Raw genomic sequence first — 55,639 nt, forward strand, 5'->3', positions numbered from 1 at the left:
AGCCGCCTTTAATTTAGGAATATCTTTGACCGCCGCTTTTGTATACTTAATCGTGTACACCTACCATTGTACCTCGCTTTCGTCTATACATTCAGACAACGGCGTATCTTTGCCCTTCATCACCTTTTCTTTCATTGCTGGATTCGAAAGAATCTTTAACGTTTCCACCATACTATTATATTCGTCTTCACTAATAACAACGGCATTGCCTATCTTTGTATTGATATTGATGCATTCATTATATTTAACCGCATTTTCCAGTAAGGAAAATAAATTTTTTCTGAAAGAAGTAGCATTGGTATGTAACATATTTATCACTCCTTATATGTACATAATAACGTACATATTTTACTCTGTCAATCCATAGCTTCAATGTCGCACGTATTGCATGTCAATCCCGCACTTCGAGCATATGCAATACATGCTTTATTTACAGATACATTTTTGTATACTTCATCGTTTGCAAATAATTTAGCTTGGCAGATAGTATGTTCTCTCACTTCCAACATAGCAGTTAACTTTCCTTCTTTATTTACGACCACGACAATCTGCACATGACTTCCGATTCTCCGGGAATATCCGACAGAACAATTTTTTAACTCTATTGCTGCCTTTTTTAGTTCTGACTTTCGTTCAATGCACTTAAAATTATAGCCGTTAATATTCTTCCGCAAAGATTGTTTCAGCTTTTCCGATATACAAAATATAACTTCCCGGTCATCCTGTCTCGCTACGGCAACGGAAAGCCAATCATGCAAATGAGACAGCGGCACATCTGCTTTGCAAAACTCTCTTTTTGTAATTTTATCTGCACACTCCCATAACCGCAAGGTATCTATATACAAATCAATCTTACCTGCTATATGTTTCCATGTCATGACCGACATGTACTGTGCATAAAAGGTACGGATAAACTTACATATCTGCATGACTTTTTGTTTATATGTATCTATATTCCAGTATATATTTCTTCTATCCACAGGGGGTTCCATGGAAATAAAAGTTTTGCTGGCCTCATTTGCCATAGCAAGAGTAGGAAGGGAATAGGCATGCATAAACGCAAATATGTTTTCATAAGTGAGATTACGGCGAACAAACGACGTATTGGGCAATCCCAAAACCTGTAATACAGCTTGCTGATATGACATCCCTTCCTTTTTCATTATCTTCTCCACATGGATTTCCCAGTTCTCAGGCAAATGCTGTTCTTTTAACCGATATTCTTTCCATTCTTTAAAAGACAATCTCCCTATCCCATTATATGGCATCACTGGTGCATCCCAGAACCGCACTTTTCTGGCAATAGCCAAGACGCTTCCATACAGCCGACATGATTCATTTCCTTGTAAATAAAACGCTTTTCTGCTGTACCCTTTGTTAACCATATGCTGATTTATGCAAGCACGTAATTTTCGCAGTAATATAGTCAGATTTCCGCTTTTTATAATGCGGCGGTAGTGAAAGAAAGACAATGCGGTTTTCTGCCACATTTCTTTCACATCGGTGTAATATCCTATCGCCGTTTCGCCAACAACAAGACCCTCAACGATTTGTTTCCAATCTGCTCTTTCGTCCTTGATATTAAGCGCAAACACTTCTTTGACATTCTTATACCATTCGATTTTTTCTTTTTCACAATCAAAGCGCATGCCATCATATGTAAGCCGTACTTCTATTTTATCTTTAAACTCAATGACCGTCATGTATAGTCGATACGGCAAAATACTTCTGTCATCGGTCGTGAACATGATTTCACGTCCTATGCCCGTATGCTTCCTGCCACAACACGGGCAAATAAGTGATATTCTGCGATACCACCGATTAAACTTAAACATACCGCCGCATATATCGCAGTACGCATAATAGATACCGCTATATCCACTCGCTTTTTCAGCGACAAATACTGTCGGCGTCCCGTATCGCTGATAGCCTGGCACCCGTGCGCCGATGCAACATTCAGCAATTTTTCTCATCTGAATCACCGTCCATATCTACATCGGCAAACAGGCTGTCTGCATCTTCTTTCGCTTTCTTCAAATCTTGTGCAATGGCTTTGGTTTCAGCTTTCTTCTTATTTTCCGCCTTGATTTTCGCTTGCTCCGCTTTGCGCTTCTGTTCTTCTTCCTGTTTCCGAGACGCTTCATCCGCTAACAAAGCCTCCCTGTGCTTGTCTAACAGCCGCAAGGCTTCATCTAACGCTCGCTCTTGTGTATCGCAAAACGCCTGTAAATACTTTGTCTTCTCCGGCGTTTCTGCATGGTCTTTATCATATGCAATAAGATTATTAATTACATTGATAAACTCTAACTGCATCGAAAACGCGGTTTCCATCGCCTGTACTGTCGATAAATCTTGTTTTACAAGTCCCATAGCTAAGCCTCCTTTGCATTGCTTTCGCTGCCATTGATCCGGTACAGCGGCAGCGGGAAAGCAAGGGCGGCAGAGCCGTACCATTTACCCTTGTTTTCCCGCTGTTGCTGTGCCATACTTTCGCTGCGAAAGCACGCAGTTTAGGCCTGGGTATTAGGGCTTTTCCATATATAAAAGGCACTATGAAGATTGTTCACAGTGCCTTGATTACTCTATTTTCTCTCCACGAACCAACGACCAATCACTGGCCCGGATAAATTAGTGCTCCTTTCAAAAAACAGCGACGTAATTCGGTCTTTTATGCGTATTGTATACCGGTCTCCTTGCCCCCCTGCTTTTTGAGCTGCTGCCGGCACTACGCCTAAAACTCTGTCAATGGCAAATTTTGAGCCGTCCTCCCATGCAATCTCCCGCGGCATCATCTTACCGCGCTCATCCATATCCACAGCTACCTGAACATATACCTTTGCAGATTTTGTCATTTATATCCCCTCTTCCACTCTTTACTAACTCAAACAGATGTTTTATACTTATAACAACAGTATAGAACATCTGTTCCAATTTGTAAAGATTCGAGGTATATTATGAAAACTATTCTGCATGCAGATTTAAATAGCTTTTATGCGTCTGTTGAAATCATGCAGCATCCAGAGCTGAAACATAAACCCGTCGCCGTCTGCGGCGCCACAGAAACCAGGCACGGCATTATCCTAGCTAAATCACAACTGGCAAAAGAGGCTGGCATCAAAACAGCCATGACGAACATCGAAGCTAAATGCCTTTGTCCTGACCTAATTATGGTGCCTCCGCATTATGATGAATACCTCAAATACAGCCATCTTACTCGCCAGATTTATGAACGCTATACCGATCTCGTTGAACCCTATGGAATGGACGAATGTTGGCTTGACGTTACGCATAGCCGGATCTATGGATCAGGCCGAGAAATAGCCGAAGAAATCCGTCAAACCGTCAAATCCGAACTGGGCCTTACAGTATCTATTGGCATATCTTTTACTAAAATATTTGCAAAACTTGGAAGCGATATGAAAAAACCGGACGCCATTACAGAGCTTCCGCCAGATGTTATCCCGAAAATAGTCTATCCTCTGCCCGTATCGAATTTGCTATACGTCGGACCGGCAACCGCCGCTAAACTGCGCAATTACGCAGGCATATCTACGATAGGGCAATTAGCCCATGCCCGGCCGGATATGCTTAAAGATTTGCTGGGCATCAACGGCATCAAGCTATGGGAGTTTGCGAACGGGATAGATAATGCCAGGGTAAAGCACAAACACTACATTGCGCCGATAAAATCAATAGGCCGTGGCATTACCTGTACAGAGGATCTTCATACGGACGAAGACGTCTGGAAGGTCATGCTGGCATTATCTCAAGATGTCGGACATAAGCTGCGTCTGCAGCATGTCATGGCAACAGGAGTACAAATCTCCCTGCGCGAAAAATCCCTGCTGACCAGGCAATATCAGGAACACCTGCCCTTTCCCACACAAAGCCCGAAGTACCTTGCCCAGGCAGGAAAAAAGCTCCTCGTGGAAAAATATCCTTGGTCCGCGCCGATCCGCGCCGTCACGATCCGGGCCATCAATCTCATACCGGATACGACGCCGCAGCAGCTGGATTTATTCACAGATTTTGAAAACGTCGATAAACAAGAGAAAGCCGAGGCAGCCATTGAAACAATCCGGCGCCGTTTCGGCAAACGTGCTATCGTCCCAGCCTGTCTCATGGGAGATCTGAAAATGCCGGATGACGGCCGGGACGAAGTAATTTTGCCAGGTATGCTGTATATATAAAGATATATAATTACCGGCATTCTATAAAAAATAATCCCTCCGCAGTATGTAAACCACAGAGGGATTGTTTCTTTTTTCAATTACCAATCGCATTCTACCTTATCCAATTTCTCCTGTAAAGTCTTTTGTAATGCCGAGAAAGCCGGAATAAAGCTATCCCGAATCAGCAGGATCATTTCGTCAATTTCATCTTCATTGTATATATGTACAGCTATATTTCGCTTTTTTAGCATCAGCAGCCATACTGCAGCATCATGCAGAAAACCAATTTTATAGGCAAGCTGTAAAATCTCTCTGGGCGATCCACTCTCTGCTCCTGCCACGCCATGCAGTTTCATCACTTCTTGCAGTGCTTTCCAAGCGAGCTCAAACGTCAGATTAAACTGCCCCACAACCCCCGTGCGATATATGTCGTCGTTATCGGCCAGCGTAAAATCAGCATGTCGCAATATATCTAAGCAACTGGAAAAATTATCCAGCTTTTTCATACAACACCACTCCATCCCTCTCAATTTCATTCTTTAATTCTGCCGTAATTTTATTCCCGTCTATGATATCAAAAGTCAGCAAGGTATGAACACGTTCTTGTATATCCCAATAGAACGAATCAAAATCGCCGCCGTATACGGCAATATCAATATCACTTCGCTCGGTATGCGTTCCCCTGGCCCGGGAACCAAAGAGGATAATTTTACCAATACCATGTTTTCTCGCCAAAGCGGTTATGTCTCTAATCACTCTTTCCGGGAGGTTATGTCTCACTACCAATCGCCTCCAACATTAATATGTTATTATTTAGTTTATTATACTACGAAATATCAAAATATTGTATGCTAAGGCACTTACAAAACAATTAAACCGTCTGTCGGCAACTCATCCTTAGTTACTCCTTTTAAAATCACTTCTCTCTTTTCTTCAGAAAATTTTTCAGCACTATGTTGTGGATAAGCTAAAATTTTTAACGTTACCGTTGTAATGCCGCTCCAACTCAAATATATTTTTTTTACTCTATACCAACAGGGGAAGCCAGCGCATTCCATAAAAAATGACAGGCTTGCATTTACCACGTCCACTATATTGACATTGACATGCTTTGATCTGAACACATTTTTTTTCGGGTTATTGGGGAAAACGACAGCCCAGCGCCGGTATAGATGTAATTTCGGCTGAAAGGCTGACCGCTTGAACATATAAACCTCTGCTGCTTGTACAGTAGCAAATGACCGTATTACATGAGTCCGATCAGATACAGTAATCCATTTCAACTATCTATCTCCTCCAATATATACACAGGTTCATCTGTCTTAAATATTATCTCTAGCTGTCCCAACCACGCCTCTCTTCTCTGCTGTAATACTTCGTTTTTAGCCGTATAAAGCTGCAGCAGCACCGCAATATTTGCGCGCGATGCCAAAGAGTATTCGCAGCGGATATCCATATATTTACTTATATACACCTCATACAGATCAAGCGCAGCAAATGATTGGTGCACACACATATATTCTTCAATCCGGCGCCAAGCACTATATTCTGCCAAGACCACTGAGTCCTCAGTATATGCAACATAGGACCTTCCCAACAACCAATCCGTCGTAACTCCAAAAAAATCAGCCAGACTGGATAAATTTTTAGCCCCCGGTACAACCTGACCTGATTCCCAGTATGTCAACGCAGTCCTTGACCGGTTGACTAAAAACGTATCTACGTCTTTCTGCGTCAACTCATATGCCTTTCGCAGCCTTTTAAGCCGCTCCCCAAATGTTGCAGACATAATTATTTCCTCGTCAAAACCATCTTTCTTTAGCCAAATCATAGTGCCACCACATTCCGTCGGCATAGCGTATGCACGGAAATCCATCCCGGATAAAGACAGCCGCAGGCTGCCCATGCGTCCATCTTGTCGTGGTGATTTGCCGATAGGCAATCTCACACGTTGCCATGAAAATATCTTCCGGGAGCTGCTGCATCAATACCTGCCGGCATGCAGCATATAATTCATCTTTTCCAATTTTCATATAACCTCCCATCCTTTCTTCTCTGCATACGCATCCAGATCTGCCTGCGCTTCTGCTTTCGTGTTTCGCCATGGTAGCTGCGACATTCGGTGCCATGATATTGCACCTGGCTTCAGGTATTGGCCTTTGTATGTGTACCCGCCTACACCATCGGGCATAACCTGATAGAGCCAGCCGCGGGCATCTCTATACTTTTTCATATCCTTTTACCTCCTTTGCCAACTTACAAATCCTTGCTGATTCGTCAGCAATTAGATCCTGAAACGCCTTACGAAAATTTCTATAGGCCTGATTCAACTCCATATAATATTCCATTTCATCAAAGTGATCCTTCTCATCAGGAATATATATGCCTCGCAGGATTTCGCGTATTTCTATAAGCGTTTTCATGCGGTCCAGCGTATTCTCCAGTTTATGCATGACAAGTCTCCTTCCAATTAGACAATAGATAAGAAAAAGGACAATCCCTTAAATCAGCACTAGGGATTGTCCCCTTTCACTTTCATGTTAAGCCCTTACTTATGATAAAAATCATATTCTTCCTGGGGACTGTCAAAAGCCGGCGCAATGACAAAGTAAACCGGATTTTCACGGGAAATATTGTAATTCCCGTGCGCTTCTTCCCAAGCAGCCTGTTCCTTCTGCTGCGCCCAGAATGCAGCTTCTTCCCGGGGACTGTCAAACGGATTGGCCGTTACAAAATATACGGGATTTTCGCGAGTAATATTGTAATTGCCATGTGCTTCTTCCCAAGCCGCGGCCTGTTTCTGCTGCGCACAAAACGCAGCTTCTTCCTGCGGGCTGTCAAATACCGGTTCCGCGGCAAATGCCGTCACGCTCATCGCACACACTGCCATTGTCATAACCATTTTTTTCATGTAATTTTTCATATATAAAACTCCTTTTCTGTGTAAATAAACTAATTATCCGGTTACTTGCTATATAAAACTGCTTATTCGTTCCGGTATCACCTTCTTTCACGAGATTACGCAATCTTTCCTTTCCAGGCCTCACCCCCTTTCATGACCAAACCTTCTATTTATGGAAGTACATCCGGCACATCGTTATATGATTTATACCGGGTAATCACACTGGTACTGTCACCTACTATATGCGCAAATTCTTTTTTATCCCGATATACGCGGGCAAAACACTGTTGCCCTCTCGTATCAAAATACCGGTATATTGTTTCGGCAACTCGTACAGCAGATGACGGAGACAAATAATCACCAAAGTCAAACCATTTAATCAACTCTTCTTGCGTATCAATTACTCCTTTAAAAGTTACTTTGAAAATCCCGATTTGATATTGTGTCGTCATAGTATGTTCTCCTTTTTGCCTACCGGCGTCTTTTTTTTCGTTGGGCCACCAATAGCATAGCGGAAAGAGCGCAGGTCAAGGGCAAGCCCGCAGGGCGCAGTACTATTTACCCTTGACCGGAGCGGCCGCTATGCTAGACTGGCACCGCGAAAAAAGCGGTCATTAGGTCTTTTTATTAGGTCCCAGGGCTCAAGCCCGTCTTCCCTTCTTTATCCGTGCCAGTTTAGCACAGATTGTGCTAAACTGGCACAATTTCGCACTGTTTAGCCCGTTTTATGCCGTTTTGTTACCTGTTTACTACCTTCCCCAGCCTCATCGCGTTTCGTTCCCGATTTTCTTTTATCGTTTTTTGGATTTCCGGCCGTTCCAAACTTTGGTGTACACAGTTTTTCAACTCCGGCAAATGTGTCTTTATGACGCGCTCAATCGTTTCTGCCTTATACTTCCGTGCCATATCGGCTACAATATGATCCGTAATTTCGCGCTCTGTATGACAATAATTGACGAGTGCCTTGGCTTTGTACCACTGCATGGCAACAGACGCTTTCTGCCCTACGCGGGGCCGGCTGGATTCCATTCCTTCCGGCAGGAACTCTCTTTCTAAATCCTGATCAATTAACTCTTGCGGCACCTGTTGATAGGATTGCACAATATCCAATAACTCCGGATTCACCGTATACTTTTCGTTGACATGAAGGCCGCCGTATAAATCGCGCAGGCTCTGCCTATCTTTGCAATGCGCCTCGAGCATGTCATATACGGACGTATAATTCCCCATGGCAAGCTGCCCCAGATATACGTCTTCATCCATTAGTACTTGATCACCAAATCGCACCGTCACATGCTGCCGCTGCGACAGCTCTACCGGTTTCATCCCGCTTTTTTGACGTTCATACATGTCCCGGTCGTCCATCATCAGATATGACAGGCATTGCCGGGCAGTCTCGCCTTTATACCGTTCCTCACCAGTTGTATCCGTTATGGATAGTTCAAATTTAGATTCAAAGTCTTGCAACTTCCGCGCTTCGTTTTCCTTCAAAAATGGTCCCACTATTACTTCATTGTGGCCAGGCGATAAAAAATGTCCCTGTCCATCAGACATCAACGCCCCTCTAGTCTCAATGACGTATCCGTCCATTTCCTTACCATAGAAGTCTGGCCGGCGTATATTGACCACAAGGTCAGACCCAAACGCGCGCAGCACTTCTTTTTCGTCCTGGCAATACTTGCCGGGTACCTGATATAAATAAGTATCGGCCCGGTGCTTTCCCAGGGCCAGCTCCGGGTGATGCTGCATATACTGGCTTTCTTCGGCGGCAAATGATTCCATTTTCTTTAGTACAACCGCCTCTTTTACTATAAATTCTTTTTCAATCTCACTGATTGCCTGTTCTTCACAGAGTTTAGGATTTTCCTCATAGGTTTTCCTATATTCAGGACTATTGAACATTTGAAGACGGACGCGCTCTCCAACGGCTGTCTCCCTGCCGGCTTCGGTAAAAACCTTATCCCTGTCGGGTTTCAACAGCAATTCAGATATTGACTCGCTGACGGTGCCGCAGTTCCCGCCAGCAAGACGGCCCAACGGCAGGGAAATACGCCCTTTGATGCCATCATTTCGGAGTTTAATATATAGAGAAACCTCTCTGCCAAAAGCTGGAGCATCGCTGCGCCCAAAGAGCTTCATGTCTTCGCGAAAAATCGCTGTCAACGCTTTATAGGCCCGTTCTCCTTCCAGGGCCGCACCTTTGGGGATAAACCCATCTTCACCCGGCGCTTTAAAATCCGTAGCCATATAGACCCGCAGTTCCTTAAACGGAGCCTTTTCAGCGGCCTGAAATACCCGTGTCTGTTCCAAAGTATCCCTCAGCAGCTGATCCGTATATTTCCCGGTAATACCCCGGACTGCTAAATCCATGCGATAGCCGCTTTTAAATAAATTCTGACTGCCTTTGCGTTCAAAATCCCGTTCGAGGTGTTCCAAGACCGGTCTTACATCGGCCAGCTTATACTGCGAGGCGCCGCACTGCTGCATTAGCTGCGTCATAACCAGCTCCCGTTCGAGCGTCCGCTGCCCCAATACTTTGGCTTCATGCCATGTAGATTCTGAGGCCAGTTCCCGTAACTGTCCCATTGGATCGTCAAACAAGACAGAATTATCATCTGTTATACCGTTACCGCGCAGCATGACCCGTATATTGTCCAATACGTCTTTTTCCGGCGTCATGGGCCGGGCTTTATACGGTGGCATACCGATTACGTCGGCGCCATTATATAACTGCCATCGCATCAAATGATACGGCGAGCTTTTTGTGTCAAGATACTCAAAGGTCACTGGTTTGGCGCCATCTCTAATGCGCCAACCTTCCTTTTTGGCATCGCGCTCCGAAATGTAGCGCGGATCATCCTGATTTAAAATCATAGCATGCATATAATTTGCACAGGTCATCTGATGATATACCAGCTCCCCTTTCCGGTCATGTCCCACCTGGCAAGGAATATGGTTCAAACTCCTGAACAGGCATCCGTTCTCTTTTAAATTTTGTATGACCTGGGCTTCTATCTTCCGGCGTTGTTCCCGGCATTTTGCATTTTCCAGGGCGATCTGTTCATTAGTCAGCTTAAATGTACTTTCTTTCTTTTTATACCGCATGGCCCGATTGCGTTTTCTGATGGCCTGTGTCCTCACCACATGCTTGGCTGGCCCAAACAAATCCTCACAGCGGTCATAGGCTTCCCAGCGCGTCTGGATATGCTCATTTTTCATGATCAGGGCATAAATATCGCCGGCTTTCCCCTGCGGATCAGACCAGTCTTTCCACATTGTGTACTGGTTTCCCTCGCGCGGATTACTCGGATCAAACAGCGTAATACTGCCGGTTCCGCGATTTACGTTTTCGCCCGGTGCAAAAAACTTTCGCTGATAATATGCTGCATGAGGAGGAATCTTATTGGAATACGATAAATTTCCCAGACAATATTCCTGCAGGAAGGGCTTATAATAATTCCAATCCCTTTCTTTTTTAGTCCGTGCCATCAGCCGTCATCCTCCTCATAGCAAAATCCGCTTTCGAGCGTATCTGCCATAATATCCATAGATAGTGTCGGCTGCTCTTGCTGCAATCGCAGGCTTTCGGCAAAAGACAGTCCGGTCCGTTCTTCTGCCGCCAATACCGCCTCCAGCTCTTCCGGCGGTACGCCGAGAGCGAGCAATTCCGCCACATGTGCCGCGTTCAATTCTTCATATGTCATTCTATACACTCCCCTTATGCCAAACTGTCACTACTTAGCATGAATAGGCACTAAATAGCACATTTTGTGCTAATATATGCTTTAGTATGCCCTGCCGCCGGAAGCCCGGCCCGAATCTCTGCGTCTCTCATGACGATGGTAATTACGACTGCAAGTTACGGAACAAAACCGCTGCCGCTTGTCCTCCTTTTCCGTTACATACACAATCCGACCGCATTGACGGCAACGGAACGTGCGCAAAATCCGGTCTTCTGGCGGCTTTACCACATGCTGGATATGGTCATTGCCGATACGATTATGGAAATAATGGCAGCATCGCGCCGAACAAAACCGCTGTTTTTTCTCTGCAGGGATAAATATTGAGCCGCAAAAATCGCAAGTCCGTTCTTTCATGTCACCGCCCTCTTTCCGATTCTCGGCCGCCTGTATGGCGGCCAATAACCCTCTTTACCTGTTTTTCCCCAGATAATTCCTGCCTAAGCTTCGCCGTATGCCGTTCATATTCCGTCTGCGTCGCCCCGCCGAGCCCAAACCGCACGGAATCCACATCCAAAGCCTTGCCCTTATTACGCGTCATATACATGCTCTCAAACGAGGCGCCGGCGAGGCGCATGTCGTCAATCCGGCACCCGTCTATCCGCCCGTGATCCAGCTTGGCCAACGTCAAATCAGCGCTACGTAATTCGCAGTCACTAAAATACGAATTGCTGAAGACGGCCTCCTGCATCTTTGCGTTTTTAAAGTTGCAGCCTTCAAACTCGCAGCGGTTGAACTCCGTATGCGACATATCCGCTCTTTCAGCCTGCACGCCTTTAAATTTGCATTCCACATAATATTTCTTATCGCCCATCTCTGGAAGCGCATTGAAGGTCTTGCCTTCAATCACTTCCCGGCCGAAAAACATCTTTTTTTCCATAGTATTACCTCGTTTCATCTTCTATAAAATCCAGAATCTCAATTTTCGTAACCAGTTGATCCAATTCTCTATATTCAAGCTGCATATTTAAAGAGCCTTTGTGGTTCTGAAACGTGACGTCGAAAAAGAACTCCTCCTGGTCCGTAACCGGGATAATTTCGACGTCATTACTTTTCGAAAGCACCCGCTCCTCAATACAATCGGCCAACGCGGCAAAGGGTAACACGCCTCTGGCATTCCCCCGAAACCTTCGCTGCACATGCCCGGTAAATTCCGCACATTGCAGCGTATATTCCACAATATGTGTGCCCGTATCATGGGCCAGGGACGGATACTGTTTCATCTATATCACCCCATGTACGATGCAGTAGAATAAAAACAACCCGACCGTAAATAATATCGCCGTGTTGACCAGTTCCAGTTTAAGGCGCAGATGTTCCGATTTGATCAACTTCGTTACCGTCTCAACAAAGACTTCATACTGTTCCTCGTTTTTAATCTGTAGTTTCAAATTACGGCTCAATACATCTACTATATCGCGCTGCATTTCATTGACTTCTTTCAGCAGCTCTTCGACACGAACTTTTTGCCTCTGCTGCAAAATCTCTTTATCTGTGTCATCCATTGTTTCATCGCCCTTTCCTAATTTATAAAAACAGCACTTTCACAGCAATCAGCACTGCAGCTGACATCAACACTGTACTTTCAACCAGTTCTGGCGGCTGGAATACATATTCCGTTATTCCATACACGATAAAGAAAAGCATCAGTGCCGCTACAGCGTATATAATCCGTACAACCAGCTGTACCAATGCCTCTTTGATTTCACTATTCATTGCTCCCCTCCCTCTTTTTGAAAATTTATATCGTTTTCACACGAATATGGTTTCGTTTTTGGTTTGAATTCAAACTTCAGGTGTCAATTCAGCACAAATTGGCACTTAAAAGTTATGCTTTTCACATAATGTTTATTGGAATATGCAAACGTAACCTCTCATCGGAGATTCGCTATCTCCCTTGGTTAATGCTTTTTTCAAGCGTTCTCTGTCCGTAAGTCTTGCCATTACTGAAATGAACGGTATCCCACTTGTCCCTCATACGCCCGGAATTGCGGAAAATTCGGTCAGTTTGGGCCAGATCGTTGCCGTTGATAAAATTGATCTGCCAGCAAAAATACAGGTCATCACGGCTCGTATCGCCGTACATGGCGTCTTCGCCGTTGTACAAGCGAATCATAAGCTCCTTGTTTTTCTGGGAAAAGAGCTTTTTGAGCACTTGTGCGTCGTCCAGCATCAGCTTGGGTACAGATGGTGCAGGTGAAGCATCTACAGGGGCCGGCGCCGGCAGCACGACGTCCATCAAATAGTCAAGCACATCTTGCCCGTTGTTGATCGGAGCCCATAAGATGCAATTCCCGGTGACAGTGAAAAAACGATTTGCCGAATATATTTCTATTTTGTCGTTTCTAGCCCCTTTACGGCCGTCCCGAATGATTCCGGTCACGATGATATGCAAACCGCGCCCAGAAGGGCTAATTTCGCTATAGGAGCCTAAGGATTTCATGATACGGTATGCATCCTTTGTCAAAACCATATCCTCAACGCAATGATCGATATCGATACCAATAAATGGGTCCTGTTCCGTAAAAACAAACCCTAGGCCGTCGTAGTCGCAGGCTGCCCGGCAGGCTTCTTCGTATGTGCCCCATGTTAAAGGGTCATTGACTTTGGCAGGCTGTCCGTTTTTGGGATCAAAAGGCACCTTGATTTTCTTGACGCGCCCCTTCTCTTTTCGTTTGACAATTTTCCAGCACACCCATTGTGCATATTCTCGTAATTCTTCCGGTATTCGGTGTATCATTTCCATCCATCGCCTCCTTACTTTTCCAAAACCCGTTCCCGGCACCTGCCGTGTTCCTGTTCCTTACCGCTGTTCCTGCGTATTACAGCAGCCAGCTTCTTCCTGTGCCAGGCTTCCCCCCGTTCCTTCCGGAAATCCTTGCAGTTTTCCAGGCGGTAAGGAATGCCCTGCCGCCGCATATAGCGTTCCAGCTCGTCCAATCTTCCGGTATATTGGTCCTGCCAGAACGCCAGGGACGCCTCATGTCCGGTCTGTACGGCGTCTTTCATCTGCATATCGATATACCGCAGCTGCCGGATTTCGTTCCAAAGATGTTCCTGCTGCCGCTGGGTCATGCCGCTTGCTTCCAGTACATCCACACTGGCTTCACTGTCTCCGGCAATCCCCAAGGCTTCCCATACGGATTCACTTCCACGTTCTTCTTGTGGATATTTTTTTCCGTCTTCATCTTTCATGATGTATCCTCATCCTTACTACTAACATATACTGTGTACATATACTCTAATCTCTTACGTCACATTGTGACAAAAGTTTTGTCACATCCGCGTCACAATGTGACGCTCTTATAAACGGCTTATTTATGCTGTCTCATGGTATATTTTGATATAAATTATCACGCCGATGTTACGCCCCTTGTTACGCTGTCTGGGAATCGCCGTTACGCACCCCTGTGACAAGGGTGTGACAGTATGTGACGTCACATCCGCGTCACAATGTGACGCTCCCGTATTTGGCGTTTCTATGCTGTCCCACACCATATTTTGATATGAATTATCACAGGCATGTTACGCACCTTGTTACGCTCGCGTTACGCATCTTGTTACGCTCGATTTACGCTTCGGCAAGTCTCTCCGTTACGCTCGTTAATAATTTCACGTATTTTTTACAGCATTTCCTGGTGGCAAAGCTTCTTTTTTTCGGGATCTCATTTTCTGCATCCTTGTAGCAGCCTGCCTGTTCTGCCTCATTTTACGCATCCGGATAGCGCTGTCCGTCTCGCTTCCGACCATCGACTCATAATGAGATATGTAAAAAGCGCCGGTCATCATCGCTTCCGTCGGCGGCAGAATTTCTACGAGCTGCGCCCGGATCAGCCGGTGCATACCGGCCTCGACTACGGATGGAGGCATGCCGGTCAACCGGCTCAATCCGTGCACATCGTACGGTATTTCATCGTTCCCTACCTGCTGAATCAGCTTGCCTTCATGACGTAACGAACGTATACACAAGGCTAAATACAGGCAGACATACTGCGGACCGTCTGGTTCGCTCATAAGCCATTTTATATCGTCCCGATCCAAAAAGTCATCTTTTATTTTCATGAAATAGTATTTCTTATTGCTCATATTGCCCTCCTAACAATGACTGAATTGGAGGAAGGCAATACCAGCGACGCATCGTTAACCTCCAGCAGCCCCGCTTTTACCAGTAATTGAATGCCTGAATCGATGACATTACCATCGATTGAAACAGGCGTATGCGCTTGAATCCATTGCACATTATAGGGTATCGCAGCCTCATTATCGTGCAAGGATAAGCAACACAGGTGAAGGTACAATAGTATATATAAGCTGCCGTTCGGTTGGCTTAATATCCAATTGATGCAGTCCTGGTCGAAAAAATCATTTCTAATCCGCAGCTCCTTTTTCATATTAGCCCTCCCCTGCTTTTTTCCGGTATCGCATACGGCGCATCCGTTTGGCAGCACCGCACTCGGAGCCCAGATGTTCGAGCAGCGTGGGTATATAATACCGCCCATCTTCCAGTTTTTTAATCAATCCGACGTGTTCAAGTTTTACCATCCCTTGCTTGACTATGTGCACCGGTACTCGAGTTTTATGGGCGATATACTCCATGCTGCACGGCAATTTCCGCTCACCGACATTTTGTTGGAGCAGGCCGTCTTTACGCAAAAACGCCAGGCACAGCTTCAAGTAAAAATAAGCGTATATTTGGCTTTTATCTTCCTCTTCCAGCCATTCAATGGTTTCGTCCGACATAAAATCCAATCCCAGCCGATAAAAATATATCCGGCCGTTTCTGTCTCTCATGCCGCCTTCTTCAAAGTCAGGAAATAAACTATCTGACCAGTTTCTTTTTTCCATCTTCATGATCTCACCTCCTACCGGCTCAAAGCGCGTTCCCGTCCTTGTTCCTTTGCAGGGCTGCGCCGTGCTACGACGCGCCGTTTCCGGGGCTTAAGTTCAATGGTCCGCTGGATATTATGCTTCGGCCGTTCTTGCGGCGGCGTCTTGGCCGTGACAGCTTCTTGGCATACATCTTTTTCAGCTGTCATTTGCACAGTTTTTTCTTCTTCCTTCTTCAGATCCCGCTCAATCATATGGGACTTCATATAATCGACTGCTTTTTCTGCATCGCTTGCAGCACGGTACAATTCATTGGGATCACGCTTCAACACCTGCATCCAGCTGGTCAAATAGGCCGCATGGTTTTCATAGTGTTTTTTGTCAAATCGGACGTTATATTCTTGCTGAATAAACATAGAAGCCATTTCTGCCCGTAACTCTTCTTTAGCATAATCCGGCTGTCCGAACGTACCTCTTAAATCCCGGCCAAGCCGTTTTTCAGCACCAGTGCTGTGGGCAATTTCATGGGTAACCGTCGCATAATAATGGTCAATCGAATCAAATTTTTCCGGCGCAATAACGTGAATCGTATCGTCCGTCTTGCGATAAAAGTTCTTTGCAGTCTGGTCATGGAAAATTTCAGCTTCACTATTTTTAATGAGCAGCTCCAGCTCGGCGATCTGCTTTTTCCGTTCCGCGGCGATTTCTTCAGCCGTCCGTTCCGGCATAGCCGGGATGCCGTCTATCTGCTTGGCATTAAAAACGGTATAACCGGCAACCCGCCAATAGCGCGTTTCCTTTTTCGGCTCTTCGCTATCCGCCGCCCTTTCATCGCTTTTCTCTATCTCATAGGCCTTCCAAACTTCGATGGCCGTCCCTTTTTCGCCTTTTTTCACATGCCAGCCGTTTTCCTTGGCCTGATTAAAGGTACACCAGCGCGGATCATCATATCCCTTGGCTTCAGACGCAGCCATCAGGGATATGGCATTGCCGCCGCGGTAGGGTTTGCCAGTCACGGCATTGACCATCCGGTGTGCCGTATATCCCGGTTCCCAGAAAAAGGCCTTGCCGGCTTCCATATCAGCGACAATCTTATCTACCAGTTGCTTCCGCTGCTCTTCCAGCTTATTCGGCATCGCCATGACTGGTCACCTCCCCTTCATCTTCCCAAAAATCAGCAAGCAAATCTTCAAGCTCGCCAGGCATAAAAACGTCTTCATCATCTATGGCCCCATACGCACGGGCTTCAGTATCGTTCATCATATACATTCCTCCTTATAATTTACTGTCCGGGAAATCAAATTTGGATATCACCCGGATAGCGATTCCTTCTTTACCGGTAGCAATCTGGATCACATCGTTGTCGTTGTATCCCAGCAGTTGGCCATCGTGCCAGACAGCCTCCGTAAAAGTCAATGTCTTACCATTTATTTCAACTTCTATTCGCATTTCATCACCTATAAAACTTCCTGCTGTTCACGCTGTCTCTTTTCTTTTAGCCACTGCTGGTAATCTGCCTGGACCTCCGGGTCCCGGGCAGCGTTTATCATGCTTTTACAGAAGAACTCAAACCGTATCTTCAGTTCATTTTCATTGACTGGCCGTGCCATCGCAGCTTCCAATTCCGTCATACAAGCCACCTCATTTCATGTCGCTTTTTTAAGTATTGATTCCATGATTTTTCACACGTATACTAAAGATAGAACTAATTCCCATCGGTACTTTGAATCCGCCTGTGGCAGCAGGCGGATTCTATATTTCACTTCTCAGCTCCTACAGCTTGCTGCAATACGTCATACATATCACAGCCGTCATACTTCTCTAAAAAACGGTTCAGCGTGACTTTCCGCACCCGCCGGTTCTTCTTAAACTTCAGCCCAATCAGCAGCCCGGCATCCATCAGCTCCCGCACAAAGGCCGGCGAAGTGCGAAGCCTGGCAGCTACTTCGTCGATGGACAGCAGCCGGTCGACGTCATCTGGGTAGATTCGTTCTTTTTCCATGCAACAAGCCTCCTCCAAGGAATTAACAGTTTTTATACGGTTTTCCGTATTTTATGGGTAAAAAAAAGAACAGAAATTTCTTCCGCTGATAATTTCCTTTCAGTAGCATGATTGGCAACTTTATCAATTTCCCGTTGGGTAAAAGGCACACGATTCCCTAATCTATCATATAAAGCAGTGGTGCCTATTCCTAGGAACTTTGCAAAATTGTCAATGCTCTTAAAGTGTTCAGCAATGAATCCTCTTAAATGAGCATAATTGAATTCTACATTCAATTTTATCGCCTCCTTCTTATACGGTTTTCCGTATTTCAATCGTATCGTATTTTAATCTATCTGTCAACGGTTTTCCGTATTTTTCTTCGTAAAAAAGTTGATTTTCTACGTTTTTCCGTATATAATTTTAGTAACATATAGAAATGGAGAAATACCATGGAAAATATTTTGATAACACGTATAAAACAGATCATGAATGAAAAAAATATTACGCCTGCTGAATTATCACGGTTAACGGGAATTCGCCCATCTTCCATCTCTGATTATTTAGTGGGAAAATACATGCCTAAACAAGATAAAATCGCACTAATTTCAGATGCTTTATCTGTAAATCCGGGCTGGTTAATGGGATATGAAGAAAACCCTAAATTTAACTTTTATGCAACTGCGCATGAGCAGTCACTAATAAAAAAATACCGTCTCATTTCCCCAGAAGGAAAAGAAACGGTAGATACAATTTTAGACATTCAATATAAAGCCGTGCAACCTAAAGTGAAAGAAAACGAGGCAATATAATTTTTGTCAATTTCAAAAATGAATGATAAGTTGGATGAATTACTAATCAAGAATAGCTTGACAAATGTATGACGAGGACTTATACTATTTACACAATCATATAAGTGTTAATAGTGTCCTTGGTAGTAAGCCGTCCAATTATAGGGAGTGCGCCGAATCCAAGGACTTTTTTTATTTTTAGGAGGTATCCTTTTATGAAAGTTGCCATAATGATTGATGGTGGATTTTATCGACGCCGAGCCCAGGCTTGTTTAGGCGAAAAAACAGCTCAGGATCGTGCTAATGAATTGATTCAGTATTGTTACCGGCATTTAAATCGTTTTTCTTCAGAAAGCAATGAATTATATAGAATTTTTTACTATGACTGCCCTCCAATGGAAAAGAAGGTTTATCATCCATTATTAAAGAAAACTATTGATTTCGGAAAAACAGATTTATTCACTTGGACTACTGATTTTTTTGAAGAATTACGTAAAAAACGCAAAGTTGCACTTCGCCTTGGCAAATTATCCGATGAACAAGCACATTTTAATATACGGCCACAAGTTTTTAGAAAAATCATTGCAGGCACCAAATCCATTGATGAATTAACAGAAAATGATTTTAGCATCAATGTTGACCAAAAAGGCGTCGATATAAAAATAGGAATTGATATTGCATCACTGGCTTATAAAAAACAAGTGGAACGGATCATCCTGATCTCCGGAGACAGCGATTTCGTTCCCGCTGCAAAATTGGCTCGACGCGAAGGAATAGATTTTATTCTGGACCCGTTATATAACCATATAAAACCAGATTTATATGAACATATCGATGGTCTCTATACCTGTGATTCGTCCTATAAGCCTCAAAAGTAGCAAAGTTTAAGAGAATCGCACTTATTATTTTGATATACAAATTTTATAAAACGTTTTTCTATGGAGGGGTCTTTTCATGAAAAAGATATTATTGTTTTTACTTTTTTTTATTATTCCTTGGAACATTTCATGGGCATCTTTTCTGAATAATAATCCTAATTATATCAAAATAGACGCATCAATGAAGGACAATATATATATCGAAAAAAATACGCCTGAATCAATACGTTATGAACCTCCCTACTATGTCATTAAGGGCAAGATATTCAGTGAAAATTTTGAATTACAAGCTATTGGAAGTATTACTGTTCTTTTTTATTACAATGACGAAAAGAAAGAAGCATATTATAAACCTATTGGTTTTTCAACTTATTCATCTGATGGTAAATTGTTACAGTACACAGATAAAGACGAAGTTATGAATAAGATTGAACCTGGCACAATAGTTGAATCAATAGCAGATTTATATTTTTTGATATGCTACCAAAAATGCTTTTTCCCTATATGCTAAATCTACTTAATAAATAGTCACAATATTAGATTAAGAAGGGAGAATTGTCATGAAAAAAATTTTAATTATATTGTTATTAAATATCATTGCTATAGCTCCCGTTTTAGCAACTAATTGGCAGCTTTTAGGGCACACAAGTGATAACTCATTAATATATATAGATCGCAGCTCTATCCAGGTATCTTCTGGTTTGGGTTTTATACGTTACAAACAAATAACAGGAGATAAGAGCTATTTAATTGCAGATGTAATTTTAAATGAGAAAAATAAAACTTCTACTGTTTATAATTTAGAAATTTATAGTGCAAATGGAAAATTTTTGGAAGCATATGGATCACCTAATCGACCCCCGTTATATTCGTTAAAATGGCTTCCTATTTCTTCCTCCCCTATAAACGAAAAACTTTATTATGTTGTTTTTTCTTTAGAATAGATAGTCCAATAAAACTGCATATTGTCGGATGTATTGATAATAAAATTTAAGGACAACTCATACTATTGGAGGTGCTACTCGTATGAAAAAAATTATATTCAGTATTATAATTTTCTTTCTCTTGCAATGCTGCACAATTTTTGCGTCGTTTTTAAATAATTCGAATTATGTAAAAATTATGTCCGATATAGAAGCAAATATTTATGTTGACTCAAACTCAACCAAATCTATACGATATGAGCCTCCATATTACATTATTGAAGGTAAAATGTTTTACGAATTTTTTGGATCTCCAGAAATATTTGCTACAACAAATTTATTTTATTACGATTACAGTACTCGTAAAGTACGTGTAAAGGGATTAAATATTTCAGCCTATTCTCCCGACGGTACATTATTAAAAATAGAAAACAAACCATCAGCAATTATAGATGTCTCAGCTAAAACGCATATATCAACAACTGCTTATAGCGAAGCAGCAAATTTTTATTTCATAAAATGCTATAATAAACCCTTTTACAGATAAATTTTACAATTATTATATCTGATTGATGATATTTGATTGTTCAGAAAACGCATCGTACCCGATTTCATACTTTCTAAGGAACTCCTTGGTCGCTGACTCAATTTATCATCAATAATTTAATGGACATAATCAGTAAATAAAAAACGCATGCAGTTACACTACATGCATAATTCGCCTTGATTTCACCATTTTGACAACATCTAGGCTCTCCTATATAATGAAATCCTAGGTGTTGCCAGAATGGTAGGCGGTCAATCCTAGCCCCGGAAAGGGGCGATGCGTATGACACAGTTCGATTTTTTCGCGTTCTTAGTCTTACTAATAACGTTAATCCTCTGTATCAAAGCATAAGAAAAACCGCCTTCGGCTTCCAACGTTAGGCGGTTTTTCAAATCTCTTAATCATTGGGGCTGACCGTTACCGGCAACACCTTTTCTATATCTATTATACGGTTTTATATGGGCCTCGTCAATTAGCTTTTTAGCCAATATCATCATGTTGCATCAAAAAAGAGAGGTGAAAATCAATGACAAAAACAGCCGTCATTTACGCCAGATATTCGTCAAATAGACAGAGAGAAGAATCCATTGAAGGGCAAATTAGAGAGTGTAAAGCATTTGCTGCCCAAAATAATTTGTCAATTATCCACGAATATATAGACAGAGCTTTTTCTGCAAAAACGGTTAACCGGCCCGATTTTCTGAAAATGATTGAAGATAGCAGCAAGCATGCCTTTGATTATGTAATAGTTTATACGTTGGACCGGTTTTCGCGCAACAGGTACGATTCAGCTGTCTACAAGTACAAACTCAAAAAAAACGGAGTCCGAGTTTTATCCGCCAAGGAAAAAATCGCAGACGATCCGTCGGGCATCATATTAGAGTCGGTCATTGAAGGCTGCTCCGAATATTTTTTAGCAGATCTCGCTCAAAAAGTAAAACGAGGCATGTTGGAAAATGTAATAAATGGCAAATGGCCCGGCGGTAATATCCCTTATGGCTTTTACCTAGGACCTGATAAGCATCTGCACTTTAACCATGAACAAGTCTCTGGCGTTCGCCTCATTTTTTCTCTACTAGCCTCTGGGCAAAAATACTCATCAATCGTAAAGACCTTGAATGAAAAAGGCTATCGCACATCATTTAATAAACCATGGACACGAAATAGTTTGTCCCATATAGCCAGGAATCCTATTTATATCGGGACATTTAACTATCAGGGGCAAGTCTTTAAAAATTACGTTCCCCCAATGGTTTCCCTCGCTGATTTCGACGCTGTACAACGTATGTTTAATAAACGTAAGAGAACCGGCCTAGTTTCCCCTAAAAGCGCTAACTATGCGTTGGTAGGTAAAATATATTGCGGTCTCTGCGGATGCGCTTATACGGGCGTCAGCGGCACTTCTCGCAATGGCAACAAGTATTATTACTACACATGCTCATCCAAAAACAACGGTTCCGAGAAAAGCAAGCGTTTGGACAAAAAATGCAGTTCGAAAAACTTACGCCGGGACGAATTGGAAAAAGCTATATTAGACACGACCATTCAAATTCTCTCCGCACCCAACTCTATAAAATCAATTGCAAAACAGGTCGCAGCTTTCCAAGAAAAGAACAAAGATAGCGGCATAGTAGAGCGATTAGAAAAAGAGATGGAAGAAGTGCAGAAAAAGCTAACAAATTCCATCAAAGCCATTGAGCAAGGCATTTTTTCCGAAACAATAAAAAATAATATCGAACGATACGAACATGAAGTGTTAGAATTACAAGAAGCCATTTCTAAAGAAAAGCTAATCGCAAAAGCGTTTACTATAACGGAAGAATTCGTCGAATACTATCTCACATCATTTTTGAAGAAAATAAAAAAATACGACGAATGCAAGCTCGATATGTTCGAAACTTTCATTCGCCGTATCATAGTCTTTGATGATCATATTGAAATTCAATACAATTACAACAAAGATATTCCAATACTCGACAACCACGCGGTATTACCGTGTTCGAGTATGCATAATCTGGTGGGCCCACCTGGATTTGAACCAGGGACCAACCGGTTATGAGCCGGGGGCTCTACCGCTGAGCTATAGGCCCTAAAGGTAAGGTAAAACCCTTACCAAATAATTATACGATAAGAAAATAGACTCGTCAAGTTAAGGATTAAAGAAAATCTTTAATCTTTTCCCGCTTGCCCCAATTGCGCAGCTTGCTGAGAGCCTTGCCTTCAATCTGGCGGATTCGTTCGCGCGTGACGTTAAAATGCTGGCCTACTTCTTCCAGCGTTCTGGGACGGCCGTCCTTCAAGCCGAAGCGCAGGTACAGGACCTTGCGTTCCCTGTCCGTCAGGCAGGAGAACACGTCTTCGATCTGCTCTTTCAGCAAAATAAAGGACGCTGCGTCGTCCGGAGCAATCGCTTCGGAGTCTTCGATAAAGTCTCCCAAATGGGAGTCTTCTTCTTCGCCAATAGGCGTTTCCAGCGATACCGGTTCCTGGGCAATCTTCATGATTTCCCGGACGCGTTCTACGGGAATATCCATCTTTTCGGCAATTTCTTCCGGCAGGGGCTCTCTGCCTTTATCCTGCAGGAGCTGACGGGAAATGCGGATGAGCTTATTAATCGTTTCGACCATGTGGACGGGAATGCGTATCGTCCGGGCTTGATCGGCAATAGCCCGGGTAATGGCCTGGCGAATCCACCATGTTGCATAGGTACTGAATTTATAGCCCTTGCTGTAATCGAATTTGTCGACGGCTTTCAAGAGGCCCAGATTGCCTTCCTGAATGAGATCGAGGAACAGCATGCCTCGTCCTACGTACCGCTTGGCAATGCTGACGACGAGGCGCAGGTTCGCATCGGTCAGTTTTTTCTTGGCCATAGCTCCGGCCTTTAATTCTTCTTCCGTCGCATCGGGCGAATTGCCTCGCTCGATAGCCTGGGCCAACGCGATTTCTTCCGTCGCCGACAGGAGGGGTACCCGGCCGATTTCCTTCAGATACATGCGGACAGGGTCGTCGATATTAATGCCCTCGGGAACGCTTAAATCGACGTTGTGCAGATCGGGAACGGGTTCGCCGTCGTCGTCGACGTTAAGGTCGTCGTTGTCGTTCAGGGAATCGTCTTCGCCGATGATGTCGATGCCCTTATCAGCAAACAGCTCGTACATCTTGTCGATTTGTTCCGGCGACAGGTCGTCCTCTTCCATGACGTTCATGATTTCCGTATACGTGAGACAGCCTTTTTTCTGGCCCGTTTGGAGAAGCTGCTTAATGTGCTGCAGGACGATTTCACGGCGTTCTTGTTCGCTCATCTGCTTTGCCGGTTCTTTTTTCTTACTTGTTTTGCGTTTCGGCGCTTTCTTCGCTGTACTTTTCTTCGCGCCGGCTTTCTTTTCTATTGTATTTTCAACTGCATCTGTCGTTTTTACCATGACGTACAAGCTCCTTTCTCCTAAGACCACTTCTTGATTTCTTCGTTTATTCGCTTGCATGCTGCTAATTCTTCTATAACCCGCTGGTCGTTATTGCGGCTGTACGCAGTCGCTTTTTGGCTGTGCTCGATATACTGCTTCTGCAGCTCGGCTAAGCGGAACCGCCTGACATAATCCATCAGCACGGCTTCGTCCATAGGGACGTCCTGCAAAATCATAATCCGCGCTACTTCTTCCGCCTCTTCCGGCGTCAGGCGCTGCTGAATATCCGCTTTGGCATAGGCCCCCTGCGAGGCGTAGACGTCTAAAATAGTTTGATATATGCGGCGCCGGCGTTCATCCATAAAAAAGGCGATATCGATTTTCTGCCGGATGCGTTCGCATGCCGACGGTTTTTCCAATAAGAAGCGCAGAATATTTTCTTCCGCCACAGCCATGGAGCCTTGTCCACGGGCCGCCGCGTTTTCATGAAACACTGTCGGCGATATGACGACTTGCTGCTGGCCTAATTCCGGATGCTTGGCCACGTATTTATTAAATTCGCTGCGGACAGCTGTTTCATCAATTTGTATTTGCCTGGCCATTTTCTTTAAAAAGCCGTCTAAAACGACCCGGTTGTCTACGGTCGCCACGACGGGAAGAACCATGGCCGTAATGGAGGATTTTCCTTCCAGCGTCGTGCCGTCGTATTGGCGCAGCGCCGTCTGGAGCATATAGTCCAGAGCGTTGGGCGCGTTGGCAACGGCTTCTTTAAATTTTTCCGGCCCGGCTGAATTAATATATTCGTCCGGATCCTTTCCCTGGGGCAGCGACACGACGCGTATCCGCAGGCCCATGCCGCGGACGATCTCCATCGCCCGCAGCGTCGCCTGCCGGCCGGCGCCGTCCATGTCGTAGGACAGTACCAGCTCGTCGGCCTGCCGCTGCAGCAGGCGGGCCTGCTCCAGCGTAAACGACGTACCCAGAGAGGCTACGACGTTGCGTATGCCCTTGTCGTGAGCTGCTACGACGTCCATGTAGCCTTCGACGAGGACCGCCTTTCCCTCTTCATAAATGGCTTTGTGAGCCAGATCCATGGCAAATAATAAGCGGCGTTTATTAAATATAGGCGTTTCGGGAGAATTCAGGTATTTCGGCCGGCTGTCGTCCAGCACGCGGCCGCCGAATCCGACAATGCGGCTGCGGCCGTCCCGTATGGGAAAGATAACCCGATTGCGGAAGGCATCGTAAAAACGGCCGTTCTTTTCCTTCGCCAGTCCCAACAGCACCAAATCCTTTCCCGACACGCCTTTTTTCATAAAGGCATCAGTCAGCTTGTTCCAGCTGTCCGGCGCGAAACCGAGCTTAAATTCCCGGATCGTCCCGTCGGATACGCGGCGCTTGTGAAAGTAGGCCAGTCCCGGTTCTCCGTAATGAGTTTTCGTCAGACAATTATGAAAAAAATTCCCGGCCATTTCATTGATTTGATACAAGCGGCCTGCCAGCCGTTCCCGTTCGATTTCCTCAGCCGACTTCTGGATTTCCGGCAGGGGGATATGAGCCCGCTCGGCCAGCATCGTCACGGCGTCGGAAAAGGAAACGTGCTCCTGCATCATAATGAATTTAAATACGTCGCCCGAGGCATGACAGCCGAAACAATAAAAAAAACCTTTGTCAGCGGCGACGCTGAAAGACGCTGTTTTTTCACTGTGAAAAGGACAGCAGGCCCAGAAATTCCGTCCCTGGCGCTTCAGGGACACATACCCTGATATGACGCCGACGATGTCGTTGGCTTGCCGCACCTGTTCAATGAATTCACTGGAAAATCTCCTCACGCCAATCACCTGTACCTTTAATTATTCCGACGATAATATATTCTCTATGGCCCGGCCAAAATCCTTCTTTTATTTCCAAACCGCGAAAAAAACAGGAGACCTGCAAAAAATCCGCAACGCTCCTATCATAATACATTCCCTGCCCATCGGTCAACGTTCTTTTCCATTTAATTTTATTTGCAAATTGACAAGGGAGCCTAGAAATGTATAGATTTATTTTTTACCATTTTGTATAATATAGATGAATAATCTTAGATTTGCATTAAAGGATGGTATAATGATTCATTTTACAGTAGGCCCGCTATCCAGGCCCACGAGCCTTCTCGGAGCGCTGCGCCATTTCGGCGTCTCGTCGACGCTGCGCCGCCGCATCAAACGCAACGGCGTCTGCACGGTCAACGGCCAGATTGCTTCGACAACGCAGTTTGTCTATGAAGGCGACATAGTCTGCGTCGACCTGCCTCAGGTCAATTCGTTTTCGCCTGAGCCCATCCCTTTGTCTATCGCCTACGAGGACGACTACCTCCTCGTCGTCGACAAGCCCGCAGGCCTGCTCATGCACCCGACGGCAGCCGTGCGGCAGGGTACGCTGGCCAACGCCGTGGCGTACTACTACGAGCAAAGCCGTCAGCACTGCTCGTACCACCCGATGCACCGCTTGGACAAGAATACGTCGGGCTTGTGCATGATTGCCAAGGAACCGCAGGTACAGTCCCAATTCGATAAAAAAGAGACAGCCTATAAACGGCTGTACATGGCGTTGACGGAAGGCCGCTTTCCCAGCCCCTTCGCCACTGTCCGCAGCCCTATCAGCCGCTGCCCGGACAGCATCATTACCCGTCAGGTCATGGCCGGCGGAAAACCGGCCCATACGGATTTCACCTGCCTGGCCGCCGGCGACGCCTACAGCCTGGTCAGCGTCTGCCTGCACACGGGCCGGACCCACCAGATCCGCGTACACAGCGCCTACCTCGGGTATCCCTTGGTCGGCGACGACTTGTACGGCGGTTCACGGGCCCTTATGACGCGGCAGGCGCTGCACGCCTATGCCATGCAGTTCGTCCATCCCATGACGGGACAGCTTATTTCGGTCAATTCCCCCCTCCCTGCTGATATGGCGCGCCTTGTCAGCCAGGCCGGCTGGAATTACATATACGCAAGGCTTCATTAATTTCATTTATTTTTAGGAGGTATGCCAAATGCCATTAGTCGGAACCACAGAAATGTTTAAGAAAGCCTATGAAGGACACTACGCCATCGGAGCGTTCAACATCAACAACATGGAAATCGTTCAGGGCGTTACGGAAGCAGCTGCCGAACTGAAATCCCCTATTATTCTTCAGGCTTCGGCCGGCGCCAGAAAATATGCTAAACCGGCATATTTGAAACACCTCGTAGAAGCGGCTCTGGAAACGAACGACCTGCCCATCGCCCTTCATCTCGACCACGGCGCAGACTTTGAAACGTGCAAGGACTGCATCGACGGCGGCTTTACGTCGGTCATGATCGACGGCTCCAAGCATTCGTTTGAAGACAACATCGCCCTGACGAAAAAAGTCGTCGAATACGCTCACGCCCACGGCGTCGTCGTAGAAGGCGAATTAGGCCAGCTCGCCGGCATTGAAGACGACGTAAAAGTCGCCGCTCATGAAGCTTCGTATACCCGTCCGGAAGAAGTAGAAGAATTCGTAACCCGCACCGGCGTCGATTCCCTGGCTATCGCTATCGGCACCAGCCACGGCGCGTATAAATTCAAACCGGAACAGTGCACGCGCAACGAACAGGGCGTCCTCGTTCCGCCGACGCTGCGCTTCGACATCCTCGAAGAAGTTTCCAAACGCCTGCCCGGCTTCCCCATCGTACTGCACGGCGCTTCGTCCGTCGTTCCGGAATACGTTAAGATCATCAACTCCAACGGCGGCAACTTGGCCGACGCCATCGGCATTCCCGAAGACCAGCTCCGCAAAGCCGCTTCCATGGCAGTCTGCAAGATCAACATCGACTCCGACCTCCGCCTGGGCCTGACCGCCGGTATCCGCCAGCACATGGCGCAGCATCCCGATCATTTCGACCCGCGCCAGTACCTCACGGACGGCCGCCAGTTCGTCCATGACATCGTAGCGCATAAGATCAAATGCGTTCTCGGATCGGAAGGCAAAATCTAACTAAATTACAAAAATATATTGATTTTTAGCGCTCTATATGATAGAATACTTTCTAGTGTTCTTGTAATTTAGGGAGGTGAATCAATTGCCGCAAATTAAATCCAACATCAAATCCATGGAAAAGGACGCAGCTCGTCACGCAGCTAACTCCAGAGTAAAATCTTCCGTTCATACGGCTATCCGCCGCACGACTGAAGCAATTGCCGCTGGTGATGCCGACGCTGTAAAGAAAGCCTTTGATAAAGCAAGCAGTGTAATCGATAGCGCCGCTCAGAAAGGCGTTCTCCATAAAAACAACGCAGCTCGCAAAAAGTCCCGTCTGGCTGCTAAAGTCAACGCAATGGGAAAATAATGTAAATGCTGACAAGGCCCGCCGAATACGACGGGCCTTGTTTTTCTATTCTCAAGGAGGCCTTATGCAGTTCCCCCAGATTTCACAGTTTAGACATTTTCTTATTTTATTTTTCCCTCTCCTGTTCACACAGGTAGCGCAAATCGGCACCAGCGTATTCAGCAGCATATTCAGCGGCCAGGCCGGTACGGTTGACCTGGCCGGCGTCGCCGTCGCCGTCAATATCTGGGTGCCTATTTTCGCCGGCGTCTGCGGCTTATTTTTCGGCGTGTCGCCGATTATTTCCCAGCTTCGCGGAGCCCGCAAGGACAGCCGCATTCCCATGTATATCGCTCAAAGCTTGTACATTGCTGTCTTTTTTACCGTCGTCGCTATCGCGCTCGGCAGCCTCGTCCTGCCGCCCTTTCTCGACTTTATGGGACTGGAACCGGCCGTCCGTTATATTGCCGGCGAGTACCTGTTTGCCTTAGCTCTGGGCATTCTGCCCATGTTTCTCATGGCGACGATGCGCTATGTCGTCGATGCCCACGGCATGACTCATATTTCTATGGCAATTATCGTATTTCATATGGTCATTACAGTGCTCTTATTCCGCCTGCTCATCTTCGGCGGCCTGGGCCTTGCCCCTATGGGCGGCATCGGCACGGGGTATGCCCTGACCATCGCCTCGTGGATCGCCTTCTTCATCTTTGCCGCCGTATTCCAATGGAAGGAGCCCTTTCGCTCCTATGCCATCTGGACGAAGCCCCGCCCCGTCAGCTGGGCCCACTGCTATCACCAGCTGCAGCTGGGAGTCCCCATCTTCATCGCCGTTTTCTGCGAAACGAGCCTGTTCAGCATCGTCGGCCTCCTCATGGCCGAGTTTGGGACGCTGTACCTGGCGGCCAATCAGGCGGCTATCAGCTACGCCACGCTGACCTATACGATTCCCTGGAGCGTCAGCCTGACAGCGACTATCGTCATCGGCTACGAAGTAGGCGCTAAGAATTTTGCCGGCGCCCGCCAGTACGCCCTCCTCTGCCAGATGACGGCCTTTGCCGTGGCGACGGTGACCGTTACGGCGACGTACCTGTTTCTGGACCCGATCAGCAGCCTGTTTACCCACGATGCGGAGACCTTCGCGGCTATCCGCAAATTTCTCGTATACGCCATGGCCTTCGTCTTTCTTGACGCGGCCGGCACGCCCGTCCAGGGCATCCTGCGCGGCTATAAGGACGTCAAGGTCATTACGTACATCGCCTTCGTCACCTACTGGCTCATCAGTATTCCCCTGGGCTACGCCTGCGCTCATCTGACGCCGTACGGGCCGTACGGCTACTGGCTGTGCTTCGTCATCAGCCTTATCATCAATTCCAGCGCCTTAAATTACCGCTTATGGCGTCATACAGCATTTCAACAGTAAGGAGTGATTCTCTTGCCAACAAATGAACAACTGGCCGTCTATGCCAATATCCTGCTGACAAAAGGCCTGAACCTGCAGAAAGGCCAGGTTCTTGTCATCAATGCCCCTGTCGAATCGAGCGCCTTCGTGACGATTTTAACCAAGGAAGCCTATATCTGCGGCGCGTCGCAAGTCGTATGCAACTGGCGCTGCGACGATACGGCCCGCCTGCGCTATGAATACGAAGGCCAGGAACAGTTTGAATCCTTTCCCGAATGGCGGCGCGAATTCAGCCTGTCCTACTACCGCCAAAACGCCGCTTTTTTAAGCCTCATTTCAGCTAATCCCTACCTCATGAGCGGCATCGACACAAAGAAGATCTTTGCCTGGCAGAAAGCGCAGAATGAAGCCTTAAAAGAATATATCGACGGCATGATGGCTTCCAAGACGACGTGGCTCGTCGCCGCCGTTCCCAGCAAGGTCTGGGCATCCATTTTATATCCCCAATTGGAAGACGATGCAGCTTATAACGCCTTGTGGAACCAGATTCTCCAGTCGTCCCGCGCCGACGGGGCTGATCCCCTGGCAGATTGGGACGCTCATCTCGCCAACTTAGCAGCCCGTCGTCAGTGGATGACGGAGCAGCATTTCGCCGCCCTGCACTACACGAACTCCCTCGGCACGGACCTGACGATCCGCCTTCCGGAAAACCATATCTGGCAGGGAGGCGCGGAAACATCTGCCAGCGGCATTTCCTTCAACGCCAATATCCCGACGGAAGAAATCTACACCGCTCCCCGCGCTGACGGCGTAGACGGCGTCGTATACAGCACGAAGCCTCTCGTCTATAACGGCAACGTCATCGACACGTTCCACCTCGTATTCAAAGACGGAAAGGTCGTCGAAGCCCATGCCGAAACAGGCGACGACGTCCTGCAGAAGCTCGTCGCCATTGATGAAGGAGCAAGCCGTCTCGGAGAAGTTGCCCTCATTCCCTACCATTCGCCCATTTCCCTGTCGAATATCCTCTTCTACGAAACCCTATTCGACGAAAATGCATCGTGCCACCTAGCTCTCGGCGCGTCCTATCCGACCTGCCTGGCCGGCGGAGCGGAAATGACAAAGGAAGAAACGGAACAGGCCGGACTGAATGATTCCATGATTCACGTCGATTTCATGGTCGGCTCGCCGGATCTGTCCATTACGGGCATCAAAGCCGACGGCAGCAAAGTACCCGTCTTTCTGCACGGCGACTGGGCAGAATAACGGCTCACGCTGCCTGCATCAGCGTAAATCCCCTCGTTACCTGTCCCTATCGGTAACGAGGGGATTTGTATATTCCAATGCAAAAACGCTCCCTTACGGCAGACGACCGTGCCGTCCTCGCAAGGGAGCTATGGGAAATTCCCGGTATGTTCTTACCCTCTGTAGGAAAGATTATTCGATTCCACTTCGTCGGGAGCCGTCCTGACATGGCCTTTTACAACCGTTCCGTCACCTTTAATATACGGCCGGACCGTCACCGTAGGCTCGTCGGCATAGGGATTTATATAAGAGGAATGGTTGACGTGAGCCCCATGAACGGCGTCATAGGACACTCCGGCGCTGGGATATACGCCGGGATGCACGGTAATGCCGCTGTGAACGGTATCAGGATATATAGGAGGCCGTACGATAATACCATCGTGAACGACGTCAGGAGAAGCCGCAGTTCCCGGATATGCAGCAGGACGGACTGCGACGCCGCTGTGGACGACGTCGGGGGCGGCGCAGCGTCAGGATATACGTCGGGACTTACGACTACGTCGCCGTGAACAACAGGGATTTTTAAGAAGGGCAAGACAAAAACGACGACCAGCAGCGGCACCAAGCCCATAATGCCGAAGGCCTGCTTCGTCGTATAGCCCATTCGATACAGCCATTTTAATATGACATGCAGCACGAGGACTGCTGCAGCAGCTAGGGCATACGTCGTATAGCCGAGAAGGCCTATATGGGACGCGCCAAAGGCTGCGAGAACGCCGTACACATAGGCCCCGGCCAAAATAGCGTACATATTTCGGATGATAAACCGTATGCGCATTATAAAAAATACGACGGCCAGTATAAAGGCCACAGGAGCCAAAAAGGGAAAGAGGACGCACAGCCCGCCGATTATCACGGCCAAGACGACGATCATCTTCAGTACCTGAAAGGACGTGACCAAAAAGAATACCAAAGCGGCGCCTGCCGCAAACAGCGGCGACGTACCGGCCAGGACGAGGGCGATAAAATACAGTACTAAAAAGCTTGCGTGCATCGTCTTGTTCATAGTCGTTCCTCCTGACGGAATTACGCGTCTTCGTACAAATCAATCGTCCGTTCTACAAATCCCTTATACTGCTCGTACTTCTGCCGGATGTCCGTATAGGCATAATGATGGTACATAGGCATCTGCTTCACTTGCCTGAAAAAGGTATGGAAGCATTCAACTAATTTTTTATTCGCTACGACGTAAAACGGGCATACTGACTCGCGAATATACTGAGGATTTTTCTTAAAAAAAGCAGCCGTATAATTGGAATAAAAGGACAAATTCGTCACCTGATATTCCGACATTTCCATAGAGGCCTGAATGACGCCTACAGTGATTTTCGGATTTTTTTCCATAATATCCAGCGCATGCTGCAGGTGCATCTTGCGATAAGGAGCCTTCATCTTGAATTCCTTATCAGTAAAAAACATATATCCCGTTTCGATATAACGGATAATCGACGTCATGGGCAACATAAATTCCACTTCGCCCGAAGCCATCATTTCATCCCACATGATCTGCAGCTGGCCAATCTGCCTCGTCACCTGTTTCGACGCCTTGATTTCCGCCAAAAATTCGGAAACGGCCTGCGTCGGCAGCAAGAAATCAACGCCGTTTGTCAGGAAAAAGAAATATTTGTCAGACGAATAAAAGGCCGTCCGGAACCCAATATCCTCGATTCCCAAGGTTTTCACCGGAGCCAGCGCCGCTTGCTGGTTGGCAAAGCTGACGTAAAACCGGTTATAAATATCCTGGACTAAAGCCGTGTCAGAAATATAGGTACAAATGCCGATGCTGTGTTCGCTTTGAAGAGAATATTGAATAACAAACTCATTTTCCATGATAATCGTATTGCCTTGCTTCAAGACGTCGGAATGATACAGCTTAAACTCGTAATTCAGGTATCTCCCCAAAATGATATACAGCTGCTCCGTATATTTCGTATCACGTGACAATTTTTCCAAATCGATGCCGACGTGAATCGTAATGTGCGGCGCCGTTTCATTTGGAAATTCCAAAAATTTCCAGAAATCGATGTCCAGAAGCGTGCAGAAGTCGCCTAAAATCAGCAGGTTGCTCCCCTCTTTGGCATTTCGCATCTTCTCCTTGAACACGGTATTCATAAACAGGAAGGCGTCGTGATTCCCCGTAATGACCTTCGCCGGTACGGAAGCCTCCTGCCGGTGGCGGCCGTGATGCTTCATAGAAAACCGATAGGCCGCACTCAATTGCTGCAATATTTCAAACTCCGCCGTTTCCCGCGTCACAGGGACGGCAAACAACACGCTCAGCTCGTCGGTCCGCCCGCTGGTGATAACCGCTTCGGCAAAGCATTTAGCCAGTTTTTCATTGATCTGCTCGATATATTTCGTCGCCGGCAATTTTACGCCGTTCACCCACTTGCTGATATAGGATACGTCGTATCCCGTTATATTCGCCAAGACTAAATTCTTCGTTTCCGTTATCGTAATCAGTTTTTTCAATATCACTGCGTATTCTTCAGATACCAAGCAAATACCCCCTCGTTGTGGCATATTGCTATGCTATCATGTTTTTCATGGCATGACAAGAATGAAAGGCATGTCATGAGGAATAGTTATGCAATATTACTGAAAATAAAAATCGCCCGATATACGCAGTAAATTACAGCATATATCGGGCAATTTTATCGTTCCATATTTATTTATTATGAAGAATCTTTATAAGAAATGAATTTTTTTCATAAAGATTCTCACTGACACTTAGCCATCAGGTGCTTGGCCTTTATATACTGGTCGATGCCGACAGCCACTTTCTTCCCTTCGCGCATAGCCAATACGACGGTTGCCGGTTTATGGACGATGTCGCCGGCGGCGAATACGCCGGGCTGGCTGGTCATGCCGTACGGTTCGTCCTTCGTGAAGATATATCCGTCGCCGTTCATATCGACGTCAAACTGGCGCATGCAGTCCAATTCCGGCCGGTTGCCGATAGCGGCAATGATCTTATTGGCCGGTACGACGCCGAATTCTCCTGTCGGCACCATCGTAGCGTCTTCCAAAATCTGCTGTTTTTCGTACTGCAGGCCTTCTACATGGTCCTGACCTACGACAGCCTTCGGAGCCGAGTAGAATTTAAAGGCGACGCCGTCGGCCTTTGCCGCTTCATATTCCGAAGGCAGGCACTTCATATTCTTTTCCGCCCGGCGGTATACGATAGTGACCTTGGCCTTCAGGCGCAGGGCCGTACGAGCCGCGTCGATAGCTACGTTGCCGGCGCCTACGACGATGACGTCGTCTCCGGGCTGAATCGGCAGGTCTTCCTGCTTCGCCTGGCCGAGCTGTACCTGCTGAACCTGAGTCAGGAAATGCTGCGCGTCGACGACGCCGTCGACCGTATCGTTTTCAACGCCCAAATTCCAGCCTACAGGCGCGCCAGTTGCGATGAAGACGGCTTCATAGCCTTCGGCAAACAAATCGCTGATTTGCTTATCCGCGCCGATTTTCGTATTGAATTGGAAGACGGCGCCCAGCTGCTGCAGGTATTCCATTTCCCGGTATACGTGCTTTTTGTGCAGGCGGAACGAAGGAATGCCGAACATGAGCATGCCGCCCGGTTCGGAAGCGCTTTCAAAAATCGTCACGTCGTACTGCCGGCTGAGCAGCTCGTGCGCGGCAGCCAATCCGGCAGGGCCGCTGCCGATTACGGCGACCTTAGCGACAGCGTCGCCTTTTTTCGGAAGGGGCAGCAATCCGCCTTCAAAGCACTTGTCGGCTACAAAGCGTTCCAGCTTGCCGATTTCGACGTGTTTTCCTTTCTTGCCCAATACGCAGGCGCCTTCGCACTGCTTTTCCCACGGGCAGACGCGGCCGCAGATGCCGGGCAGACAGCTGTTGTGCGCGATGTGTTCGGCCGCTTCGCCGATATTGCCCTGAGCCAGCGCATGAATAAACTGGGGAATTTCATTGTTGATGGGACAACCCTTGCGGCACTGCGGAACAGCGCAGTTCAGGCAGCGGCGCGCTTCTTCGACGGCTTCCTTCAAGCTGGCAAAATCGGCGCTTTCCAACGGTTCCTGTTCAAATCCCAAGACGTCTTTATACTCTACCATAGTTTCTCATCCTTTGCGTTTTAATAGTATACAACACGTATAGTATACAACATTTCGACAAAAAAAGTCATCCCGAAACAGCAGGACCTAGTTCCCCTGTTTCGGGATGACAGCTGCATCATCGCGTCAGCACATTCAACGGTCCAGATTGAACCTTAGAATTTTTGACCAGATGCGTCTTTTTTCAGCCATTCGATGAGGACTTCTTCTCTCGTCCGTTTGATTCTGTCAATATCTTCCGGAGTCCAGTTGTACAAGCCCGTGCCGGTCTTAGCACCCAAGTTGCCTTCGTCGACGCATTTCTTCATGACGTCGGAAGCTTCCTTATCGTCAGCCAGGTCGGCGTTCAAGTAAGCGGAGATGTTGTAGAAGATATCGAGACCGCCAAAGTCAGCCGTTTCGATCGGGCCCGTTACGCCTAAGCGGCGGCCGATGCTGTATTTGCAGATGGTGTCGACAGCTTCTGCCGTAGCGATGCCTTCTTTTACGCAGTGCAGGGCTTCACGAAGCAGAGCAAACTGGAGGCGGTTGCCGACGAAGCCCGGAGCTTCTTTCAGCAGCGCAACCGGTTTTTTGCCGATTTTTTCCATGAGCTTCCACGTGATGTCGACCGTTTCCTGGTTCGTCTTAGCGCCCGGAACGATTTCAACCAACGGAATCAGATGAGGAGGATTCCAGAAGTGAGCGACGACGAAGCGTTCGGGATGATCCAAAGCCGAAGCGACTTCTGTCGGGGACAATCCGGAAGAGTCCGTAGCAAAGATAACGTCGGGTCCTAAGTAGGATTCCATTTCTTTGTAAACGGCTTTTTTGATATCCAGATCTTCTGCAACCGATTCGATGACGAAATCAGCGTTGGCAGCAGCGTCTTTCAGCGTCGTTACGCCGTGGATGCGGCTGAGGAGGCCTTTTTCTTCTTCTTCCGTCAAGAGGTCGTTCGCTTTCATAACGTCCAGCGTGAAGTGGATATTTTTCATAGCCCGTTCGATACTGGCATCCTTACGACCGAACATGTTGACTTCGTAACCGCTCTTTGCAAAAGCAATCGCCGTGCCGAAACCCATCGTTCCGCAACCGAGGTTGCAAATCGTCTTAATGTCTTCGAATTTTTTCATGTGTTTTTACCTTCCTTCTCTTGTGTATTTTTAATTTTTACTAACTCTTACTAAACTACACTCTGCTCTCTACTATAATCTTAGACTGCAAACGGAATGAATGTCAAGCCGAAGATCATGATAAGAGCCAAAACGATGAAGGCTACAAAGCTGTAACCGACGAAGTCCTTGAATTCCAAGCCGCAGACTGCCATGAACGGTACGGCGAAGAACGGCTGAACCAATGCAGTCAAGTCGCCGCCAAACATGTAGGCGATAACGGTCTGCGCGTCGGGAACGCCCAAGGCCTTGCCGGCAGGAATAAGGAACGGAGCTTCGATAACCCACTTGCTGCCGCCGGACGGAATGAAGTAGCTGATGATACTGCTCAGGATAGCAGCGATAGCCGGGAACGTCGTCGTCGTGCTGAAGGAAATAACCCAAGCGGCGATCGTATCGACGAGGCCCGTAAATTTCATGATACCAAAGATACCGGCATAGAACGGGAACTGGAGGATAACGCCCCAGGCTGCCGGCGTGGAAGCCTTAACAGCTTTCAGCATAGCTGCCGGAGAACCGTACAGCCAGATGATCAAGGTCAGGAACAAGAAGTTCAAGACGTTGATGTCCAAGGATTGACCGAGGATGAAGAAATGATAGAACAGGTACGCCAGGAACATGAGGCCGATGATGTAGGAGCACCACGGTTTATACGTAACCCATTCGCTCGGCGTCTTGATTTCCACTTTCGTATCTGCAGCAGGCGGATCGATCTGAGCCAGAGCCGGATTCCACTGAGAAATGGATACCATTTTTTCCTTGTTCTTAGGCTGAAGTACGAAGCCGAAGAGGACGAGGATAGCGATGATGGAAGCTGCTGTCAGAATCAGGTTGTACGGATGGAAGATAGTCATGGAAATAGGAATAACGCCCATTTCTTTGACCATGAAGTGGTCAGCCGTAGCGACGAGCAGCGGAGCCGAACCGGAAAGACCCATGTGCCAGATGAAGAACGGCGTCCAGCCGGCACCGCACAGATAGCGGTAGTCGATGGCAATGCCTTTGCGTTCAGCCTGGACAGCCAGGTTCTTACAAATCAGGGCGGCGAATACTAAGCCGAAGCCCCAGTTCAAATAGTAGCCAATCGTGGAAAGGATGACGCAGTATACATATACGCCAGTAGGAGAATTAGGTTTGCTGCAGGCCGAGGAAATGAGGCGCGTGCAGATAGGCGTCGTTGCCAATGCATAGCCCGTAATAACGATTAAGGACATCTGCATGGAGAATGCCAGCAAGGTCCAGAAACCTTTGCCCCAGGCGATAACCGTTTCGAAGGGGCTGGCCGGCGTGAAGATAAGTGCTAAAATAAATGCGACAATAGTAAGAATTAAAGCGATGACATACGAATCAGGTACCCATTTTTGGGCAAAGTCGGTAAAATAATCAGTAAATTGCTTCTTTTGAGTAGACATACTCATTTCTCCTTTCTTTGTTTTATTGTGACACCTTTCACCTAATACGGCGGTCTTCCGCCTTTCCTTCAGAAGACTGCCTTTTCTCCTAATATGCTACACTGTTATTATACCCTGTTTTATATTGAATAACAGTTAGAATTAATAGACTATATTGACCAAATAAACGAAAAATTGAATTCACTTGATTCATATTTAAATTTTAACGAATCATATTGAATACTCTTAAATATTTGCCAACCATTTTCTCGTTATATCATAAAACTGATATATTTTCCCTCCTATCTGCCGGAACAGCACTGTGTACTGCGCCTTACTGCAAAAAAATATCTCTATATATGCTGCCCTGCATGCTCCTTGACTACGGAGATGGCATGCTGTGGAAAGGCAAGAAATTTTTTGACTATACGGGAATATTTCGTTTTATAAATTATTTTTGTGCTGCATATTATTTTATACGACAAATATGCAATGCGACAGGCATACTCTTTGTTCCTAACGTAACAAACCGCCCCCTGCTGACAGACAGGGAGCGGTTCACTGGGAATGGACTATTTTTTCTCCATATTTCTCTTCAATTGTTCTAATACTTTCTTGGCCTTTTGACGGCGGTTCCAATACCACAGGCCGCCGTATACGATGACGACGATGACGATCAGGACCGTCAGGCGGCCGGCGTTGTCTTCCAGCATTACGACGTCGTGCCCGACGACGACTTCCACGGCAACGGAAGGCAGCTTGCCGATCAGCGTGCCCAGTATATAATCGCGGTAGCTGATGCTGCTCAGCGCCCCCAGGGCCGTAATCAGCCCGTTCGGCGAGTACGGCAGAGCTCTGGCGACGGCCATGGATTTCAGCGTGCTGTATTCGTCCAGCTTGCTGAGCATACGGCTCTTTTCAATGAGCTCCTTAGCTTTATGGCGAAACAGCGTCCGCATGAAAAAGAAGCTGATGACGACGCCGATCGTCTCGGCCAGCCAGGAAATGACCGTCCCGGCGGCGATGCCGAATAAGACGCCGTTAGCCGCCGAAATAAAGATAGACGGGAGAAATCCGACGATATTGATGACGATGTCGATGATCATGCTGACGACGACGGCCCACACGCCGAAGGAGCGCAGGTATTCAATCGTCCCGTCTAAATTGCCGCTGACGGACAAGTCCCATACAGTGCGGTAAAAATCGGGTATCAGCAGGTGAATGCCGCCTAATACGCCGATCAGCAAGGCAAAGAATATAATTTTTATATGTGTTTCCGACAAAGTAGCAGCGTGTTTCATGGCTTATCCTTTACGTTCCCGTACGGTCACAATGGTACGATTCCGAATCCGGTCGTGCTTTAATTTCGTCAAATACATGGAACCTCCGACAATGCAGATACCGCCCATAATCGTCATAGCCGTCAGCATTTCATCAAAGAAGACGAAGCCCCAGAGGGCGTTGAACACGACGGCAATGTACGCGACGAAGCTGACGACGACAGGGTTTCCGTAAGCGTAGGCATCGGTCATCCAGATCTGGGCAACGACGGTAATAACGCCTAAGGCGGCGTACAACAGCCATTCCTTGCCGTTCGGCATCTGGAAATCGAAGCCCATGAGAATCGCGCCGGCCACGGCTGCGCAAAAGAGAAAATAAAAGACGATTTCGTACTGATGATGGCGGCCGGAACCGGTCAGTTTGCTGATCGTCGTATAGGCCATGGCAGCAAACAGGGCCTGGGCCAGCACGAACAGGGAATACACGTTGAACGATGAGAAATTCCACGGCCGTACGACCAGGCAGGCGCCGACGACGATGACGACTAAGGGCAGTCCCGCCCCCTTCGGCATGACTTCCTTTAAGAATATGGCCGCAAATATCATGACGAAAAACGCCGACAGCTGGGATAAAATCGACACGTCAGCCAGAGGCATGCCCCGCAGGGCATAGAAAATGCAAATCATGCCCGCGCCGCCGACGACGCCGCGAAACCACAGCGTCGGACGGTCGTACTTGGAAAAATGGATGTGCTGGGCCTTCATGAGCGCCAAAATGAGCAAGGCGCTCAAAAAGCCGCGGAAAAACGATATTTCTCCTGTACTCATCGTATACGACAATTCTTTAACGATGACATTTTGCAAGCTAAACGCCAGCGACGACAATATCATGTAAATGACGCCTTTACTCATACGACTTCCTTTACCTCTTCCCTATCAAGGCTCACGCCCGGCCGTGAATCGCGTCGACGAAGGCGAGGACGGCCTGTTTCATATCTTCTTTCTCAATGGAGCTGCCGAAGCGGACGGGCTTATTCCGCAGTTCTGCCAGCGGCTTAGGCAGGGCCATGCCCGTTACGTCGGCGATTTCAAGAAGCTCGTCGAAGGCATCGTCGTGCTTAGGCAAGGCCAGCGCCTGGCAGATGACCGGCGGGAACTTATAGGGATGTGCCGTCGCCATGACGACGGTATGGCGGCCTTCGCACAGCCCCTGTCTGCGGCGGTTCATGTATACGCCGTAGGCTACGGCCGTATGGGGGTCCAAAAGATATCCGTAATCGTTGTACACGTGGTTGATGACGGCTTCCGTTTCGCCGTCGTCGATCCAGCCGCCTTCAAATTCCCGGCGGAGCTGGGCCAATTCTTCTGCCGATACGGCCATTTTTCCCGTTTCAGACAAGTCCTTTTCCCACTGCGCAACCTTTTCCGCATCCTGCCCGGCGACATAAAACAGGAACCGTTCAAAGTTACTGGACAGGAGAATATCCATGGACGGGCTGTCTGTCGTAAAGAACTGGCGGTTCATATCGTACACGCCCGTTTCAAAGAAATCGGCCAGGACCTTATTCTTATTGGAAGCGCAAATCAGCTTGCCGATGGGAACGCCCATCTTCTTGGCAAAATATCCGGCCAGGATATTGCCGAAGTTGCCTGTCGGCACGACGACGTCAAAGATTTCCCCTTCGGAAATCGCGCCGTTGTCGACGAGGGATACGTACGTCGAGACGTAATAGGCGACCTGCGGGAAGAGGCGGCCGATGTTGATAGAATTGGCGCTGGAAAACAGCACGCCCTTTTCGTCGGCGTAGGCGTTGACGTCGGGGTCGACGAAAACCCGCTTCAAGAAGCTCTGGGCGTCGTCGAAGTTGCCGTAAATCGCCGACACGTTGACGTTATTCCCTTCCTGCTTCTGCATCTGCTGCTTCTGCATAGGGCTGACGCCCTCGCTGGGATAGAAAACCATGATATTCGTCCCCGCCACGTCCTTGAAGCCTTCCAGAGCCGCTTTCCCTGTATCGCCGCTTGTCGCCGTCAGAATCAGGATATCCCGGTCTTCCCTTTCCTGGGCCTTCGCCGCCGTCAGCAAGTACGGGAACAAAGACAGGGCAAGGTCTTTGAAGGCCAACGTGCGGCCGTGGAACAGCTCGGAAATGCTGACATCTGTATCGATGGAATGAAGGGGCACGATGCGTTCGTCCCGGAAGGTGTGTTCATTATAGGCCGAGGCGATCATGGCGTCGCGTTCTTCGTCCGTAAAATTCGTGAAGAAATACGACAAGACGACGGAGGCGATTTCCTGATACGATTTTCCCGCTAAGTCCTTGTACTGCAGCACCTGTTCCGGAAAGGTTTCCGGCACGTACAGGCCGCCGTCCGGCGCAAGGCCGTGAAGCAAGGCGTAGGACGGAGCTACGCAGGTATTGGAGCGTGTACTTCTGAATTTCATGTATATCTTCCCCCTTTTATCTAAGCAAAGCTGGTATCAGCCAGTATATCATGAAGCAGGCTTATACGACCTGGAACAAATAAAATTTGAGATAATCCGTCTCCGGCACGTTCCACAAAATCGGATGGTCCGGCGACTGCTGGCGGCCTTCAATCTGCCGCAGATGGACGCCGGCATCCTTCGCCGCGTCACGGAGCATGCGGCGGAACAAGTCGTCGCGCATGAAGTGGGAGCACGAGCACGTGGCGAGGTATCCGCCCCGCGGCAGGAGCTTCATGGCTTTCAGATTGATTTCCTTATATCCCCGTATGGCGTTGTGCACCGTATGGCCCGATTTCGTAAAGGCCGGCGGGTCAAGGATGATGAAATCGTAATCGCGGCATTTCTGCTCGGCTAATTCCGTAAGCAAGTCGAATACGTTGGCCTGCTTGGCCCTCACAATCTGTTCCAGCCCGTTGCGGCGGATGTTTTCATTGGTCATGGCGACGGCTTCTTCCGATACGTCGACAGCCGTAACGGACGCGGCCCCGCCCTTCGCGGCGTTGAGGGCGAAGGCCCCCGTATGGGTAAAGCAGTCTAATACATGGCGGCCGGCGGCGATTTTAGCCACGGCCAGGCGATTGTACTTCTGGTCGAGGAAGAACCCCGTCTTCTGGCCGTTTTCTACGTCTACGTCATACAAGACGCCGTTCTCGTTGATCGTCGTCACGGGACTGCCCGGCTGCGGCAGAAAGTCGGCTTCATACCAGCCCTTATACTGGGTCATGCCGTCGAGCTCCCGCACCTTGACGTCGTTGCGCTCGTAAATGCCGCGGACGGATACGCCCATGGCGGCCAGCTCGTCGACGAGGGCCTTGAAGATCACCGGCTTGACCTGATCCATGCCGTAGCATAAGGTCTGCGCCACCAATATATCGTTGTACCGGTCGACGGTCAAGCCCGGCATTTGGTCGGCGTCGCCGAAAATCAGGCGGCAGCATGAAAAGTCCGTTGCCCCCATGACAGTATAGCGGTACTGGAGGGCATACTTGACGCGGCGCTGCCAAAAGGCATCGTCGAAGCGGTCGTTGGCGTTATCCGATACGATGCGGACGCGGATTTTCGATATGTCGTTGGCAAAGCCCGTTCCCAAATACCGGTCCTTCTGGCTGTAGACATCGACGATATCGCCCGTCGCATACACGCCGTCTACGCGGGTGACTTCCTCGCCGTAGACCCAGGGATGGCCGCTGCGGGCAGCCATTTCCCCTTTTCGGGTTATATATAGTTTAGCGTACGGTCTCACTAGAATCTCCTTTATAAAATATAATGGCTCAGGTCGACGTTCTGGACGACGTCGTTCAGCTTGCCGGCAACGAAATCGCTGTTGACGACGATGTGGTGCTCGTCCACATCCGGCGCTTCAAAGGCGACGTCCTCCAGGATTTTTTCCAGCATCGTATGGAGGCGGCGGGCGCCGATATTTTCCGTTTCCAAGTTGACGCGGTGGGCGTATTCGGCAATGGCGTCGATGCCGTCGTCAGTGAATTCCAGCTCTACGCCGTCTGTCGACAACAGGGACGTATACTGCTTGACGAGGGATTGGTTCGGCTCGGTCAGGATCTTACGGAAATCGTCGACCGTCAGGGACTGAAGCTCTACGCGGATAGGAAAGCGGCCCTGCAGTTCCGGGATGAGGTCGCTGGGCTTCGATACGTGAAAAGCTCCGGCGGCGATAAACAAGATGTGGTCCGTCTTTACCGGGCCATACTTCGTATTGACCGTCGCCCCTTCGACGATAGGCAGGATATCGCGCTGTACCCCTTCACGGGATACGTCCGGTCCGCCGCCGCGGTTCTTTTCGGCAATCTTATCGAATTCGTCGATAAAGACGATGCCGGCCTGTTCCGTCGCTTCGATGGCCTTGTCGACGATGACGTCCATGTCGAGGCATTTTTCCAGCTCTTCATCCTTGAAGATTTCCCGGGCTTTCGCTACGGTCATCTTCTTTTTCTTCTTCTTTTTCGGCATGATGCTGCCCAGCATTTCCTGGAAGTTGCTGGTCAGCTCTTCCGTCGAATTGCCCGTCAAGATGCCCTGTATCGCCCGTTCCTGTTCGCGGACCTCTACTTCGATTTCCCGGTCGTCCATCTTATGGGCGCAAATGTCTTCGTACATCTTCTGCCGGCGGTCCGACTTCGGTTCTTCGAGCTGCTTCGGCTGGTCTGCTTCTTCCGTTTCCTCTTCGCTGGAGAAGAAGATATCCATCGGATTGGCTACCTTTTCCTTAATAGCCGTCTTCTTCGGCCAGAAAACCTGCAGGATGCGCTTATTGGCTTCTTCTTCGGCCTTGGCTTCATAGCGCAGGCTTTCCTGCTCCTGGACCATGCGGATGGCATTGGCTACGAGGTCGCGGATGATCTGTTCGACGTCGCGGCCTACGTATCCGACTTCCGTATATTTCGTCGCTTCGACCTTGATGAAAGGAGCGCCGACAAGCCGGGCCAGGCGGCGGGCAATTTCCGTCTTGCCGACGCCTGTCGGGCCGATGAGCAGGATATTTTTCGGAATAATTTCATCCTGCATTTCTTCGTTCAGCCGCTTGCGGCGCCAGCGGTTGCGCAGGGCGATAGCTACGGATTTCTTCGCTTCTTTCTGGCCTACGATGTATTTATCTAGTTCTGCGACAATTTGCTTCGGTGTCAATTCGATTTCGTTCATGTCATTCCCTCTTCTTTAGTTGTTATATTTCTTCTACGATGACGTTGTGGTTAGTATACACGCAGATATCGGCGGCGATGTGCAGCGATTTTTCCGCAATATCGCGGGCCGACAGGTCTGTGTTCTGCATCAGGGCCCGGGCCGACGCCAAGGCGTAGTTGCCGCCGGAGCCGATGGCTGAAATGCCGTCGTCGGGCTCGATGACTTCGCCGTTGCCGGAAATCAGGAGGATGCGCTGGCTGTCAGCTACGAGGAGCAGCGCTTCCAGCTTGTGCAGTATTTTATCGGAACGCCAGTCCTTGGCCAGTTCTACGGCGCTGCGGACGAGATTTCCGTTGTATTCGTTCAGTTTTTCTTCAAAATGGTCAAACAAGGTAAAGGCGTCGGCGACAGATCCGGCAAAGCCGCTGATGATCTTGCCGTGGTACAGGCGGCGTACCTTCTGGGCCGTGCCCTTCATAATGACGGCGTTGCCCATCGTCACCTGGCCGTCGCCGGCAATGGCCGTCTTGCCGTTGCGCTGTACGGCGACGATAGTCGTCGCGTGAAATTCTGTAGACATCATATCAGACATTCTCTATCTTCTCCTTCATCACTTCAATTTCTTCCAAAGCCCGCTGCGCCAGCATAGCGTTCTTTTCCTTCTTTTTCATGCGCTTCTTGATGCCCAGCGGCTCCATAATGCCGAAGTTGATATTCATGGGCTGGAAATTATCGTTCGGGCCGCTGGAGATATACTGGCTCAGGCCGCCGATAGCCGTGCGGCGCGAAAAGGTCAGGCAGTCTTTCCCTTCCAGCATGCGGGCGGCGTTGATGCCGGCCAGCAGGCCCATGGCAGCCGATTCCAGATACCCTTCGACGCCTGTCAGCTGACCGGCGAAAAAGATGTTCTTATTGCGGCGGTACTGCAGCGTCGGTTCCAGAAGTTCCGGCGAATTGATATACGAGTTGCGGTGCATGACGCCGTAGCGGACGAATTCTGCCTGCTCCAATCCGGGAATCATGGAAAAGACCCGCTTCTGCTCGCCGAATTTGAGGTGCGTCTGGAAGCCGACGATGTTGTACAGCGTCGCGCTGCCGTTGTCCTGCCGCAGCTGGACGACGGCGTAAGGCATTTCGCCCGTGTCGGGCAGCTCCAGGCCGACGGGCTTCATGGGGCCGTAGCGCATCGTGTCGACGCCGCGGGAGGCCATGATTTCAATGGGCATGCAGCCTTCGAAGACGTTGTCGTTCTTTTCGAAATCGTGCAGCTCGGCGCATTCGGCCGTCGTCAGGGCCTGCCAGAAGGCTTCGTATTCTTCCTTCGTAAAGGGGCAGTTCAGATAATCGGCCCCGCCCTTGCCGTACCGCGCCGCCCGATAGACCTTGCTCATATCCAGCGAGTCGACGGTGACGATAGGAGCCGCAGCATCGTGAAAATGGAAGTAATCGGCGCCAGTCATAGCCCGTATCGTTTCGGCCATGGCGTCGCTGGTCAGCGGCCCCGTGGCGACGATGCAGATCTGGTCGTCCGGCAGCTCCGTAATTTCTTCATTTCGTACCGTAATGAGAGGATGGTTCCGCAGCCGGTCCGTTACGAACTGGCTGAACGGCACGCGGTCTACGGCTAAGGCTCCGCCGGCAGGCACGCGGTGCGTATCGGCTGATTCCATGATGATAGAGCCGAGACGGCGCATTTCCTCCTTCAGCAGCCCGACGGCGTTTTCTATGTTGGCGGCGCGCAGCGAATTGCTGCACACCAATTCTGCAAATAATTCTGTATGATGAGCCGGCGACGATTTAACGGGCCGCATTTCCGCGAACTCGACGGGAATCCCCCGCTTCACCAGCTGCCATGCCGCTTCGGAGCCGGCAAGTCCCGCTCCGATGACAAGTACGCTATTCTTCATTGATGGCTTCACCCTTCTTATGGTTTTCACACTCTGCGTTGCTGCAGAAGATTTTATCCGGTCCTTTTTTATAATGCTTGACGACCATGATGCTGCCGCAGACAGGACATTTTTTATCGATAGGCTGGTTCCACAGGACGAAATCGCAGTTAGGATATTCGCTGCAGCCGTAGAACACGCGGCCCCGCTTCGATTTGCGCTTGATCAGGCTCCCTTGGCCGCATTTGGGGCAGGTAATGCCCAAATCCTCGACGATAGCCTTCGTGTTGCGGCATTCGGGGAAATTGGAACAGGCCAGGAATTTGCCGAAGCGCCCGAATTTATATACCATAGGCGCGCCGCAGAGTTCGCAGACCTGACCGGAATCCTGACCGGCTACGGCTACCTTTTCCATTTGCTGCTCCGCCACGTCCATTTCCGGCTTAAACACGTCGTAAAATTCCTGCAGGACGTGCGTATACGTGTCCTTCCCCTGTTCAATATCGTCCAGCTCTTCCTCCATATGAGCCGTAAAGCCGACGTTGATGATGCGTTCGAAATACTTTTTCAGCAAGTCGACGATGATGACGCCCAGCTCCGTCGGAATGAACTGCTTATCCTTCTTTTCCACATAGTTGCGGTTTTGAATCGTATCCATAATCGGCGCGTACGTGCTCGGCCGGCCGATGCCCTTTTCTTCCAGCGTCTTGATAAGGCTGGCTTCGGTATAGCGGGCCGGCGGCTGCGTAAAATGCTGCGCCGGTTCTACGGTCTGATTATGAACGACGGAGCCTTCTTCGATATGAGGCAGCTCCGACAGGGTCTTATCCTTTTTCGCATCTTCGTACAGCTCCGTAAAGCCTTTAAACAATACTTTATATCCGGCTGCCCGCAGCTCGTATATGCCGCTGGCGATGCTGATGGCCATGTGCTCTGTTTCTACGGCTTCCATCTGGCTGGCGAGGAAACGGTTCCAAATGAGCGTGTACAACCGCAGCTGGTCCCGCGTCAGGAACGGCGAGACGACGTGCGGCGTCAGTTCCAGCGATGTCGGGCGGATCGCCTCGTGGGCATCCTGACTGGACTGCTTCGTCTTGTATACGCGGGCCTTTTCCGGCACGTATTCCTTCCCGTACGTCGACATGATGAAATCGCGGGCCGCCTGGACCATGTCGTCATTGATACGCGTCGAGTCCGTACGCATGTACGTAATCAGGCCCACGTGGCCCTGTTCGCCGATATCCAGGCCTTCATACAGCTGCTGGGCCAGCATCATCGTCTTCTTAGCGCCGAAGTTCAGCTTGCTGACGCATTCCTGCTGCATCGTCGACGTCGTAAAGGGCGGCTGGGGCTGACGCTTGCGCTTTCTCTTTTCGACCTTGACGATTCGGTCCGGTTCGCGGCCTTCTTCGCCGCGCTGTTCCCACTGCAAATCGGCGGCAATCTTCTGAGCCATGTCTCCATCGCTGATCTTGGCCTTTTCACCGTCGATTTTCACCAGCTCCGTCGTAAGGACCAGGCCCTGTTCGGTCTTGTACGTCCCGCCGACAGTCCAGTATTCTTCCGGCACAAAGGCCTTGATTTCTTCTTCGCGCTCACAGATAAGCCGCACGGCTACGGACTGCACGCGGCCGGCGCTCAGCCCCTTACAGACCTTTTTCCACAGCAGGGGGCTCAACTTGTACCCTACGATGCGGTCCAGGACGCGGCGGGCCTGCTGGGCGTCGACCTTCTTCAAATCGATGGGCTTAGGGTCTTCCATGCCGGCCAGTACGGCCTTTTTCGTAATTTCGTGGAACATGACGCGGCAGGCGTCCTTCGGGTCGATTTCCAGCAAATGAGCTAAGTGCCAGGAAATCGCTTCGCCTTCGCGGTCCGGGTCAGTCGCCAGATATACTTTTTTAGAACGGATGAACTCGTCCTGCAGCTCTTCAATGAGCTTGCGCTTATCCCACATGTTCGTATACGACGGCGTAAACCCGTCTTCGATATTGACGCCGAACTGATTGCGCGGTAAATCGCGGAGATGGCCGCGGCTGGCCATTACCTTATACGAGCTGCCTAAAAAGCGTTCAATCGTCTTGGCCTTGGCCGGCGATTCCACGATAACCAGATTTTTGGCGTTTTTCGGCAAGGGGTCCATTTTTTTCAGCGGCTTCTTTTCCGGCAGATTCACGGTTCCGTTAATGACCATCTTTTCGCCGTCGTCTTTCTTCTTGCGGCCCCGCTTCTTTTTCTTCGTATCGTCAATAATAATCGTTCGTTTAATCGGAAATTCCAGCATATATCTCCATCCTAACTTCCCTGCCGGCATTTAAGCCGGATTTTCTGTACAAGCTAACACTTAGCAACAAATCTATTTTAAAATAATACACTATTCCGACGGGCCTTTCAAGGTTTGACCTTAGGATATACCTATTCTGCAGGACAATACGTATTCCCATAAAGGGCTGGCAGCGACAAAATTTAAAGGGCGGATCCCTTGCGGACTTTTTAAAATTACCGTATACTAAAAGCATACAAAATTCGTATACAAAAGGAGACGATACGTATGAACCACTATGATGTCATCGTCATTGGCACCGGCGCTGCCAATATTATTACCGACGCGGCCCAGCGGCAGGGCCTGCGCATTGCCGTCGTCGAACGGGACCGCTTCGGCGGCACCTGTCTGAACCGCGGCTGCATCCCCACGAAAATCATGGTCACGGCGGCCAACGTCGTCCGGGAAATGGAGGAAGCGCGCCGCATCGGCGTCTATGCCGACAACGTGCGCATGGACTGGGACGTCATCACCCGCCGCCTGTGGCATAAAATCAACGAAAACAGCGCGATCAAGGACTATTACGCCGCCTTCCCGAACGTCGACGTCTACGAAGGCACGGCGTCCTTTACGGGCAAAAAGAGCCTGCATATCGCCATGAACGACGGTACGGCCCAGGACATCAGCGGCGACAAGATTTTCATCGGCGTCGGCGCCCGTACCAATATCCCCGACCTGCCCGGCCTGGAAGAAACGGGCTACCTGACATCGGAAACGCTGTTCGGCAGCAAATATCCGAAACGGCCCTACGACAGCCTGCTCATCATCGGCGGCGGCCCTATCGGCTGCGAATTTGCCCACGTATTCAACGCCGCCGGCACGAAGGTTACCATCGTTCAGCGCAACGTCCGCCTGCTGCCGAAGGAAGACGAAGATATTTCCGCCTTTATTTTGAAACAGCTTACGAACCACGGGATTTCCGTCCGCCTCAATCAGACGACCCTTTCCGCCTCGGTCAAGGACGGGAAAAAATGCCTGACCGTACAAGACAAAGCGACGGGAGAGACGACGGAATTGTACGCCGATGAAATCCTCGTTGCGCCGGGCATCCGCCCCATGACGGACCTGCTTCATTTGGAACATACAGACGTACGCACCGACGACCGCGGCTTCATCATGACCAACGAATTCCTCGAAACCAGCGCCGAAGGCATCTGGGCCATCGGCGACGTAAACGGCCAGGCGCCGTTCCGCCACAAGGCCAACCACGAAGCGGAAATCTTGTCGCACAATCTCTTCTCCGACGTGCCGCCCGAACAGTGGCGCTGGGTTCATTACGACATCGTCCCGGCCGTCACCTTCACCTATCCCGAAGCGGCTCACGTCGGCCTCAGCGAAGCCAGCGCCCGCAAGAAAGGCTACGACGTCGAAATCGCCGTGAACCATTACTCAGCTTCGGCTAAAGGATATGCCATGGGGCTGGAACCAGGCGACGATGACGACGGATTCGTCAAGCTGGTGATCGACAAGAAAACAAAGTATATCCTGGGAGCCCATATTATCGGCCATGAAGCATCTATCCTGATTCAGCCCTTCGTCAATCAGCTGACCTGCGGCTTCCATACCATCGCGCCGATTCACGAGGACATCGCCTCGCCGACGGCCCAAATGCTGCGTGCCCTGCCGTTGACCAGGAATCTGGCCCCGAATCCAGTCTACACCCTCAGCGAAACGATGACGCCTCATCCGGCCTTGTCAGAAGTCACCATGTGGACGCGGTACTATTACGAAAAGAAATGACGATACCTGTATTGGTTCTTATTACAGCATATAGAAAAAGCAGAGGCATGGCGCTTCTGCTTTTTTCTATATATCTATATATACAATATTTATGCTTTTACTCCTGCTAACTTCGCCGGATCCATGGCGGCGTCGAACTGCTCGCCTGTAACCCAGCCGCTGGCAACGGCCGATTCACGCAGCGTCAGCCCTTCCTTCGCCGCAGTCTTGGCGATCGTGCAGGCCTTGTCATAGCCTACGAGGGGTACGAGGCCCGTAACGAGGATCAGCGACTGATGCAGGTTGTAGTCGATTTTTTTGAGATTCGGCTGAATGCCAACGACGCAATGCTTGCAGAACGAATCCATGACGTCGCTCAGAATGCGGATAGACTGCACCATGTTGTAGGCGATTACCGGCATGAACACGTTGAGCTCAAAGTTGCCCTGGCTGGCAGCAATGCCGACGGTCGCATCGTTGCCCATGACCTGTACGGCTACCATGGTCATAGCTTCGCACTGCGTCGGGTTTACCTTCGACGGCATGATGGAGCTGCCCGGTTCATTTTCCGGAATGGTGATTTCGCCGATGCCGCAGCGGGGGCCAGATGCCAGCCAACGCACATCGTTGGCGATTTTCATCAAATCGCAGGCCAAGGCCTTCAGCATGCCGTGGACGACGACGAGCTCGTCCTTACTGGTCAGGGCGTGGAATTTATTCGGCGCCGTATGGAACGTTTCACCCGTCAGCTTGCTGAGTGTTTCGGCAAACCTTACGTCGTATCCTTCCGGGCAGTTGATGCCCGTGCCGACAGCCGTGCCGCCCATGGCCAGATCGCGAAGGAAATCAATTCCCCGTTCCAGCATTTCCTTATTGCGTTCGATCATGCGGGCCCAGCCGCTGAACTCCTGTCCCAAGGTAAGGGGTGTAGCGTCCTGCAGGTGGGTGCGGCCAATCTTAACGATGCCGGCATATTCTTCCGCCTTGGCGTGGAGCGCATGGTACAGCGTGTCCATGGCCGGGAACAGCTGACGCTTGATGAGCAGGAGCGACGCTACGTGGAGCGACGTAGGGAATATATCGTTGGAGCTCTGCGAATGGTTGACGTGGTCGTTCGGATGAACGTTGACGTCTTCTCCCTGTTCCTGCAACAGCTGCATGGCCCGGTGCGCGATGACTTCGTTCATGTTCATGTTGAACTGCGTGCCGCTGCCGGTCATCCATACGGCCAAGGGGAAATTGCCGTCCAATTTGCCGGCCAGGACGTCGTCGCAGGCAGAGGCAATGGCGTCGGCCCTGTCGCCGTCTACGGCACCCAGCTCTTTATTGACTAAGGCGGCCGTTTTCTTTAAATAGGCAAATACCGTCACCAATTCAGCTGGAATCTTTTCCGTGCCGATTTGGAAATTTTCAAAGCTCCGCTGCGTCTGGGCCCCCCACAATTTATCGGCAGGCACCTTCACTTCTCCCATCGAGTCTCTCTCTATGCGATATTCCATGTTCGTATCCTCCTGTCTATCCCGTAAAAACGGGCATGATACATATCATATGTTTTTATGAAAAAGGCTCCCCGCAGGGAGCCTTGCTTCGTCTTACGCTCTGTCTCAACAGACTGCAGACGTTTCTTACTGTAAATGCTTCAAGCCCTTCGCGCCGATGTCGCTGCGGACCTGCTGGCCGTCGAAGTGGATAGCCGCGACGTGACGGTACGCTTCGTCAATGGATTCCTTCAAGGTCGGAGCTACAGCCGTCACACCGAGAACGCGGCCGCCGTTCGTCACGTACTGGCCGTCCTTCTTAGCCGTGCCGGAATGGAATACCATGGCCGTATCGTCGAGGGCGTCCAAGCCGGAAATGACGTCGCCTTTATGGGAAGACGCCGGATATCCCGCCGAGGCCATGATAACGCAGCACGCCGAAGCGTCTTTCCAGGCTACCATATCTTTCGTCAGCGTCCCCTGCGTGCAGGCGTACATGATTTCCGCCAAATCGCCGTCAAGGAGAGGCAGTACAGCCTGTGTTTCAGGATCGCCGAAACGGCAGTTGAATTCGACGACCTTCGGGCCGTCGGCCGTAATCATGAGGCCGGCGTATAAGCAGCCCTGATATACGATGCCTTCCTGAGCCAATCCGTCTACGACGGGGCGGAGGATTTTTTCTTCTACTTCCTTCACCAGTTCAGGCGTCATAACCGGAGCCGGAGCGTATGCGCCCATGCCGCCCGTGTTTGGGCCTTCGTCGTTGTCGAAGATGCGCTTGTGGTCCTGAGCCGAAATCATGGGAACGATAGTCTTGCCGTCGACAAAAGCCAGCAGGCTCGCTTCTTCGCCGACCATGCATTCTTCGACGACGATGCGGCCGCCTGACGCACCGAAGATGTGGTCTTCCATCATGGCGTTAACCGCTTCTACGGCTTCTTCTTCCGTCTGGGCGACGACGACGCCCTTGCCGGCAGCTAAGCCGTCGGCCTTGACGACGATGGGAGCGCCCTGTTCATGAATATATTTCTTTGCCGCTTCCCCATCGGTAAAGGTTGCGTACGCCGCCGTCGGAACATGGTATTTTTTCATGATGTCCTTAGCAAAGGCCTTAGAGCCTTCCATCTGCGCGGCAGCCTTGTTCGGGCCGAATACAGCCAGCCCCTTAGCCTGACAAATATCTGCCAAGCCTTCCGTCAAAGGAACTTCCGGGCCGACGACGAGCATGTCGATTCCTTCGCCGCAGCAGTATACGGCGATTTTTTCCAAATCCGATACGGGGATGTCGATGCATTCGGCAATTTCCGCCATAGCGGCGCTACCGGGGATAGCGTATAATTTTTCAACGGTTTTGCTCTGCGCCAGCTTCCAGGCCAGGGCGTGTTCGCGGCCGCCGCTGCCGATCACTGCTACTTTCATTATTTCGCAGCTCCTTTCGCAACCTGGCCGGCCAGGTATTCGGCAATGGCCGTGTCGTATACGGCCGTATGATGGAACGCTTCCTGCGCCAGTTCCAAACGGTATTCGTCGCTGAATTCGCCGTCTTTGCGGAGGATGTCGATGATTTCGCCGTATTTAGCCGGATTCGTAACGATAGCTACGTACTTATTGTTCTTAGCCGACGCCCGGACCATGCAGGGGCCGCCGATATCGATGTTTTCAATGGCTTCGGCCAGCGTGACGTCCGGTTTGGCAATAGTCTGCTGGAAGGGGTACAAGTTGACGACAACCAGATCGATCGGCGTAATGTCGTGGTCTTTCATGGCCTGGACATGTTCCGGATTGTCGCGGACGGCCAAGATAGCGCCGTGGATTTTCGGATTCAGCGTCTTGACGCGGCCGTCCATCATTTCCGGGAAGCCCGTAACGTCCTGTACGGCCATGACCGGTACGCCGGCTTCTTTCAGAGCCCGCATCGTGCCGCCTGTAGAAATGATTTCAACGCCCATATCGGCCAGAGCCTTGCCTAATTCGACGACGCCCGTTTTATCGGATACGCTGATGAGCGCGCGTTTAACCTTCATGATAATTCCTCCTTATGCTTGCGTGCCTTTGACGACGCCGCCTTCAATGCGGAGCTTGTCGTCGCAGAACAGAGAAACGGCTTTGATAAATGTAGGATGTTCCTTCGTCAAGATACGGGCCGCCAGCGTATCTTCCGTGTCGTCGTCCATAACGGGGACAGACGACTGCAGAATAATCGGGCCGGCGTCCATATCGGGAACAACGAAGTGAACGGTGCAGCCGGCAATTTTTACGCCCGCTTCCAAAGCCTGGCGCTGGGCGTGCAGGCCGCGGAAGGACGGCAGCAATGCCGGATGGATATTGATGATTTTATGTTCGTAGCGGGAAATGAAATCGCCGCTGAGAAGCCGCATAAACCCGGCCAGGCAGATGACGTCGGCCTGATACGGCGCAATCTGGTCGAGGATAAACTGTTCAAACTCCGCCTTGGAGCCAAACTGCTTGCGGTCTGCCAGGATAACCGGCACACCCCATTCCCTGGCCCGGTCCATGACAGGCGCGCCGGGAATATCGCAGACCAGCGCCTTGACTTCGGCATTAATAGCGCCGGCTTCCACGGCGTCATGCAGGGCGACGGCATTGGAGCCGCGGCCCGAAGCAAAGATGACCATGCGCTTCTTAGTCATTGAACGCGCCTCCCTGCAGCGTGACCGGCACATCCGAATCGACGACCTTGCCGATGACATAGGCCTTTTCGTCCCGTTCAGCCAGGTTAGCCATGACGGCGTCGGCGTCTTTTGCGTCGACGATCATGATCATGCCGATGCCCATGTTAAAGGTGCGGTACATTTCGCGCTTGTCTACGTTGCCCCATTTCTGGAGAAGGCCGAAAATCGGCAGCTGCGGCCACGACGTCACGTCGATTTCCACGCCTACGCCCTTCGGCAGCACGCGGGGAATATTTTCATAGAAGCCGCCGCCTGTAATGTGTACCATGCCCTTGACGTCGAAATTGCGGATAATGGGCAGGCACGGTCTTGGATAGAGGCGCGTCGGCGTGAGCAGACATTCGCCGATGGTCATGCCCAATTCGTCGACGTATTGGTCGAGCTTCATGTTCATCCGTTCAAAGACGATCTTGCGGACCAGTGAAAAGCCGTTGGAATGGACGCCTGTCGACGGAAGGCCGATGAGGACGTCTCCGGCTTTGATCGTTTCGCCCGTAATGACTTTTTCACGGTCGACGATGCCGACGCCGAAGCCGGCCAAGTCATAGTCGTCTTTCGCGTAGAAGCCGGCCATTTCAGCCGTTTCGCCGCCGAGAAGGGCGCAGCCCGATTCCTTGCAGGCATTGGCGACGCCTTTTACGATCGTCGCTACCTGTACGGGATCCAGCTTTCCTACGGCGATGTAGTCCAGGAAGAACAGCGGCTCTGCCCCTTGGACGAGAATATCATTAATGGACATGGCTACGCAGTCCTGGCCAACCGTATCATGCTTGTCCATCATGATAGCTAGGCGCAGCTTCGTGCCTACGCCGTCGGTACCGCTTACTAAAATCGGATTTTTTATCTCGCTGTTCATGAGAGAAAAGAGGCCGCCGAAGCCGCCGAGATCGCCGAGGACTTCCGGGCGGTACGTCGCTTTGACCGAATCCTTCATGAGTTCTACTGCTTTGTTGCCGGCATCGATATCTACGCCGGCGTCTGCATAGGTTAATCCTTTATTTGTGTTCGAGAGCATATTTTTCTCCTTCCTCATTCGCCGTGGGAATGGCCGTCGGGTAGTCGTTGTTGAAGCAGGCCAGACACATATCTTCCCGCGGAATATTCGAAATAGCACGGCTCAGGCCTTCGATGGAAATGAAATGCAGCTTGTCTACGCCGATGTATTTCTGTATCTGTTCTACGTTGAGAGTCGACGCGATGAGTTCCTTGCGGACCGACGTGTCGATGCCGTAGAAGCAGGGATATTTAATCGGCGGCGCCGACACGCACATGTAGACTTCCTTCGCTCCGGCTTCGCGCAGGAGC

General features: G+C 49.3%; 66 protein-coding genes and 1 tRNA gene (2 of these 67 only partly in view). 14 read left to right on the plus strand and 53 right to left on the minus strand.

The features are described from left to right. The 5 genes from DKB62_RS01355 to DKB62_RS01375 all read right to left on the minus strand — a co-directional run. On the minus strand, positions 1-60 hold the 5' portion of the coding sequence (locus DKB62_RS01355) for a Txe/YoeB family addiction module toxin (protein WP_107195975.1). It extends 207 nt beyond the left edge of the window; the window shows 60 of its 267 coding nt (coding positions 1-60); the start codon lies at positions 58-60; its stop codon lies off the left edge, out of view. Then, positions 61-309, minus strand: a complete 249-nt coding sequence (locus DKB62_RS01360) for a type II toxin-antitoxin system Phd/YefM family antitoxin (protein ID WP_107195974.1) — start codon at positions 307-309, stop codon at positions 61-63. Positions 310-356: 47 nt separating this feature from the next. Next, positions 357-1,973, minus strand: coding sequence for a PcfJ domain-containing protein (locus DKB62_RS01365; RefSeq protein ID WP_107195973.1), 1,617 nt, complete (start codon positions 1,971-1,973; stop codon positions 357-359). Continuing rightward, entirely contained in the window at positions 1,957-2,370 is a 414-nt protein-coding gene (locus tag DKB62_RS01370; RefSeq protein ID WP_107195972.1) for a hypothetical protein, read from the minus strand. Before DKB62_RS01370 ends, DKB62_RS01365 begins: the two co-directional genes overlap by 17 nt. A gap of 212 nt (positions 2,371-2,582) precedes the next feature. Then, positions 2,583-2,852, minus strand: a complete 270-nt coding sequence (locus DKB62_RS01375) for a hypothetical protein (RefSeq protein ID WP_198643480.1) — start codon at positions 2,850-2,852, stop codon at positions 2,583-2,585. A 102-nt stretch (positions 2,853-2,954) separates the two neighbouring features. On the opposite strand from DKB62_RS01375, the gene DKB62_RS01380 reads away from it, so the two are divergent. Further along, positions 2,955-4,190, plus strand: coding sequence for a DNA polymerase Y family protein (locus DKB62_RS01380; protein WP_232818788.1), 1,236 nt, complete (start codon positions 2,955-2,957; stop codon positions 4,188-4,190). Positions 4,191-4,270: 80 nt separating this feature from the next. Here the strand turns inward: DKB62_RS01380 and DKB62_RS01385 are convergent, their stop codons facing one another. The 11 genes from DKB62_RS01385 to DKB62_RS01430 form a co-directional block, all read right to left on the minus strand. Further along, positions 4,271-4,678, minus strand: coding sequence for an HI0074 family nucleotidyltransferase substrate-binding subunit (locus DKB62_RS01385; RefSeq protein ID WP_107195970.1), 408 nt, complete (start codon positions 4,676-4,678; stop codon positions 4,271-4,273). Beyond that, positions 4,662-4,952, minus strand: coding sequence for a nucleotidyltransferase family protein (locus tag DKB62_RS01390; protein WP_107195969.1), 291 nt, complete (start codon positions 4,950-4,952; stop codon positions 4,662-4,664). The genes DKB62_RS01385 and DKB62_RS01390 overlap by 17 nt, the downstream gene beginning before the upstream one ends. 80 nt (positions 4,953-5,032) lie before the next feature. After that, positions 5,033-5,455 (minus strand): hypothetical protein, encoded by a 423-nt coding sequence (locus DKB62_RS01395; protein WP_107195968.1) that lies wholly within the window; start codon positions 5,453-5,455, stop codon positions 5,033-5,035. Then, positions 5,452-6,003, minus strand: coding sequence for a helix-turn-helix domain-containing protein (locus DKB62_RS01400; protein WP_157949690.1), 552 nt, complete (start codon positions 6,001-6,003; stop codon positions 5,452-5,454). Before DKB62_RS01400 ends, DKB62_RS01395 begins: the two co-directional genes overlap by 4 nt. Continuing rightward, entirely contained in the window at positions 5,975-6,205 is a 231-nt protein-coding gene (locus DKB62_RS12470; protein WP_157949689.1) for a hypothetical protein, read from the minus strand. The genes DKB62_RS01400 and DKB62_RS12470 overlap by 29 nt, the downstream gene beginning before the upstream one ends. Next, positions 6,202-6,405, minus strand: a complete 204-nt coding sequence (locus DKB62_RS01405; protein WP_107195966.1) for a hypothetical protein — start codon at positions 6,403-6,405, stop codon at positions 6,202-6,204. The genes DKB62_RS12470 and DKB62_RS01405 overlap by 4 nt, the downstream gene beginning before the upstream one ends. Then, entirely contained in the window at positions 6,392-6,625 is a 234-nt protein-coding gene (locus DKB62_RS01410) for a hypothetical protein (protein ID WP_107195965.1), read from the minus strand. The genes DKB62_RS01405 and DKB62_RS01410 overlap by 14 nt, the downstream gene beginning before the upstream one ends. A gap of 95 nt (positions 6,626-6,720) precedes the next feature. Then, positions 6,721-7,095 carry a hypothetical protein gene (locus tag DKB62_RS01415; protein ID WP_107195964.1) on the minus strand — a complete coding sequence of 125 codons (375 nt, stop codon included), beginning with the start codon at positions 7,093-7,095 and terminating at the stop codon, positions 6,721-6,723. A gap of 149 nt (positions 7,096-7,244) precedes the next feature. Beyond that, positions 7,245-7,526 (minus strand): hypothetical protein, encoded by a 282-nt coding sequence (locus DKB62_RS01420; RefSeq protein ID WP_107195963.1) that lies wholly within the window; start codon positions 7,524-7,526, stop codon positions 7,245-7,247. A 286-nt stretch (positions 7,527-7,812) separates the two neighbouring features. Then, positions 7,813-10,563, minus strand: a complete 2,751-nt coding sequence (locus DKB62_RS01425; protein WP_107195962.1) for a hypothetical protein — start codon at positions 10,561-10,563, stop codon at positions 7,813-7,815. After that, positions 10,563-10,778 (minus strand): hypothetical protein, encoded by a 216-nt coding sequence (locus DKB62_RS01430; protein WP_107195961.1) that lies wholly within the window; start codon positions 10,776-10,778, stop codon positions 10,563-10,565. The genes DKB62_RS01425 and DKB62_RS01430 overlap by 1 nt, the downstream gene beginning before the upstream one ends. A 129-nt stretch (positions 10,779-10,907) precedes the next feature. Here DKB62_RS01430 and DKB62_RS12475 point away from each other — a divergent pair, with 129 nt between their 5' ends. Further along, the gene (locus tag DKB62_RS12475) at positions 10,908-11,141 is read left to right on the plus strand and encodes a hypothetical protein (protein WP_157949688.1); all 234 of its coding nucleotides are present in this window, start codon (positions 10,908-10,910) and stop codon (positions 11,139-11,141) included. Between the two features lie 31 nt (positions 11,142-11,172). Here the strand turns inward: DKB62_RS12475 and DKB62_RS01435 are convergent, their stop codons facing one another. The 15 genes from DKB62_RS01435 to DKB62_RS01490 all read right to left on the minus strand — a co-directional run bounded on the left by DKB62_RS01435 (position 11,173) and on the right by DKB62_RS01490 (position 17,918). Then, on the minus strand, positions 11,173-11,694 hold the full coding sequence (locus DKB62_RS01435; RefSeq protein WP_157949687.1) for a pentapeptide repeat-containing protein: 522 nt from the start codon (positions 11,692-11,694) through the stop codon (positions 11,173-11,175). 4 nt (positions 11,695-11,698) lie between these two features. Beyond that, on the minus strand, positions 11,699-12,037 hold the full coding sequence (locus DKB62_RS01440; protein WP_107195959.1) for a hypothetical protein: 339 nt from the start codon (positions 12,035-12,037) through the stop codon (positions 11,699-11,701). Beyond that, on the minus strand, positions 12,038-12,319 hold the full coding sequence (locus DKB62_RS01445) for a hypothetical protein (RefSeq protein ID WP_107195958.1): 282 nt from the start codon (positions 12,317-12,319) through the stop codon (positions 12,038-12,040). 22 nt (positions 12,320-12,341) lie between these two features. After that, positions 12,342-12,530, minus strand: a complete 189-nt coding sequence (locus tag DKB62_RS01450) for a hypothetical protein (protein WP_107195957.1) — start codon at positions 12,528-12,530, stop codon at positions 12,342-12,344. Positions 12,531-12,702: 172 nt separating this feature from the next. Further along, a complete protein-coding gene (locus DKB62_RS01455; protein WP_232818787.1) occupies positions 12,703-13,560 on the minus strand; it encodes a phage NrS-1 polymerase family protein in 858 nt (285 codons plus the stop codon). Between the two features lie 11 nt (positions 13,561-13,571). Next, a complete protein-coding gene (locus tag DKB62_RS01460; RefSeq protein WP_107195956.1) occupies positions 13,572-14,009 on the minus strand; it encodes a hypothetical protein in 438 nt (145 codons plus the stop codon). A gap of 417 nt (positions 14,010-14,426) precedes the next feature. Beyond that, positions 14,427-14,900, minus strand: a complete 474-nt coding sequence (locus DKB62_RS01465) for a phage replisome organizer N-terminal domain-containing protein (protein ID WP_107195955.1) — start codon at positions 14,898-14,900, stop codon at positions 14,427-14,429. Next, positions 14,897-15,205 carry a hypothetical protein gene (locus DKB62_RS01470; protein ID WP_107195954.1) on the minus strand — a complete coding sequence of 103 codons (309 nt, stop codon included), beginning with the start codon at positions 15,203-15,205 and terminating at the stop codon, positions 14,897-14,899. Before DKB62_RS01470 ends, DKB62_RS01465 begins: the two co-directional genes overlap by 4 nt. 1 nt (position 15,206) lies before the next feature. Further along, positions 15,207-15,665, minus strand: coding sequence for a phage replisome organizer N-terminal domain-containing protein (locus tag DKB62_RS01475; RefSeq protein WP_107195953.1), 459 nt, complete (start codon positions 15,663-15,665; stop codon positions 15,207-15,209). 11 nt (positions 15,666-15,676) lie between these two features. Continuing rightward, positions 15,677-16,783, minus strand: a complete 1,107-nt coding sequence (locus DKB62_RS01480; RefSeq protein ID WP_107195952.1) for an ArdC family protein — start codon at positions 16,781-16,783, stop codon at positions 15,677-15,679. Continuing rightward, on the minus strand, positions 16,767-16,904 hold the full coding sequence (locus tag DKB62_RS12480) for a hypothetical protein (RefSeq protein WP_157949686.1): 138 nt from the start codon (positions 16,902-16,904) through the stop codon (positions 16,767-16,769). The genes DKB62_RS01480 and DKB62_RS12480 overlap by 17 nt, the downstream gene beginning before the upstream one ends. 12 nt (positions 16,905-16,916) lie before the next feature. Beyond that, a complete protein-coding gene (locus DKB62_RS12485; protein ID WP_157949685.1) occupies positions 16,917-17,090 on the minus strand; it encodes a hypothetical protein in 174 nt (57 codons plus the stop codon). 8 nt (positions 17,091-17,098) lie between these two features. Then, positions 17,099-17,272 (minus strand): hypothetical protein, encoded by a 174-nt coding sequence (locus DKB62_RS12490; RefSeq protein WP_157949684.1) that lies wholly within the window; start codon positions 17,270-17,272, stop codon positions 17,099-17,101. A gap of 128 nt (positions 17,273-17,400) precedes the next feature. Next, on the minus strand, positions 17,401-17,643 hold the full coding sequence (locus DKB62_RS01485; protein WP_107195951.1) for a helix-turn-helix domain-containing protein: 243 nt from the start codon (positions 17,641-17,643) through the stop codon (positions 17,401-17,403). Positions 17,644-17,675: 32 nt separating this feature from the next. Then, positions 17,676-17,918, minus strand: coding sequence for a helix-turn-helix domain-containing protein (locus tag DKB62_RS01490; RefSeq protein WP_232818786.1), 243 nt, complete (start codon positions 17,916-17,918; stop codon positions 17,676-17,678). A gap of 156 nt (positions 17,919-18,074) precedes the next feature. On the opposite strand from DKB62_RS01490, the gene DKB62_RS01495 reads away from it, so the two are divergent. From DKB62_RS01495 to DKB62_RS12940, 6 genes are all read left to right on the plus strand, one after another. Continuing rightward, on the plus strand, positions 18,075-18,434 hold the full coding sequence (locus tag DKB62_RS01495; protein ID WP_107195950.1) for a helix-turn-helix domain-containing protein: 360 nt from the start codon (positions 18,075-18,077) through the stop codon (positions 18,432-18,434). Positions 18,435-18,628: 194 nt separating this feature from the next. Continuing rightward, positions 18,629-19,291, plus strand: a complete 663-nt coding sequence (locus DKB62_RS01500) for an NYN domain-containing protein (protein ID WP_107195949.1) — start codon at positions 18,629-18,631, stop codon at positions 19,289-19,291. Positions 19,292-19,367: 76 nt separating this feature from the next. After that, a complete protein-coding gene (locus tag DKB62_RS01505) occupies positions 19,368-19,802 on the plus strand; it encodes a hypothetical protein (protein WP_107195948.1) in 435 nt (144 codons plus the stop codon). A gap of 49 nt (positions 19,803-19,851) precedes the next feature. After that, positions 19,852-20,235 (plus strand): hypothetical protein, encoded by a 384-nt coding sequence (locus DKB62_RS12495; RefSeq protein ID WP_157949683.1) that lies wholly within the window; start codon positions 19,852-19,854, stop codon positions 20,233-20,235. Between the two features lie 82 nt (positions 20,236-20,317). Continuing rightward, positions 20,318-20,761, plus strand: a complete 444-nt coding sequence (locus DKB62_RS12500) for a hypothetical protein (RefSeq protein WP_162860278.1) — start codon at positions 20,318-20,320, stop codon at positions 20,759-20,761. A 526-nt stretch (positions 20,762-21,287) separates the two neighbouring features. Beyond that, complete coding sequence (locus tag DKB62_RS12940) at positions 21,288-22,820, plus strand: recombinase family protein (protein WP_353866909.1); 1,533 nt, start codon at positions 21,288-21,290, stop codon at positions 22,818-22,820. Here the strand turns inward: DKB62_RS12940 and DKB62_RS01520 are convergent. The 3 genes from DKB62_RS01520 to dnaG form a co-directional block, all read right to left on the minus strand. Continuing rightward, positions 22,777-22,851: transfer RNA gene (locus DKB62_RS01520), tRNA-Ile, on the minus strand. The two genes, DKB62_RS12940 and DKB62_RS01520, sit on opposite strands and share 44 nt — an antisense overlap. Before the next feature lie 66 nt (positions 22,852-22,917). After that, positions 22,918-24,186, minus strand: a complete 1,269-nt coding sequence (rpoD, locus tag DKB62_RS01525; protein WP_087477174.1) for an RNA polymerase sigma factor RpoD — start codon at positions 24,184-24,186, stop codon at positions 22,918-22,920. A 20-nt stretch (positions 24,187-24,206) separates the two neighbouring features. Continuing rightward, positions 24,207-26,000 (minus strand): DNA primase, encoded by a 1,794-nt coding sequence (dnaG, locus tag DKB62_RS01530; RefSeq protein WP_107195947.1) that lies wholly within the window; start codon positions 25,998-26,000, stop codon positions 24,207-24,209. Between the two features lie 277 nt (positions 26,001-26,277). Here dnaG and DKB62_RS01535 point away from each other — a divergent pair, with 277 nt between their 5' ends. The 5 genes from DKB62_RS01535 to DKB62_RS01555 all read left to right on the plus strand — a co-directional run bounded on the left by DKB62_RS01535 (position 26,278) and on the right by DKB62_RS01555 (position 31,164). After that, on the plus strand, positions 26,278-27,171 hold the full coding sequence (locus tag DKB62_RS01535) for an RluA family pseudouridine synthase (RefSeq protein WP_162860279.1): 894 nt from the start codon (positions 26,278-26,280) through the stop codon (positions 27,169-27,171). A 28-nt stretch (positions 27,172-27,199) separates the two neighbouring features. Beyond that, positions 27,200-28,165 carry a class II fructose-1,6-bisphosphate aldolase gene (fba, locus tag DKB62_RS01540; RefSeq protein ID WP_087477027.1) on the plus strand — a complete coding sequence of 322 codons (966 nt, stop codon included), beginning with the start codon at positions 27,200-27,202 and terminating at the stop codon, positions 28,163-28,165. An 85-nt stretch (positions 28,166-28,250) separates the two neighbouring features. Then, positions 28,251-28,517, plus strand: coding sequence for a 30S ribosomal protein S20 (gene rpsT, locus DKB62_RS01545; protein ID WP_087477028.1), 267 nt, complete (start codon positions 28,251-28,253; stop codon positions 28,515-28,517). A gap of 64 nt (positions 28,518-28,581) precedes the next feature. Further along, positions 28,582-29,919 (plus strand): MATE family efflux transporter, encoded by a 1,338-nt coding sequence (locus tag DKB62_RS01550; RefSeq protein WP_107195946.1) that lies wholly within the window; start codon positions 28,582-28,584, stop codon positions 29,917-29,919. A gap of 3 nt (positions 29,920-29,922) precedes the next feature. Beyond that, positions 29,923-31,164, plus strand: a complete 1,242-nt coding sequence (locus tag DKB62_RS01555; RefSeq protein ID WP_240320126.1) for an aminopeptidase — start codon at positions 29,923-29,925, stop codon at positions 31,162-31,164. A 280-nt stretch (positions 31,165-31,444) separates the two neighbouring features. On the opposite strand, the gene DKB62_RS01560 is transcribed toward DKB62_RS01555, so the two are convergent. The 13 genes from DKB62_RS01560 to topA form a co-directional block, all read right to left on the minus strand. Further along, a complete protein-coding gene (locus tag DKB62_RS01560) occupies positions 31,445-32,209 on the minus strand; it encodes a hypothetical protein (RefSeq protein WP_107195944.1) in 765 nt (254 codons plus the stop codon). Between the two features lie 20 nt (positions 32,210-32,229). Next, positions 32,230-33,702 (minus strand): hypothetical protein, encoded by a 1,473-nt coding sequence (locus DKB62_RS01565; protein ID WP_107195943.1) that lies wholly within the window; start codon positions 33,700-33,702, stop codon positions 32,230-32,232. A gap of 221 nt (positions 33,703-33,923) precedes the next feature. Then, positions 33,924-35,282 (minus strand): NAD(P)-dependent oxidoreductase, encoded by a 1,359-nt coding sequence (locus DKB62_RS01570; RefSeq protein ID WP_107195942.1) that lies wholly within the window; start codon positions 35,280-35,282, stop codon positions 33,924-33,926. A gap of 155 nt (positions 35,283-35,437) precedes the next feature. Beyond that, on the minus strand, positions 35,438-36,397 hold the full coding sequence (locus DKB62_RS01575) for a 3-hydroxyacyl-CoA dehydrogenase family protein (protein WP_107195941.1): 960 nt from the start codon (positions 36,395-36,397) through the stop codon (positions 35,438-35,440). Between the two features lie 80 nt (positions 36,398-36,477). Continuing rightward, entirely contained in the window at positions 36,478-37,848 is a 1,371-nt protein-coding gene (locus tag DKB62_RS01580) for a short-chain fatty acid transporter (RefSeq protein WP_232818785.1), read from the minus strand. Positions 37,849-38,399: 551 nt separating this feature from the next. After that, the gene (locus DKB62_RS01585) at positions 38,400-39,128 is read right to left on the minus strand and encodes a TVP38/TMEM64 family protein (protein ID WP_107195940.1); all 729 of its coding nucleotides are present in this window, start codon (positions 39,126-39,128) and stop codon (positions 38,400-38,402) included. A gap of 3 nt (positions 39,129-39,131) precedes the next feature. Next, a complete protein-coding gene (locus DKB62_RS01590; RefSeq protein WP_107195939.1) occupies positions 39,132-40,019 on the minus strand; it encodes a DMT family transporter in 888 nt (295 codons plus the stop codon). A gap of 31 nt (positions 40,020-40,050) precedes the next feature. Further along, entirely contained in the window at positions 40,051-41,553 is a 1,503-nt protein-coding gene (gene thrC / locus DKB62_RS01595) for a threonine synthase (protein ID WP_107195938.1), read from the minus strand. Between the two features lie 61 nt (positions 41,554-41,614). Next, the gene (locus DKB62_RS01600) at positions 41,615-42,838 is read right to left on the minus strand and encodes a class I SAM-dependent rRNA methyltransferase (RefSeq protein ID WP_157949682.1); all 1,224 of its coding nucleotides are present in this window, start codon (positions 42,836-42,838) and stop codon (positions 41,615-41,617) included. 11 nt (positions 42,839-42,849) lie between these two features. Next, positions 42,850-44,253: an ATP-dependent protease ATPase subunit HslU gene (hslU, locus tag DKB62_RS01605; RefSeq protein WP_107195936.1), complete on the minus strand. Its 1,404-nt coding sequence runs from the start codon at positions 44,251-44,253 to the stop codon at positions 42,850-42,852. 22 nt (positions 44,254-44,275) lie between these two features. Further along, complete coding sequence (gene hslV, locus DKB62_RS01610; protein ID WP_198643487.1) at positions 44,276-44,815, minus strand: ATP-dependent protease subunit HslV; 540 nt, start codon at positions 44,813-44,815, stop codon at positions 44,276-44,278. Between the two features lie 4 nt (positions 44,816-44,819). Continuing rightward, positions 44,820-46,142, minus strand: coding sequence for a methylenetetrahydrofolate--tRNA-(uracil(54)-C(5))-methyltransferase (FADH(2)-oxidizing) TrmFO (trmFO, locus tag DKB62_RS01615; RefSeq protein ID WP_107195935.1), 1,323 nt, complete (start codon positions 46,140-46,142; stop codon positions 44,820-44,822). After that, a complete protein-coding gene (topA, locus tag DKB62_RS01620) occupies positions 46,132-48,405 on the minus strand; it encodes a type I DNA topoisomerase (protein WP_095630070.1) in 2,274 nt (757 codons plus the stop codon). The genes trmFO and topA overlap by 11 nt, the downstream gene beginning before the upstream one ends. 267 nt (positions 48,406-48,672) lie before the next feature. On the opposite strand from topA, the gene DKB62_RS01625 reads away from it, so the two are divergent. Continuing rightward, the gene (locus DKB62_RS01625; protein ID WP_107195934.1) at positions 48,673-50,184 is read left to right on the plus strand and encodes a dihydrolipoyl dehydrogenase family protein; all 1,512 of its coding nucleotides are present in this window, start codon (positions 48,673-48,675) and stop codon (positions 50,182-50,184) included. A gap of 89 nt (positions 50,185-50,273) precedes the next feature. Here the strand turns inward: DKB62_RS01625 and fumC are convergent, their stop codons facing one another. From fumC to purF, 6 genes are all read right to left on the minus strand, one after another. Then, the gene (gene fumC / locus DKB62_RS01630) at positions 50,274-51,662 is read right to left on the minus strand and encodes a class II fumarate hydratase (RefSeq protein WP_107195933.1); all 1,389 of its coding nucleotides are present in this window, start codon (positions 51,660-51,662) and stop codon (positions 50,274-50,276) included. Between the two features lie 126 nt (positions 51,663-51,788). After that, the gene (purD, locus tag DKB62_RS01635) at positions 51,789-53,060 is read right to left on the minus strand and encodes a phosphoribosylamine--glycine ligase (RefSeq protein WP_087477046.1); all 1,272 of its coding nucleotides are present in this window, start codon (positions 53,058-53,060) and stop codon (positions 51,789-51,791) included. Further along, entirely contained in the window at positions 53,060-53,665 is a 606-nt protein-coding gene (locus DKB62_RS01640) for an IMP cyclohydrolase (RefSeq protein ID WP_087477047.1), read from the minus strand. The genes purD and DKB62_RS01640 overlap by 1 nt, the downstream gene beginning before the upstream one ends. 12 nt (positions 53,666-53,677) lie before the next feature. Continuing rightward, on the minus strand, positions 53,678-54,292 hold the full coding sequence (gene purN, locus DKB62_RS01645) for a phosphoribosylglycinamide formyltransferase (protein WP_087477048.1): 615 nt from the start codon (positions 54,290-54,292) through the stop codon (positions 53,678-53,680). Then, positions 54,285-55,349: a phosphoribosylformylglycinamidine cyclo-ligase gene (purM, locus tag DKB62_RS01650; protein WP_107195932.1), complete on the minus strand. Its 1,065-nt coding sequence runs from the start codon at positions 55,347-55,349 to the stop codon at positions 54,285-54,287. Before purM ends, purN begins: the two co-directional genes overlap by 8 nt. Next, positions 55,330-55,639: the end of an amidophosphoribosyltransferase gene (gene purF, locus DKB62_RS01655; RefSeq protein WP_087477050.1), read on the minus strand. Its footprint extends 1,118 nt past the window's final position; only the last 310 of its 1,428 coding nucleotides appear in the window; its start codon lies off the right edge, out of view; it ends in the stop codon at positions 55,330-55,332. The genes purM and purF overlap by 20 nt, the downstream gene beginning before the upstream one ends.

The organism is Megasphaera stantonii (assembly GCF_003367905.1).
Taxonomy (GTDB): domain Bacteria; phylum Bacillota; class Negativicutes; order Veillonellales; family Megasphaeraceae; genus Megasphaera; species Megasphaera stantonii.

What these genes read in the sequence shown, in the direction of transcription:
- DKB62_RS01360 (WP_107195974.1), bottom strand. Translation starts at nt 309, where the DNA reads ATGTTACATACCAATGCTACTTCTTTCAGAAAAAATTTATTTTCCTTA.
- DKB62_RS01365 (WP_107195973.1), bottom strand. Translation starts at nt 1,973, where the DNA reads ATGAGAAAAATTGCTGAATGTTGCATCGGCGCACGGGTGCCAGGCTAT.
- DKB62_RS01370 (WP_107195972.1), bottom strand. Translation starts at nt 2,370, where the DNA reads ATGGGACTTGTAAAACAAGATTTATCGACAGTACAGGCGATGGAAACC.
- DKB62_RS01375 (WP_198643480.1), bottom strand. Translation starts at nt 2,852, where the DNA reads ATGACAAAATCTGCAAAGGTATATGTTCAGGTAGCTGTGGATATGGAT.
- DKB62_RS01380 (WP_232818788.1), top strand. Translation starts at nt 2,955, where the DNA reads ATGAAAACTATTCTGCATGCAGATTTAAATAGCTTTTATGCGTCTGTT.
- DKB62_RS01385 (WP_107195970.1), bottom strand. Translation starts at nt 4,678, where the DNA reads ATGAAAAAGCTGGATAATTTTTCCAGTTGCTTAGATATATTGCGACAT.
- DKB62_RS01400 (WP_157949690.1), bottom strand. Translation starts at nt 6,003, where the DNA reads ATGATTTGGCTAAAGAAAGATGGTTTTGACGAGGAAATAATTATGTCT.
- DKB62_RS12470 (WP_157949689.1), bottom strand. Translation starts at nt 6,205, where the DNA reads ATGAAAATTGGAAAAGATGAATTATATGCTGCATGCCGGCAGGTATTG.
- DKB62_RS01405 (WP_107195966.1), bottom strand. Translation starts at nt 6,405, where the DNA reads ATGAAAAAGTATAGAGATGCCCGCGGCTGGCTCTATCAGGTTATGCCC.
- DKB62_RS01410 (WP_107195965.1), bottom strand. Translation starts at nt 6,625, where the DNA reads ATGCATAAACTGGAGAATACGCTGGACCGCATGAAAACGCTTATAGAA.
- DKB62_RS01415 (WP_107195964.1), bottom strand. Translation starts at nt 7,095, where the DNA reads ATGAAAAATTACATGAAAAAAATGGTTATGACAATGGCAGTGTGTGCG.
- DKB62_RS01420 (WP_107195963.1), bottom strand. Translation starts at nt 7,526, where the DNA reads ATGACGACACAATATCAAATCGGGATTTTCAAAGTAACTTTTAAAGGA.
- DKB62_RS01425 (WP_107195962.1), bottom strand. Translation starts at nt 10,563, where the DNA reads ATGGCACGGACTAAAAAAGAAAGGGATTGGAATTATTATAAGCCCTTC.
- DKB62_RS01430 (WP_107195961.1), bottom strand. Translation starts at nt 10,778, where the DNA reads ATGACATATGAAGAATTGAACGCGGCACATGTGGCGGAATTGCTCGCT.
- DKB62_RS12475 (WP_157949688.1), top strand. Translation starts at nt 10,908, where the DNA reads ATGACGATGGTAATTACGACTGCAAGTTACGGAACAAAACCGCTGCCG.
- DKB62_RS01435 (WP_157949687.1), bottom strand. Translation starts at nt 11,694, where the DNA reads ATGGAAAAAAAGATGTTTTTCGGCCGGGAAGTGATTGAAGGCAAGACC.
- DKB62_RS01440 (WP_107195959.1), bottom strand. Translation starts at nt 12,037, where the DNA reads ATGAAACAGTATCCGTCCCTGGCCCATGATACGGGCACACATATTGTG.
- DKB62_RS01445 (WP_107195958.1), bottom strand. Translation starts at nt 12,319, where the DNA reads ATGGATGACACAGATAAAGAGATTTTGCAGCAGAGGCAAAAAGTTCGT.
- DKB62_RS01450 (WP_107195957.1), bottom strand. Translation starts at nt 12,530, where the DNA reads ATGAATAGTGAAATCAAAGAGGCATTGGTACAGCTGGTTGTACGGATT.
- DKB62_RS01455 (WP_232818787.1), bottom strand. Translation starts at nt 13,560, where the DNA reads ATGGAAATGATACACCGAATACCGGAAGAATTACGAGAATATGCACAA.
- DKB62_RS01460 (WP_107195956.1), bottom strand. Translation starts at nt 14,009, where the DNA reads ATGAAAGATGAAGACGGAAAAAAATATCCACAAGAAGAACGTGGAAGT.
- DKB62_RS01465 (WP_107195955.1), bottom strand. Translation starts at nt 14,900, where the DNA reads ATGAGCAATAAGAAATACTATTTCATGAAAATAAAAGATGACTTTTTG.
- DKB62_RS01470 (WP_107195954.1), bottom strand. Translation starts at nt 15,205, where the DNA reads ATGAAAAAGGAGCTGCGGATTAGAAATGATTTTTTCGACCAGGACTGC.
- DKB62_RS01475 (WP_107195953.1), bottom strand. Translation starts at nt 15,665, where the DNA reads ATGAAGATGGAAAAAAGAAACTGGTCAGATAGTTTATTTCCTGACTTT.
- DKB62_RS01480 (WP_107195952.1), bottom strand. Translation starts at nt 16,783, where the DNA reads ATGGCGATGCCGAATAAGCTGGAAGAGCAGCGGAAGCAACTGGTAGAT.
- DKB62_RS12480 (WP_157949686.1), bottom strand. Translation starts at nt 16,904, where the DNA reads ATGATGAACGATACTGAAGCCCGTGCGTATGGGGCCATAGATGATGAA.
- DKB62_RS12485 (WP_157949685.1), bottom strand. Translation starts at nt 17,090, where the DNA reads ATGCGAATAGAAGTTGAAATAAATGGTAAGACATTGACTTTTACGGAG.
- DKB62_RS12490 (WP_157949684.1), bottom strand. Translation starts at nt 17,272, where the DNA reads ATGACGGAATTGGAAGCTGCGATGGCACGGCCAGTCAATGAAAATGAA.
- DKB62_RS01485 (WP_107195951.1), bottom strand. Translation starts at nt 17,643, where the DNA reads ATGGAAAAAGAACGAATCTACCCAGATGACGTCGACCGGCTGCTGTCC.
- DKB62_RS01495 (WP_107195950.1), top strand. Translation starts at nt 18,075, where the DNA reads ATGGAAAATATTTTGATAACACGTATAAAACAGATCATGAATGAAAAA.
- DKB62_RS01500 (WP_107195949.1), top strand. Translation starts at nt 18,629, where the DNA reads ATGAAAGTTGCCATAATGATTGATGGTGGATTTTATCGACGCCGAGCC.
- DKB62_RS01505 (WP_107195948.1), top strand. Translation starts at nt 19,368, where the DNA reads ATGAAAAAGATATTATTGTTTTTACTTTTTTTTATTATTCCTTGGAAC.
- DKB62_RS12495 (WP_157949683.1), top strand. Translation starts at nt 19,852, where the DNA reads ATGAAAAAAATTTTAATTATATTGTTATTAAATATCATTGCTATAGCT.
- DKB62_RS12500 (WP_162860278.1), top strand. Translation starts at nt 20,318, where the DNA reads ATGAAAAAAATTATATTCAGTATTATAATTTTCTTTCTCTTGCAATGC.
- DKB62_RS12940 (WP_353866909.1), top strand. Translation starts at nt 21,288, where the DNA reads ATGACAAAAACAGCCGTCATTTACGCCAGATATTCGTCAAATAGACAG.
- rpoD (WP_087477174.1), bottom strand. Translation starts at nt 24,186, where the DNA reads ATGGTAAAAACGACAGATGCAGTTGAAAATACAATAGAAAAGAAAGCC.
- DKB62_RS01535 (WP_162860279.1), top strand. Translation starts at nt 26,278, where the DNA reads ATGATTCATTTTACAGTAGGCCCGCTATCCAGGCCCACGAGCCTTCTC.
- fba (WP_087477027.1), top strand. Translation starts at nt 27,200, where the DNA reads ATGCCATTAGTCGGAACCACAGAAATGTTTAAGAAAGCCTATGAAGGA.
- DKB62_RS01550 (WP_107195946.1), top strand. Translation starts at nt 28,582, where the DNA reads ATGCAGTTCCCCCAGATTTCACAGTTTAGACATTTTCTTATTTTATTT.
- DKB62_RS01560 (WP_107195944.1), bottom strand. Translation starts at nt 32,209, where the DNA reads ATGAACAAGACGATGCACGCAAGCTTTTTAGTACTGTATTTTATCGCC.
- DKB62_RS01570 (WP_107195942.1), bottom strand. Translation starts at nt 35,282, where the DNA reads ATGGTAGAGTATAAAGACGTCTTGGGATTTGAACAGGAACCGTTGGAA.
- DKB62_RS01575 (WP_107195941.1), bottom strand. Translation starts at nt 36,397, where the DNA reads ATGAAAAAATTCGAAGACATTAAGACGATTTGCAACCTCGGTTGCGGA.
- DKB62_RS01580 (WP_232818785.1), bottom strand. Translation starts at nt 37,848, where the DNA reads ATGTCTACTCAAAAGAAGCAATTTACTGATTATTTTACCGACTTTGCC.
- DKB62_RS01585 (WP_107195940.1), bottom strand. Translation starts at nt 39,128, where the DNA reads ATGAAACACGCTGCTACTTTGTCGGAAACACATATAAAAATTATATTC.
- DKB62_RS01590 (WP_107195939.1), bottom strand. Translation starts at nt 40,019, where the DNA reads ATGAGTAAAGGCGTCATTTACATGATATTGTCGTCGCTGGCGTTTAGC.
- thrC (WP_107195938.1), bottom strand. Translation starts at nt 41,553, where the DNA reads ATGAAATTCAGAAGTACACGCTCCAATACCTGCGTAGCTCCGTCCTAC.
- hslU (WP_107195936.1), bottom strand. Translation starts at nt 44,253, where the DNA reads ATGAACGAAATCGAATTGACACCGAAGCAAATTGTCGCAGAACTAGAT.
- hslV (WP_198643487.1), bottom strand. Translation starts at nt 44,815, where the DNA reads ATGTCTACAGAATTTCACGCGACGACTATCGTCGCCGTACAGCGCAAC.
- trmFO (WP_107195935.1), bottom strand. Translation starts at nt 46,142, where the DNA reads ATGAAGAATAGCGTACTTGTCATCGGAGCGGGACTTGCCGGCTCCGAA.
- topA (WP_095630070.1), bottom strand. Translation starts at nt 48,405, where the DNA reads ATGCTGGAATTTCCGATTAAACGAACGATTATTATTGACGATACGAAG.
- DKB62_RS01625 (WP_107195934.1), top strand. Translation starts at nt 48,673, where the DNA reads ATGAACCACTATGATGTCATCGTCATTGGCACCGGCGCTGCCAATATT.
- fumC (WP_107195933.1), bottom strand. Translation starts at nt 51,662, where the DNA reads ATGGAATATCGCATAGAGAGAGACTCGATGGGAGAAGTGAAGGTGCCT.
- purD (WP_087477046.1), bottom strand. Translation starts at nt 53,060, where the DNA reads ATGAAAGTAGCAGTGATCGGCAGCGGCGGCCGCGAACACGCCCTGGCC.
- DKB62_RS01640 (WP_087477047.1), bottom strand. Translation starts at nt 53,665, where the DNA reads ATGAAGGTTAAACGCGCGCTCATCAGCGTATCCGATAAAACGGGCGTC.
- purN (WP_087477048.1), bottom strand. Translation starts at nt 54,292, where the DNA reads ATGACTAAGAAGCGCATGGTCATCTTTGCTTCGGGCCGCGGCTCCAAT.
- purM (WP_107195932.1), bottom strand. Translation starts at nt 55,349, where the DNA reads ATGCTCTCGAACACAAATAAAGGATTAACCTATGCAGACGCCGGCGTA.